Annotated in this window: 56 protein-coding genes (1 of these 56 only partly in view); 22 read left to right on the top strand and 34 right to left on the bottom strand. The window is 65.1% G+C overall.

All coding sequences use genetic code 11. From position 1 onward, the window contains the following. From I6F09_RS31540 to I6F09_RS31525, 4 genes are all read left to right on the top strand, one after another. Positions 1-368 carry the 3' portion of an outer membrane protein gene (locus I6F09_RS31540; RefSeq protein WP_057029259.1) on the top strand. 322 nt of this gene lie to the left of the window's left edge, so the window shows 368 of its 690 coding nt (coding positions 323-690); its start codon lies off the left edge, out of view; it ends in the stop codon at positions 366-368. 232 nt (positions 369-600) lie between these two features. Next, positions 601-1,356 (top strand): outer membrane beta-barrel protein, encoded by a 756-nt coding sequence (locus I6F09_RS31535; protein ID WP_225189815.1) that lies wholly within the window; start codon positions 601-603, stop codon positions 1,354-1,356. Positions 1,357-1,630: 274 nt separating this feature from the next. After that, positions 1,631-4,612: an excinuclease ABC subunit UvrA gene (gene uvrA / locus I6F09_RS31530; RefSeq protein WP_036028164.1), complete on the top strand. Its 2,982-nt coding sequence runs from the start codon at positions 1,631-1,633 to the stop codon at positions 4,610-4,612. A gap of 81 nt (positions 4,613-4,693) precedes the next feature. Then, positions 4,694-5,263, top strand: a complete 570-nt coding sequence (locus I6F09_RS31525) for a DinB family protein (protein WP_036028166.1) — start codon at positions 4,694-4,696, stop codon at positions 5,261-5,263. Between the two features lies 1 nt (position 5,264). Here the strand turns inward: I6F09_RS31525 and I6F09_RS31520 are convergent, their stop codons facing one another. After that, positions 5,265-5,801: an RNA 2'-phosphotransferase gene (locus I6F09_RS31520; protein WP_225189802.1), complete on the bottom strand. Its 537-nt coding sequence runs from the start codon at positions 5,799-5,801 to the stop codon at positions 5,265-5,267. Positions 5,802-5,928: 127 nt separating this feature from the next. On the opposite strand from I6F09_RS31520, the gene I6F09_RS31515 reads away from it, so the two are divergent. Further along, on the top strand, positions 5,929-6,198 hold the full coding sequence (locus I6F09_RS31515; RefSeq protein WP_225189801.1) for a hypothetical protein: 270 nt from the start codon (positions 5,929-5,931) through the stop codon (positions 6,196-6,198). Positions 6,199-6,360: 162 nt separating this feature from the next. Next, positions 6,361-7,008: an HAD-IA family hydrolase gene (locus I6F09_RS31510; protein WP_036012680.1), complete on the top strand. Its 648-nt coding sequence runs from the start codon at positions 6,361-6,363 to the stop codon at positions 7,006-7,008. A 53-nt stretch (positions 7,009-7,061) separates the two neighbouring features. Here I6F09_RS31510 and I6F09_RS31505 read toward each other — a convergent pair whose 3' ends face one another. After that, positions 7,062-7,706: a TetR/AcrR family transcriptional regulator gene (locus tag I6F09_RS31505; protein WP_036028176.1), complete on the bottom strand. Its 645-nt coding sequence runs from the start codon at positions 7,704-7,706 to the stop codon at positions 7,062-7,064. A 78-nt stretch (positions 7,707-7,784) separates the two neighbouring features. Between I6F09_RS31505 and I6F09_RS31500 the strand changes: the two genes are divergently transcribed. Next, positions 7,785-8,918: an acetylhydrolase gene (locus I6F09_RS31500; protein ID WP_225189800.1), complete on the top strand. Its 1,134-nt coding sequence runs from the start codon at positions 7,785-7,787 to the stop codon at positions 8,916-8,918. Positions 8,919-8,947: 29 nt separating this feature from the next. Further along, on the top strand, positions 8,948-9,763 hold the full coding sequence (locus tag I6F09_RS31495; RefSeq protein WP_306469099.1) for a DUF3313 domain-containing protein: 816 nt from the start codon (positions 8,948-8,950) through the stop codon (positions 9,761-9,763). 63 nt (positions 9,764-9,826) lie between these two features. Here I6F09_RS31495 and I6F09_RS31490 read toward each other — a convergent pair whose 3' ends face one another. The 6 genes from I6F09_RS31490 to I6F09_RS31465 form a co-directional block, all read right to left on the bottom strand. After that, entirely contained in the window at positions 9,827-10,780 is a 954-nt protein-coding gene (locus tag I6F09_RS31490; protein ID WP_225189799.1) for a cytochrome D1 domain-containing protein, read from the bottom strand. 2 nt (positions 10,781-10,782) lie between these two features. Then, positions 10,783-11,346 carry an SRPBCC family protein gene (locus I6F09_RS31485; RefSeq protein WP_036044199.1) on the bottom strand — a complete coding sequence of 188 codons (564 nt, stop codon included), beginning with the start codon at positions 11,344-11,346 and terminating at the stop codon, positions 10,783-10,785. Positions 11,347-12,371: 1,025 nt separating this feature from the next. Next, complete coding sequence (locus I6F09_RS31480) at positions 12,372-13,139, bottom strand: AAA family ATPase (RefSeq protein WP_225189798.1); 768 nt, start codon at positions 13,137-13,139, stop codon at positions 12,372-12,374. Between the two features lie 96 nt (positions 13,140-13,235). Then, a complete protein-coding gene (locus tag I6F09_RS31475) occupies positions 13,236-14,096 on the bottom strand; it encodes a DUF296 domain-containing protein (protein WP_225189797.1) in 861 nt (286 codons plus the stop codon). A gap of 9 nt (positions 14,097-14,105) precedes the next feature. Next, complete coding sequence (locus I6F09_RS31470; RefSeq protein WP_225189796.1) at positions 14,106-15,707, bottom strand: acyl-CoA synthetase; 1,602 nt, start codon at positions 15,705-15,707, stop codon at positions 14,106-14,108. Positions 15,708-15,812: 105 nt separating this feature from the next. Further along, complete coding sequence (locus tag I6F09_RS31465) at positions 15,813-16,307, bottom strand: hypothetical protein (RefSeq protein ID WP_225189795.1); 495 nt, start codon at positions 16,305-16,307, stop codon at positions 15,813-15,815. Between the two features lie 94 nt (positions 16,308-16,401). On the opposite strand from I6F09_RS31465, the gene I6F09_RS31460 reads away from it, so the two are divergent. Together I6F09_RS31460 and I6F09_RS31455 are read left to right on the top strand one after the other, a co-directional pair. Next, positions 16,402-16,761, top strand: coding sequence for a hypothetical protein (locus tag I6F09_RS31460; RefSeq protein WP_109143671.1), 360 nt, complete (start codon positions 16,402-16,404; stop codon positions 16,759-16,761). An 83-nt stretch (positions 16,762-16,844) separates the two neighbouring features. Further along, positions 16,845-17,120 (top strand): GNAT family N-acetyltransferase, encoded by a 276-nt coding sequence (locus I6F09_RS31455; protein WP_036028195.1) that lies wholly within the window; start codon positions 16,845-16,847, stop codon positions 17,118-17,120. A 48-nt stretch (positions 17,121-17,168) separates the two neighbouring features. On the opposite strand, the gene I6F09_RS31450 is transcribed toward I6F09_RS31455, so the two are convergent. Further along, positions 17,169-17,564 (bottom strand): SPW repeat protein, encoded by a 396-nt coding sequence (locus tag I6F09_RS31450; RefSeq protein ID WP_036028203.1) that lies wholly within the window; start codon positions 17,562-17,564, stop codon positions 17,169-17,171. Between the two features lie 321 nt (positions 17,565-17,885). Between I6F09_RS31450 and I6F09_RS31445 the strand changes: the two genes are divergently transcribed. Continuing rightward, positions 17,886-18,161 carry a GNAT family N-acetyltransferase gene (locus I6F09_RS31445; RefSeq protein WP_036028197.1) on the top strand — a complete coding sequence of 92 codons (276 nt, stop codon included), beginning with the start codon at positions 17,886-17,888 and terminating at the stop codon, positions 18,159-18,161. A gap of 54 nt (positions 18,162-18,215) precedes the next feature. On the opposite strand, the gene I6F09_RS31440 is transcribed toward I6F09_RS31445, so the two are convergent. Then, positions 18,216-18,614 (bottom strand): DUF3597 domain-containing protein, encoded by a 399-nt coding sequence (locus I6F09_RS31440; RefSeq protein ID WP_036028199.1) that lies wholly within the window; start codon positions 18,612-18,614, stop codon positions 18,216-18,218. Between the two features lie 339 nt (positions 18,615-18,953). Between I6F09_RS31440 and I6F09_RS31435 the strand changes: the two genes are divergently transcribed. The 6 genes from I6F09_RS31435 to I6F09_RS31410 all read left to right on the top strand — a co-directional run bounded on the left by I6F09_RS31435 (position 18,954) and on the right by I6F09_RS31410 (position 24,741). Further along, positions 18,954-19,862: a DUF2189 domain-containing protein gene (locus I6F09_RS31435; protein WP_225189794.1), complete on the top strand. Its 909-nt coding sequence runs from the start codon at positions 18,954-18,956 to the stop codon at positions 19,860-19,862. A gap of 119 nt (positions 19,863-19,981) precedes the next feature. Beyond that, the gene (locus I6F09_RS31430) at positions 19,982-20,806 is read left to right on the top strand and encodes a lytic murein transglycosylase (protein WP_225189793.1); all 825 of its coding nucleotides are present in this window, start codon (positions 19,982-19,984) and stop codon (positions 20,804-20,806) included. A gap of 478 nt (positions 20,807-21,284) precedes the next feature. Beyond that, a complete protein-coding gene (locus I6F09_RS31425) occupies positions 21,285-21,437 on the top strand; it encodes a DUF1127 domain-containing protein (RefSeq protein ID WP_007590701.1) in 153 nt (50 codons plus the stop codon). Positions 21,438-21,564: 127 nt separating this feature from the next. After that, entirely contained in the window at positions 21,565-22,992 is a 1,428-nt protein-coding gene (gene trmFO, locus I6F09_RS31420) for a methylenetetrahydrofolate--tRNA-(uracil(54)-C(5))-methyltransferase (FADH(2)-oxidizing) TrmFO (protein ID WP_225189792.1), read from the top strand. A gap of 7 nt (positions 22,993-22,999) precedes the next feature. After that, positions 23,000-24,094, top strand: coding sequence for a serine/threonine protein kinase (locus I6F09_RS31415; protein ID WP_109145786.1), 1,095 nt, complete (start codon positions 23,000-23,002; stop codon positions 24,092-24,094). 95 nt (positions 24,095-24,189) lie between these two features. Continuing rightward, positions 24,190-24,741 (top strand): CAP domain-containing protein, encoded by a 552-nt coding sequence (locus I6F09_RS31410; RefSeq protein WP_036028219.1) that lies wholly within the window; start codon positions 24,190-24,192, stop codon positions 24,739-24,741. Between the two features lie 12 nt (positions 24,742-24,753). Here I6F09_RS31410 and I6F09_RS31405 read toward each other — a convergent pair whose 3' ends face one another. Continuing rightward, the gene (locus I6F09_RS31405) at positions 24,754-25,227 is read right to left on the bottom strand and encodes a VOC family protein (RefSeq protein WP_008547150.1); all 474 of its coding nucleotides are present in this window, start codon (positions 25,225-25,227) and stop codon (positions 24,754-24,756) included. Between the two features lie 148 nt (positions 25,228-25,375). Here I6F09_RS31405 and I6F09_RS31400 point away from each other — a divergent pair, with 148 nt between their 5' ends. After that, complete coding sequence (locus I6F09_RS31400) at positions 25,376-26,554, top strand: aminotransferase class V-fold PLP-dependent enzyme (protein ID WP_036028214.1); 1,179 nt, start codon at positions 25,376-25,378, stop codon at positions 26,552-26,554. A gap of 7 nt (positions 26,555-26,561) precedes the next feature. Here I6F09_RS31400 and I6F09_RS31395 read toward each other — a convergent pair whose 3' ends face one another. The 6 genes from I6F09_RS31395 to yajC are packed head-to-tail and all read right to left on the bottom strand — an operon-like array spanning position 26,562 to position 32,197. Further along, positions 26,562-27,803, bottom strand: a complete 1,242-nt coding sequence (locus I6F09_RS31395) for a threonine ammonia-lyase (RefSeq protein WP_057029275.1) — start codon at positions 27,801-27,803, stop codon at positions 26,562-26,564. Positions 27,804-27,848: 45 nt separating this feature from the next. Continuing rightward, positions 27,849-28,706: a phytoene/squalene synthase family protein gene (locus I6F09_RS31390; protein WP_225189791.1), complete on the bottom strand. Its 858-nt coding sequence runs from the start codon at positions 28,704-28,706 to the stop codon at positions 27,849-27,851. Further along, the gene (locus I6F09_RS31385; RefSeq protein WP_028179505.1) at positions 28,703-29,086 is read right to left on the bottom strand and encodes an Mth938-like domain-containing protein; all 384 of its coding nucleotides are present in this window, start codon (positions 29,084-29,086) and stop codon (positions 28,703-28,705) included. The genes I6F09_RS31390 and I6F09_RS31385 overlap by 4 nt, the downstream gene beginning before the upstream one ends. A 60-nt stretch (positions 29,087-29,146) precedes the next feature. After that, entirely contained in the window at positions 29,147-30,166 is a 1,020-nt protein-coding gene (gene secF / locus I6F09_RS31380) for a protein translocase subunit SecF (RefSeq protein WP_036012746.1), read from the bottom strand. A 10-nt stretch (positions 30,167-30,176) separates the two neighbouring features. Beyond that, the gene (gene secD / locus I6F09_RS31375) at positions 30,177-31,781 is read right to left on the bottom strand and encodes a protein translocase subunit SecD (protein WP_036012748.1); all 1,605 of its coding nucleotides are present in this window, start codon (positions 31,779-31,781) and stop codon (positions 30,177-30,179) included. A gap of 47 nt (positions 31,782-31,828) precedes the next feature. Then, positions 31,829-32,197 (bottom strand): preprotein translocase subunit YajC, encoded by a 369-nt coding sequence (yajC, locus tag I6F09_RS31370; RefSeq protein WP_036012751.1) that lies wholly within the window; start codon positions 32,195-32,197, stop codon positions 31,829-31,831. A 182-nt stretch (positions 32,198-32,379) separates the two neighbouring features. Between yajC and I6F09_RS31365 the strand changes: the two genes are divergently transcribed. Beyond that, positions 32,380-33,360, top strand: a complete 981-nt coding sequence (locus I6F09_RS31365; RefSeq protein ID WP_225147100.1) for an ATP-binding protein — start codon at positions 32,380-32,382, stop codon at positions 33,358-33,360. Between the two features lie 176 nt (positions 33,361-33,536). Here the strand turns inward: I6F09_RS31365 and I6F09_RS31360 are convergent, their stop codons facing one another. Together I6F09_RS31360 and I6F09_RS31355 are read right to left on the bottom strand one after the other, a co-directional pair. Continuing rightward, complete coding sequence (locus I6F09_RS31360; protein WP_225189790.1) at positions 33,537-34,922, bottom strand: LysM peptidoglycan-binding domain-containing M23 family metallopeptidase; 1,386 nt, start codon at positions 34,920-34,922, stop codon at positions 33,537-33,539. 109 nt (positions 34,923-35,031) lie between these two features. Next, the gene (locus I6F09_RS31355; RefSeq protein WP_085969151.1) at positions 35,032-35,682 is read right to left on the bottom strand and encodes a protein-L-isoaspartate(D-aspartate) O-methyltransferase; all 651 of its coding nucleotides are present in this window, start codon (positions 35,680-35,682) and stop codon (positions 35,032-35,034) included. Between the two features lie 229 nt (positions 35,683-35,911). Between I6F09_RS31355 and I6F09_RS31350 the strand changes: the two genes are divergently transcribed. Further along, entirely contained in the window at positions 35,912-36,283 is a 372-nt protein-coding gene (locus I6F09_RS31350; RefSeq protein ID WP_036044248.1) for a response regulator, read from the top strand. A gap of 3 nt (positions 36,284-36,286) precedes the next feature. Here I6F09_RS31350 and surE read toward each other — a convergent pair whose 3' ends face one another. The 12 genes from surE to I6F09_RS31290 all read right to left on the bottom strand — a co-directional run bounded on the left by surE (position 36,287) and on the right by I6F09_RS31290 (position 48,385). Then, positions 36,287-37,054 carry a 5'/3'-nucleotidase SurE gene (surE, locus tag I6F09_RS31345; RefSeq protein ID WP_036012754.1) on the bottom strand — a complete coding sequence of 256 codons (768 nt, stop codon included), beginning with the start codon at positions 37,052-37,054 and terminating at the stop codon, positions 36,287-36,289. A gap of 109 nt (positions 37,055-37,163) precedes the next feature. Continuing rightward, on the bottom strand, positions 37,164-37,526 hold the full coding sequence (locus I6F09_RS31340) for a hypothetical protein (protein WP_036012756.1): 363 nt from the start codon (positions 37,524-37,526) through the stop codon (positions 37,164-37,166). A gap of 119 nt (positions 37,527-37,645) precedes the next feature. Then, positions 37,646-38,977, bottom strand: a complete 1,332-nt coding sequence (gene serS / locus I6F09_RS31335) for a serine--tRNA ligase (protein ID WP_036028231.1) — start codon at positions 38,975-38,977, stop codon at positions 37,646-37,648. A 218-nt stretch (positions 38,978-39,195) separates the two neighbouring features. Then, positions 39,196-40,008: a twin-arginine translocase subunit TatC gene (tatC, locus tag I6F09_RS31330; protein WP_036012758.1), complete on the bottom strand. Its 813-nt coding sequence runs from the start codon at positions 40,006-40,008 to the stop codon at positions 39,196-39,198. Next, positions 40,005-40,499, bottom strand: coding sequence for a Sec-independent protein translocase protein TatB (gene tatB / locus I6F09_RS31325; RefSeq protein WP_057029284.1), 495 nt, complete (start codon positions 40,497-40,499; stop codon positions 40,005-40,007). The genes tatC and tatB overlap by 4 nt, the downstream gene beginning before the upstream one ends. 90 nt (positions 40,500-40,589) lie before the next feature. Then, positions 40,590-40,823, bottom strand: a complete 234-nt coding sequence (locus I6F09_RS31320) for a twin-arginine translocase TatA/TatE family subunit (protein ID WP_036012762.1) — start codon at positions 40,821-40,823, stop codon at positions 40,590-40,592. A 165-nt stretch (positions 40,824-40,988) separates the two neighbouring features. Next, positions 40,989-41,744 (bottom strand): SMC-Scp complex subunit ScpB, encoded by a 756-nt coding sequence (gene scpB, locus I6F09_RS31315; RefSeq protein ID WP_036012763.1) that lies wholly within the window; start codon positions 41,742-41,744, stop codon positions 40,989-40,991. A 21-nt stretch (positions 41,745-41,765) separates the two neighbouring features. After that, a complete protein-coding gene (locus I6F09_RS31310; protein WP_036012765.1) occupies positions 41,766-42,605 on the bottom strand; it encodes a ScpA family protein in 840 nt (279 codons plus the stop codon). Then, positions 42,602-43,630 (bottom strand): beta-N-acetylhexosaminidase, encoded by a 1,029-nt coding sequence (gene nagZ, locus I6F09_RS31305; protein WP_225150014.1) that lies wholly within the window; start codon positions 43,628-43,630, stop codon positions 42,602-42,604. The genes I6F09_RS31310 and nagZ overlap by 4 nt, the downstream gene beginning before the upstream one ends. Positions 43,631-43,676: 46 nt before the next feature. Further along, a complete protein-coding gene (locus I6F09_RS31300) occupies positions 43,677-45,236 on the bottom strand; it encodes an SPOR domain-containing protein (protein WP_225189814.1) in 1,560 nt (519 codons plus the stop codon). 140 nt (positions 45,237-45,376) lie between these two features. Beyond that, positions 45,377-47,167: an arginine--tRNA ligase gene (gene argS, locus I6F09_RS31295; protein WP_225189789.1), complete on the bottom strand. Its 1,791-nt coding sequence runs from the start codon at positions 47,165-47,167 to the stop codon at positions 45,377-45,379. Between the two features lie 9 nt (positions 47,168-47,176). Further along, positions 47,177-48,385 (bottom strand): deoxyguanosinetriphosphate triphosphohydrolase, encoded by a 1,209-nt coding sequence (locus I6F09_RS31290; RefSeq protein WP_225189788.1) that lies wholly within the window; start codon positions 48,383-48,385, stop codon positions 47,177-47,179. Between the two features lie 110 nt (positions 48,386-48,495). Between I6F09_RS31290 and erpA the strand changes: the two genes are divergently transcribed. Continuing rightward, the gene (erpA, locus tag I6F09_RS31285; RefSeq protein WP_024342679.1) at positions 48,496-48,825 is read left to right on the top strand and encodes an iron-sulfur cluster insertion protein ErpA; all 330 of its coding nucleotides are present in this window, start codon (positions 48,496-48,498) and stop codon (positions 48,823-48,825) included. Positions 48,826-48,830: 5 nt separating this feature from the next. Here the strand turns inward: erpA and I6F09_RS31280 are convergent, their stop codons facing one another. Next, entirely contained in the window at positions 48,831-51,140 is a 2,310-nt protein-coding gene (locus I6F09_RS31280; RefSeq protein ID WP_225189787.1) for an ATP-binding protein, read from the bottom strand. A 154-nt stretch (positions 51,141-51,294) separates the two neighbouring features. On the opposite strand from I6F09_RS31280, the gene xth reads away from it, so the two are divergent. Beyond that, the gene (gene xth, locus I6F09_RS31275) at positions 51,295-52,092 is read left to right on the top strand and encodes an exodeoxyribonuclease III (protein WP_225189786.1); all 798 of its coding nucleotides are present in this window, start codon (positions 51,295-51,297) and stop codon (positions 52,090-52,092) included. 15 nt (positions 52,093-52,107) lie between these two features. Here the strand turns inward: xth and I6F09_RS31270 are convergent, their stop codons facing one another. Both I6F09_RS31270 and ilvD read right to left on the bottom strand, forming a co-directional pair. Next, a complete protein-coding gene (locus tag I6F09_RS31270; protein WP_225189785.1) occupies positions 52,108-52,935 on the bottom strand; it encodes a tetratricopeptide repeat protein in 828 nt (275 codons plus the stop codon). Next, on the bottom strand, positions 52,922-54,643 hold the full coding sequence (gene ilvD, locus I6F09_RS31265) for a dihydroxy-acid dehydratase (protein WP_225189784.1): 1,722 nt from the start codon (positions 54,641-54,643) through the stop codon (positions 52,922-52,924). Before ilvD ends, I6F09_RS31270 begins: the two co-directional genes overlap by 14 nt. Positions 54,644-55,554: the final 911 nt, after the last annotated feature.

The raw sequence follows: 55,554 nt of genomic DNA, 5'->3' as shown, positions 1-55,554 counted from the left end.
GCGTGGTTGCGGCGACGGCAAGCTCGAAGACCGACGCGATGGGCACCGTGCGTGGCCGCATCGGCTGGGCCGTCAACAACGTGCTGCTCTACGGCACCGGTGGTTACGCTTGGATCGACAACAAGCTCAGCTTCACCGCGCTGGGCGCGACCATCTCCGAGAGCAAGTTCCACTCGGGATGGACCGTCGGTGCTGGCGTCGAGGCGTTCTTCGCTCCGAACTGGTCGGTCAAGGGCGAGTACCTCTATCGCAGCCTCGGCGGCGAGACCTACTTCTCGGGCGCCGTGCCCACCGGCACGCTCAACTTCCACACCGTGCAGGTCGGCGTGAACTATCACTTCGGCGGCCCGGTCGTCGCCAAGTACTGATCTAAAGTACTGATAGCGCGACGTCACATCGTCACGAAAGGCCGGCCTCGCGCCGGCCTTTTTGTTTGTTGCGGCCGCCCGTTCGCTCGCGCTTTTCGAAGGGGTGTGGCCGCTGGGTGACACAACCTCTGGCTTCAATGGTGTAAAAGCAATGACGTTGCTTGAGTCATAAGGTCCGCTGCTCTTCCGCTCTCCGGAAGACCGGAATGAGAAATGGAAGTGGGGAATGGATATGAAGAAGCTTTTGCTGGCTTCGGCCAGCTTGTTCGCACTCAGCGCGTTGGCACCGGCCTCGGCGGCCGATTTGGCAGCCCGCCCCTACACCAAGGCTCCGGTGGCACCGATCGCGGTGTACAACTGGAGCGGTTTCTACCTCGGCGCCAACGCCGGCGGTGGCTGGAGCCGCAACTGTTGGGATCTCACCAGTGTCGGCCCCTTCGTGGTCGCTCCGGCGGTGGCCGAAGGTTGTCACAATGCGACCGGCGCACTCGTCGGCGGCCAGATCGGTTATCGCTGGCAGTCCGCCAACTGGGTATTCGGTCTCGAAGCCCAGGGCGACTGGGCTGACCTGAAGGGTTCGAACATCAGCTCGCCTGCCGCGCTCGCGCCGCTGGTGAACGAGACCAGGATCGACGCCATTGGCCTCTTCACTGGCCAGGTCGGTTATGCCTGGAACAACGTGCTTTGGTACGTGAAGGGCGGCGCTGCCGTCACTCACAACAAGTACACTGGCAGTTTTGGCGGCATTACGCTCGACACCGCGAACGAAACGCGCTGGGGCGGTACCGTCGGGACCGGCATAGAATTCGGCTTCGCCCCGAACTGGTCGGTCGCTGTCGAATACAACCACCTGTTCATGGGCAGGCACAACGAGACCTTCACCTTCCTCGGCGTGACCACTCGCACCGACAGCATCAAGCAGGACGTGGACATGGCTACCGTTCGACTCAACTACACCTTCGGTGGCCCGGTGGTCGCGAAGTACTGATCACGATCGACGTCACATCGTCACGAAAGGCCGGCCTCGCGCCGGCCTTTTTGTTTTGGCTGGGTGCTCCGGGAGCGGTTCCGCGCGTTCCTGCTGCCAGATCCCGCCAGCACGCCAACAATCCGTTGACGATTCGCAAGTCCCACTGGAAATCCGCCGCCGTTCTTCCTACGTTCGCTGCCATACCCATCGGCGCCGATCCCGGTTCCGGGCGCAGCGCGCCTTTTTTGTTGGCGCGATCGCGCACCTTTGGGCTTCCTTGAGGGCAACTCGGATGGATGAAGTGATCAAGGCGAAGCGCCAACAACAGAACGCGGGCTCCAGCCTGCGCGCAATTACGATCCGCGGCGCGCGCGAGCACAACCTCAAGAATATCGACGTCGAGATTCCCCGCGACAAGCTGGTGGTGTTCACCGGGCTATCCGGCTCCGGCAAATCCTCGCTCGCCTTCGACACCATCTATGCCGAGGGCCAGCGCCGCTACGTCGAATCGCTGTCGGCCTATGCCCGCCAGTTCCTGGAGATGATGCAGAAGCCCGACGTCGACCAGATCGACGGCCTGTCGCCGGCGATCTCGATCGAGCAGAAGACGACGTCGAAGAACCCGCGCTCGACCGTCGGCACCGTCACCGAGATCTACGACTACATGCGCCTGCTCTGGGCCCGCGTCGGCGTGCCCTATTCGCCGGCCACGGGCCTGCCGATCGAGAGCCAGACCGTCTCGCAGATGGTCGACCGCGTGCTGGCGCTGCCCGAGGGCACCCGCCTCTATCTGCTCGCCCCCGTCGTGCGAGGCCGCAAGGGCGAGTACAGGAAGGAGCTCGCCGAATGGCTCAAGAAGGGCTTTCAGCGCGTCAAGATCGACGGTACCTTCCATGAGCTGGCGGAAGCCCCTAGCCTCGACAAGAAATTCCCGCACGACATCGACGTGGTGGTCGATCGCATCGTGGTGCGTGCCGATATCGGCCAGCGCCTCGCCGAGAGCTTTGAGACCGCGCTGAAGCTCGCCGAAGGCCTTGCCGTCGTCGAGTTCGCCGATGCGCCCGCGGCGGCTGCGCCTGCGGAGGAAAAGAAGAAGACCGCGAAAATCCACGACAAGAGCGGGCCCGAGCGCATCCTGTTCTCGGAAAAGTTCGCCTGCCCGGTCTCCGGCTTCACCATCCCCGAGATCGAGCCGCGCCTGTTCTCCTTCAACAATCCCTACGGCGCCTGCCCCGCCTGCGGCGGCCTCGGCGTCGAGCAGCATGTCGACGAAGACCTCGTCATCCCCGAGAAGGATCTGACGCTGCGCAAGGGCGCGATCGCGCCCTGGGCCAAGTCGTCGTCGCCCTATTACGTGCAGACGCTGACCGCGCTCGGCAAGCATTACAAGTTCACGCTCGACACCAAGTGGAAGGATCTGCCGAAGAAGACGCAAAACGCGATTCTCTACGGCTCGGGCGAGGACGAGATCAAGTTCTCCTACGAGGACGGGGTGCGCTCCTACGACACCAAGAAGCCGTTCGAAGGCGTCATCACCAACATCAACCGCCGCTACCGCGAGACCGAGAGCGAGTGGGCCCGCGAGGAGCTGGCGAAATATTTCCACGACGTCCCCTGCGAGGGCTGCAAGGGCTTTCGGCTCAAGCCCGAGGCGCTCTGCGTCAAGGTCGGCGGCAAGCATATCGGCGAAATCTCGGAGCTGTCCGTGAAGGGCGCCGGCGCATGGTTCGAGACCGTGCCGGAGGCGCTGAACGCGCAGCAGAACGAGATCGCGGGCCGCATCCTGAAGGAGATCCGCGAGCGCCTCACCTTCCTGCTCGACGTCGGCCTCAATTATCTGACGCTGTCCCGCTCCTCCGGCACGCTGTCCGGCGGCGAGAGCCAGCGCATCCGCCTCGCCTCGCAGATCGGCTCGGGGCTCACAGGCGTGCTCTACGTGCTGGACGAGCCTTCGATCGGCCTGCACCAGCGCGACAACGCCCGCCTGCTCGATACGCTGAAGCGGCTGCGCGACCTCGGCAACACCGTGGTCGTGGTCGAGCATGATGAGGACGCCATCCGCCTTGCGGACTATGTGCTCGACATCGGCCCCGGCGCCGGCATGCATGGCGGCAACATCGTCGCCGAAGGCACGCCCGCCGAGATCATGCGCAACCCGAAATCGCTGACCGGCAAGTACCTCACCGGCGAGCTCGAGGTCGAGGTGCCGGAGCGGCGTCCGCCGAATCACCGCCGCACCATCAAGGTGGTGAATGCGCGAGGCAATAACCTCAAGAACGTCACGGCGGAAATTCCGCTCGGCCTGTTTACCTGCGTCACCGGCGTCTCCGGCGGCGGCAAGTCGACGCTGCTGATCGATACGCTCTACCGCGCCATCGCCCGCAAGCTGAACAACGCCAGCGAGGGCGCCGCCCCGCACGACCGCATCGAGGGCCTCGAGCACATCGACAAGATCATCGACATCGACCAGTCGCCGATCGGCCGTACGCCGCGTTCGAATCCGGCGACCTATACCGGCGCGTTCACGCCGATCCGCGAATGGTTCGCCGGCCTGCCGGAAGCGAAAGCACGTGGCTACGAGCCCGGCCGCTTCTCCTTCAACGTCAAGGGCGGCCGCTGCGAGGCCTGCCAGGGCGACGGCGTCATCAAGATCGAGATGCACTTCCTGCCCGACGTCTACGTCACCTGCGACGTCTGCAAGGGCAAGCGCTACAACCGCGAGACGCTGGAGGTGCTGTTCAAGGGCAAGAGCATCGCCGACGTGCTCGACATGACTGTCGAGGAAGCTGCCGAGTTCTTCAAGGCGGTGCCGCGCGTGCGCGAGACTTTTCAGACATTGCACCGCGTCGGCCTCGACTACATCCATGTCGGCCAGCAAGCGACGACGCTCTCGGGCGGCGAAGCCCAGCGCGTCAAGCTGGCAAAGGAATTGTCAAAGCGCGCGACCGGCCGCACGCTCTACATCCTGGACGAGCCCACCACCGGCCTGCACTTCCACGACGTCAAGAAGCTCCTGGAGGTCCTGCACGAGCTGGTCGCGCAGGGCAACACGGTCGTCGTCATTGAGCACAATCTCGAAGTCATCAAGACCGCCGACTGGGTCATCGATCTCGGCCCCGAAGGCGGCGACGGCGGCGGCGAGATCGTGGCGTGGGGACCTCCGGAAGACATTGCGAAGGCGCCGCGAAGCTATACGGGCAAATTTTTGGCTCCCGTGCTGGAGAAGGCGCGGAAGCCGAAGCGGAGGCGAACCGCGAGCGAGGCGGCGGAGTAGATTGCGCTGCATCGAAGCCACGGGGCTGAGGGCGGATTAGCGGAGCGTAATCCGCCGCTATTCGATCGGGAAAGAACCGACATGTCCGCTGGACTCGTCCAAACCTACCGCGCCTTCGCCCACAACAACGCTTGGGCGAACCATCGCCTGCTCGCCGCCTGCGCTGCGCTATCCCAGTCTGAATTCGAAGCCCACCGCACCGGCTTCTTTCCAAGCCTGCAGCGTACGCTGAACCACATCTACATCATCGACTTCTTCTACATCGATGCGCTTGAAGGGGGCTGGCTCGGACCGGCAGCCTGGAAGAACGAGGTGCCGTACCCCTCGTTAGCCGAGCTCAAAGCTGCTCAGGCCGCAATGGACAACCGCCTGATTGCGATCTGCGATGCGCTGACAACTGAACGGCTCGACGCCTTCGTCCGGATCAACCGCGATACGAGCGTTCAAACCGAGCGCTGCGACCGGCTGCTCATGCATCTCTTCCAGCATCAAATTCATCATCGCGGACAGGCGCATGCCATGCTGTGCGAAACGGATGTCGCGCCCCCGCAGCTCGACGAGTTCTTCGCGGAAGGCGAAGCGCCGCTGCGAGCCGCCGAATTCGCCGAACTCGGCTGGACCGAGGAGACCGTTTGGAAATCCAGGACGTAAGCTACGCCAGGAACTCCGGCGGCACATGGTCGGTCAGCCACACACCGTTCTCTGCGCGAAAAAACTTGAATCCCTTGGCATGCATGCTGCCGGCATCGACCTTGAAGATGTGCGGCTTGCCGTGGCGCTGACCGACACGCTGCGCAGTTGCCTCGTCGGAGGACAGATGCACCTGCTGGCGCGCCTGCGGCTTCAGGCCCTCGGACAGGATCGCCTCGACAAACCGTGTCGCCGTGCCATGATACAGGATCGACGGCGGCTCCTGCGGCGCCAAGCCAAGTTCAACCGAGACGGAATGTCCTTGCGCGGCGCGAATGCGATCAGTTCCAGGGGATAGCGAGAAACGCTTCTTGTCGCTCTCTGCGCCGACGCGCAGCAGATCGTCGCGGCCAAACTTTGTGCCGGCGGCATTTGCCTTGGCGATCAGGTCGTCGATGCTGGCCCACCCGTGCGAATCCAGCACCAACCCGATCGTTTCCGGCTGGTGGCGCAGGACCAGGCTCAGAAATTTGCTGAGCTGGGTGTCATTGATCGGCATGGTTACCCTTCCAGTCCCGCATCACTACACTCAAGTGGTTGGCAAGGCCAGATGATCGATCTGGAGGGAGCAATGAGCCAGTCGAACCTATACGCTATTTCGGAACGCGATCCTCGCCGAGCAACAGGTGCCTTGCGTCTACGAGGGTCGCCGTCGCGAGCTCTGTCCGCATATCATCGGCACCGACAAGTCCGGTGACGAAGCCGTGCTGGCCTGGCAGTTTGCAGGCGAAAGCAGCAGGCGCTGCCGCAATGGGCGCTGCCTGAAGCTGGCCAATGTCAGTGGTGCCCGGGCGCGGGATGGCCGCTGGCATGAAGGCGGCTCGCATAGGAGCACCCAGACCTGCGTGACGAATATCGATCTCGACATCAATGTCGATGTTCGTAAGTTGCGGTGAGGGAGCTACAGGGGTCGAGATCGGAATCGAACCTCGTCGATCACGACGTAACGGCCGATCGCAGGGTTGATTTCGATCCGCTCGTGTCGCATGGCTGTCCTCGAACTCCACGAATATTAGCACGCGACCTCACGCTTGTCAGCGAGCTCAAAATCCGGCCTCATGCCCTATTCCCTCGCCATATTCGACCTCGACGGTACCCTCGCCGACAGCTTCCCGTGGTTCCTGCGCACCATCAACGACGTCGCGGACCGCTTCGGCTTTCGCCGCGTAAAGGACGAGGATGTCGAGGAGCTGCGCCACGCCTCGTCGCGCGAGATCCTCGCCAAGCTCGAAGTGCCCATGTGGAAGCTGCCGGCGATCGCGCGGCATGCGCGGCGGCTGAAGGCGGAGGCGGCTTCCGAGATTTCGCTGTTCGCAGACGTCGAGACGATGCTGCGAACGCTGGCCGAGAACGGCGTGCAGCTGGCGCTGGTGACGTCCGACAGCGAGGCCAATGCGCGCGAGAAGCTCGGGGACGCCGCAGCGCTGTTCTCGCATTTCGACTGCGCAGCGTCGCTGTTCGGCAAGGCCGCGAAATTCCGCCGGGTCATCCGCCGCGCCGGCGTCGCGCCTAGCAGGGTGATCTCGATCGGCGACGAGGTCCGCGACATCGACGCGGCGCGGGCGGTCGGGATCGCCTGCGGCGCGGTGTGCTGGGGCTATGCGGCACCGGCGGCGCTAACGGCGCTTCGGCCCGACCATGTGTTCGAGCACATCCGTGACATCGCGCCGGCGCTGATCGGCGTCACAGCTCCGATGCGGGCTTAACACCACCGCGCGGCCGTATTGCTTTTCCATCGAGAGCCCGGGCCGGCCCTCACTCACTCGCCGGATCGACCGGCAGCCTTGCGCGAGGCTCCCGCTCCGATCTCCCGGTTCAGGCACGCAAAAGCCTCTTTCACGTAGACGGCCAAGGGCCGCTTGCCCTGGTCGCGATTCCAACTGTCCATGGCAAGCCGCAAGGCTCCGACCGACATCATGGCGACCACGCGCAGCGCAGCCTGCCGATGCGGCTGCGGCCACATCTGGGACAGCGCCGCGAACACGGCAGCTTCCTTCTCGACGTATTTCGCCTGCTGCCGGATGCGAAGCGACTCGTTCGCGGACATCAGGCGCTCGATCACTTTTGTTTGCTTGTAATCGACCGGGAAGCGGGCTGTCAGCTCCAGCAGGCCGTTCCTTGCGGCATCGAGCGGCGACTGCTTGGTCGTTTGCTCGAGCACGGCGGCACGCAAGGTCTCGCTGAAACCACCATCCTGCCACGCCAGGAGGATCTCTTCCTTGGACTTGAAGTAGTAGAAGAACGTCCGCCGCGAGATCCCCGCCGCCTCCGCGATCGCGTCGAGCGTGGTGGCATCATAGCCCCTGGTCAGAAACAGTTTAAGGCCCTGCTCGGCGATACGATGCAGCGTTTCGCGCCGCTTCCGCTCGCGCAGGCCTTCCTCCTTCCGGGATGAACTTTTCATGACCTGTTTTGCCATGAAATCGACCAGTTTGCAAAATTACACTAAGTGCAATACGTCGATTACACTCGGTGCGACTTCATGCAAGGTGCCTTCATGGTGAACGGGTTGAGCGACACTTCCTCTCGGCATGTGCGATCCGCGCACGCGAATGGCGCGGACGGTGCGAGCGGAGCGACAAGCCTGACCCGACGGCGGTTCGGTGCCGCGCTGCTGGCGGTCGCCGTCACGGCCACGCTCGCCGCGCCTCCAGCCCGGGCGCAGTCCGCGCCCCCCGCGGTCGTCGACTTCGACTGGGTCGATCCGGCGCGTTCGCGGCCCGTTCCGGCGCGCCTGCACTGGCCGGCGGATGTTGCGCCGGGATCGCGCGTGCCGCTCATCGTGTTCTCCCATGGGCTCGGCGGCTCTCGCCGGGGCTACAGCTATCTGGGGCGATATTGGTCGGCCCGCGGCGTCGCCAGCCTGCATGTTCAGCATGCCGGCAGCGATTCCTCGCTCTGGGCGGGCAATCCCCTCGCCGTCGTGGACCGCCTGCAGCGTGCCGCTCGCGAGAGCGAGGCGCTGGCGCGAGCCCTGGATCTGCGCTTTGCCCTGGATCGCATGCTGTCGAGTCCCCATGGTGCCCACGTAGACCGCCGGCGCATCATGGCGGCGGGGCATTCCTATGGGGCGAACACGGCGCTTGTTGCGGTTGGCGCCCGCGTGATGCGCGACGGCAAGTGGGTCGAGGCGCGCGACCCGCGCTTTGCCGCCGCCATCGTCATTTCGGCCCCTCCATTCTATGGCGAACCCGATCTTGCCTCGGTGTTGAGCAGGATCACCGTTCCAACCCTGCACGTGACGGCGACGAAGGACGTCATCCAGATCCCCGGATATTACTCACCCGCTGCCGACCGGCTGGAGGTCTTCAACGCCATTGCCACACCGCGCAAGCTGCTTGCCGTGTTCGAAGGCGGCTCGCACAGCATCTTCACCGATCGCTCGTTCACCGGTGGTCCGGCGCTCAACCCGAAGGTGAAGCTCGCGACGGCCGAGCTCACCCTGGCCTTTCTCGACCTGGTTTTCGATGGCAACGGTGCCACGCTGGCGCGCTGGAACGTGACCTGGCAGCCCATGCTCGCCTCGGCGCCGGGCGCCGCACCTTCTCCCCTGCCCGTCGCGCAGTCCCGGCGCGTGGCCCAGGGAGTGGCGACCGGTCTCGTTCCCTCGCCATGAGGTGGCTCGCAGTTGCGGTCTTGAGCTCGATGGCCGCCGGTTGCGCGGCGGCTCCGCTGGAACGAGCGGGGTCGCTGGCCTCCTACGACGATCTCACGCCGTCCGATGGTCTCTTGACCAAGTCGCAGCTCCGGATCAGCAAGGCTGATGTTCTCGCCGCGAAGACCGCTCGCATCGAGCCGACCGCGTTCACGGCGACCGCAGCCAGCCAGCCGTTCACGCCGCAGCAGCGCAGGCTGATCAAGAACGCAATCAACAGAGCGATGTGTCTTGCGCTCAGCGAGCGCTTCCGGATCGTAGCTCCCACGGAGGCTGCGGACTTGAATGTTCGCGCCGTCATCACACAGATTGCGCCGACCGATGCGGCGGCAGCCGGCGTCTCCAAGGTCGCGAGCGTCGTGCCGTCCATCGTCGCTCCCGGCGTGCCCATTCCGGTGCCGCGCCTTCCGATCGGACTGGGAAGCCTGTCCGTCGAGGCCGAGGCCCGTGACCGCAGCGGCAACCAACAGGCGGCCATGATCTGGGCGCGCGGAGCGAACTCCTTCACCAGCGCTCCGCGTGTATCGAGCGATGGCGACGCCTATGACCTGGCCGAGGCTTTCGGAAGCGATTTCGGGAGGTTTCTCGTTGCCGCGGAGAGCCCGTTCGGGAAGGTCCCCACGCCGCCTTCCGTCGACAGATTGAGCGCCTCTCTCGGTGGTGCGCCCAAGGAAGCGATCTGCGAAACATTCGGCCGGGCGCCAGGATTGGCAGGCCTGGCCGGAGAAAGAATCGGGCTGCCGCCGGACTGGACCGACCGAGGCGCGCCGGAGAACACGATCTTGGAAGCGCAGAACGTCAATTGAGCTCTGGCGGAATGGCCGCTTGAATTCGGCCGGCCGGAGCAAGCGGCCTCGGGTTGTGACGAACTACTCCGTCCTGCGCAGGAACGCCCCGAACGCCCTTGGGCCGTCGCCGGTCTTGATCTCGCCGATCACCTTGAGCTCGGCCGCATCGATGATGCTTAGCGTGTTGCTTTCCCAGCAGGCGACAATGACGCGCTTGCCATCGGCAGTCGCCGCAATGCCTTCGGGATAGTCGCCGACATGGATGCGCTTGACCGGCTTGAGGCTCGCCAGGTCGAACACGCTGACGGTGCCGCCATATTGGTCGGTGACGAAGCCTCGGCCTAGCGTCAGCGCCACCGCATATGGGCGCATGCCGACCGGCACGCGGCCGATCTCGCGGCCTTCCGCGATATCGATCATGGAGACATCGTCGGAGCCGACATTGGCGGTGTAGGCGCGCTTGCCCTCGGCATCGATGGTGACGCCGAACGGGCGGGTGCCGACCTTGATCACGGCCTTGCGTTGGCGCGTTGCCGTTTCCACCACCGAGACGCTGTCGTCGTCGCGGTCCGCCGAGAGCAGCAGCTTGCCGTCGGGCGTCACCGCAAGACCCGACGGCGAGGCGCCGACCGCGATGCTGGCGACAACGCTGCGCGAGGCCGTATCGATCACCCGCACCGCGGCCGCGTACCAATCGGCGACATAGACCGTCTTGCCATCGGGCGCCACGGCAATGCCGAGCGGCCCGCCGCCGACCTCGACGCGGCCGGCGACCTGCCGCGTGGCAGCGTCGACCACCGTCACCGCCTTGGCATCCGGGCTCGTGACATAGGCAAAGCGCCCGTCGGCGCTGACGGCGACGCCGGCCGGCTTGCCGCCGATTGGGATGGTCGCAACGCCGCGCGCGCCAGCGAGATCCACCACCATCAGATCTTCGCTGAGCTGGTTGGTGACGAACGCCTCGTCGGCGCGCGCGCTTCCAAAGCCGGCGTGACAAAGGCTGGCGGCGAGCGCCGCCAGAACCAGCGCTCGCACGATCAGCTGCCGCTCTCGATCTTCTTCTTGAGCGCCTCGAGCCCGGCCTTGTACAGCCCGCTCACGGCCTTGATCGCGGCCTCGTCGCTCAGCTCCGGCGGCGGGTCGTTGTTGGGATAGCCGCGATAGAACGCGCCGGCCCATTCCAGCTTGGCCTTGCCATCAGGCGCGGGCGAGACCGTCAGGGTCGAGGAATAATTGGTCACAGGCAGCACCTTCACGTCGACCTTGGTGATCCGGTACGAATAGCTCTGCATGTCGGGCTCGTATTTGTAGAGCTCCTCCTCGACCGTCCCGCCGCCCGTCAGGGTCAGCTTGCGCGTGGCGCCGATCTCGTTGCCCTTCTCGCCTTCGGTCTTGGTGACCGGCTGAAGCCAGCTCATGTCCTGGAAATTGCCGATCACCGCCCACACCTTGGCGGGGGCCGCGTTGATCTCGATGGATTCCCGCACCTTCTGCCGCGTCGGCCCATGGGCCCAGACCGGCTCGAAGGCGGTCATCAGAGCCATCCCCGCCACCGCCAGCGCCGCCACCCCGGCGATCGCCGGTCCGCTTCTCATCCTCATCTCGTTTCCTCGTTTCTCAATCTGCGCGACTTGGAACGCGCGCTGAGGTCATGCTAGCGCATTTTTGGGCCATGGGGAGACCCGTTCGTGGCACGGCGGTGGCAAAGCCAATGCACACCATTGATTGGGTTGGTCGACGGGCAAAACACCAGACCGGGGTCAACCTGGCCAAGCCGAAATAATTCGCTTTACGCGAATTCGGAATTATCGCATGTTGCGGCCACCCCAACCCGGGCCGAGGGGCGCATCGCGATCGTCACGAACGCGGGATGGGAGGTGGTGGACGCAGGCAGCGTCGCGCGCAAGCGGTTTGCAGGGCGGATCACTCCGTGAGCAGGCGAGGCGCGCACACGACGGGCGCAGTCTGCGTACGGCAAAATCGTGTGGTCCTGGCGCCCGGGGTCTGTGCGCCAAGGCTTGCGGTGACGTTGCGGGCCGACAGGGCCCGCACCGTCAGTCATCCGCAAGGCGACGGGGGCAATAGTGCATCGCTCCCCGGGGAGAGCACGACATAAGCCGTCAACCCACTGCGCAGGGAAGGCCGGATGTTTGGCTTCACCTGTATGCCGCTGTGCAGCTTTTTCAAGCACACGCTTCGCACAGTGGACCGCGGGTGCCAGCCGGCACCCGGCCTTCCCTGCGCCCTCGGCATTTTTGAGGGTGACGAATGCAGCAAAGCTCGGGCGGACTCTGCCGCGAGGATGTGAAGCCGCGCGTATGCGGGTAGCAATGCGAGATAAATTCGAGCTCTCGTGCCCCGGACGCAGCGCAGCGCCCCTTCGGCGGTGCGCTGCAGAGCCGGGGCCCATGCATCCGCGATGCTGCGGCTCCTGGGTCCCGCTCCGCGCCGCAACGTTCACGCGTTGCAGCTTGACCAGGACACGGGAGTTGGCGCACTGCTGCTCCACACTCCGTCATTGCGAGCGCAGCGAAGCAATCCAGACTGCTGCCGCGGAAAGATTCTGGATTGCTTCGCTGCGCTCGCAACGACGACAGAGAGAGCTGGTGTTAGGGGATTCCCTCACTTACTCCCCCAGCGTTGCCTCCACGAACCCGCGCGGATCGACACAAAACTCACGCATCAACCGGTAATGGTCGGTCTGCTCCACCGTGACAGGCTCGAGGCCGTATTTGCCGAGCCGCAGCAGCCGCGCGTTGGGATAGGCCATCAGCATCGGCGCATGCGTTGCCATGATGACCTGGCAGATGCGGGACTCTTCCATGCGCCGCAGCAGCTTGAGGAATTCGATCTGGCGCGCCGGCGACAACGCCGATTCCGGCTCGTCGAAGATGAAGATGCCCTGGCGCTGGCAACGCTCCTCGAAGAAACGCAGAAAACCTTCGCCATGGGAGTGCGACAAGAAATCGGGACCGACCTGGCCGGCGTCGCGCGCAGCCTTGTCCAGATATCGCGCGACCGAGAAAAAGCTCTCCGCACGAAAGAACCAGCCGTTGGTGATCTTCGGCAGCCAGCTTGCGCGCAGCGCCTTGGAGAGTTGGCCGCCCATCTCCTCGCGCGCTTCGGAATGATCGACCGGCTTGTAGCCCTTGCCGCCACCGGCATCGTCATAGCCGGCGAGCGCTGCGATGCCTTCGAGGATGGTCGACTTCCCGGTACCGTTCTCTCCAACGATGATCGTGATGGGGCTGTCGAAGCTAAGCTCGAAATCATCAGGGAAGATGGGCAAGCAAAACGGATAGGCTTCGCGGTCGCGAACCTGCGACGGGTCGAGCCATACCCGCTTCAGATACGGCGCTGGCAGGTTGATCGTTCGATTGCCTCTTCGTGCCATGACGTCCTGCCGCTACTCGCATCCGCAACGGAACATGACAGGAACATTTCGATTGCAAAAGCGCTATCTTGCACCCGCCCCGTCACGGCTGGCGAGCTAGTCCCCTGCCTCCAGCACCAGCTCCAACGTCATCAGCACGGGATTGTCGCCACGGATCAGACGCCCCTCCGCAACGCCGCCGGTGTAGTCGATCAGTGCAACATCGAGCGCAGCTTCCAGCGCGCCGGAGGCGCCGGGCGCGATTGTCCCTGCCGTAATCGCCAGCTCCGTCGCAAACGGCTCGGTCACGCCGCCATGGCTGAAGCGCGCGCCGATGGTCGATCCGACGCCGCCATGGATCTTCGCGCGGGCGATGCCGTTCGTGCGGCAGAACGCTTCGAGTGCGCCGGCAAAATCCTGGTTCGGGCGCAGGCGTAGCGCGAAGGCGCGGCTCGTTGTGCGCACGCCGGTGCTTGCAGCCGCGACCGGTCCGAACAGCTTGAAATTGGTCTCCGCATCAGGCTCGGCCGTGAACATCGCACCGTCGAGACCGAAGGCCTCGACCTCGAACGGCTCGGCGACGACGGTCTCGTCCGGCATCATGTGGCCGCCGCTCGTCTTGCCGTCAGCCTCCGTCCACAGTCCGTGGCAATGAAAGAACGGCGCACCGTCGCGCGTGCCGAGCGTCATGCTGCCGAGCCTCAAACGCGTCACGCCGGCGGGCCGGAACGTATCGCTGTAGAACGCCGCATTCTCACCGGTCTTCGACAGCGCCGGCATGACATAGGCGAACGGCCCGAGCGCGCCATGGCGAAAATTCAGCACGCCGCCGGCGAAGCCCTCCGCGGCAAAGCCGCGCCGCGCGGCCTCCAGCAGCGGCAGACCGGCCTGAAGTGTGAACGAGAAAGCGCGTCCCCTCGCCTCCACCCATTGAATGCGTTCGGGAAGCGGCGCGCCCGGCTGCTTGATGCTCCGCATCTGGTGCGCTCAGCTCGCCTTGTCGAGGTCGAGCAGCCCGCGCGCCTCGAGCTCGTCGCGCACCATGCGCTTCGGCACCTTGCCATAGCCCGATTTCGGCAGCGCGTCCCAGAAGAAGAAGCGCTTCGGCATCTTGTAGCGCGGCACTTTCGGCGACAAGAACGCCGCCATCTCCGCTTCGGTGACCGCCTTCGCGCCTTCTCGGACGACGCAGACGGCGACGCCGACCTCGCCCCAGGTCGCGTCGGGCACGCCCAGCACGGCGACCTCGCCAATCCCGGGATGGGTCAGGATCTTCTCCTCGATCTCGCGCGGATAGATATTGGAGCCGCCGGAGATGTACATGTCCGACCCACGTCCTGTGATGTACACAAAACCCTCCTCGTCCATGTGGCCGAGGTCGCCGGTGCGGAACCAGCCATTGCGGAATGCCTTCGCATTGGCTTCGGGGTTGTTGTAATAGCCGGCGAATACGGCAGGCCCGATCACGCAGATCTCGCCGCTCTGGTTGGCTTTGAGCTCGCGGCCCTCATCGTCCTGAATCGACACCTGCATGCCGGTGCGCTCGAAGCCGCAGGTGCCGATCCTGGCGTGCGGGCCGTCCTCCGGGTCGTGCAGCGCCGCCGGCAGCACGGTGATGTTGCCGGTGACCTCACCGAGGCCAAAATACTGCACGATCACCTTGCCGAGCTTCTTCAACGCCGCCTTCTGGTCCTCGCGATACATCGGCGCGCCCGCATAGATCACGTAGCGCAGCGAGGAATGGTCGTATTTGCCGGCGGCGGGATGCTCGACCATCATCTTCAGGATGGTCGGCACGGTGAAGAGATTGCTGACGCGATGCGCCTCGATCAGGCGGAACGCCTCGTTGATGTCGAATTTCTCGGTCGGCAGCAGCACGGTGCGCGCGCCGCGCGCGGTCTGCATCAATTGGTGCACGCCGGCGCCGTGCGACAACGGTGCCACCACCAGCGAGGCATCCTGCTCGGTCGTGCCGGGCGTCAGATCGGCGAGATGATTGGTAACGACGAATCCCATCTGGCCGTGGGTGAGCACGGCCGCCTTGGAGCGTCCAGTGGTGCCGGAGGTGAAGAAGAACCAGCAGGGATCGTCATGCTCGACCGCGACATTCTCCACAACGGCGCCCGCATGCGAGGCGATCGCATCGGCCACCGAGCGCTCGCCGAACGCGGCCTTGCCGTCGACGCTCCAGGTGAACTCCAGCGCACCGTCCTTCACCGCCGCGGCGTGCTCGGGGAAATCGACATGGCACAGGAACGCCTTGGCGCCGGAGGCCTGCGCGAGATAGCTGACCTCATCAGGCATCAGACGGAAATTGGTGGGCACCCAGACCGCGCCGAGCCGAAACGCGGCGAACATCGAGACAAACATCTCATCGCCATTCTTGGCATGGACGAGGATGCGGTCGCCCTTGGCAATGCCCCGCGCGGCGAGCGCCGCGGCCAGGGCGGAGACCTGCGCATCGATCTCGCGCCAGGTCCAGGACTTGTCCCCCCAGACGAAGCCGGGACGCGCGCCATGCCGCCGCGCATTCTGGGTCAGCATATAGGCGAGATTCATGACGCGGCGGGACATGCGCAGGGGCTGCATCGGGCTTCCTCTTCGACGACGGGCGGCACGCAAGCCGTCCGTTCATTGCAGCCCATTTATCGCCAACGCCAGCGGCCCTGCAAGGCCGGCTGCCGCGGACTTGGCCTACTGCTTGAACGCAAAAGGCGTCGTCGTGATGGCCTTGGTCTTCCAGCAGGCTTGCGGACCAAAGCCGCCGCAGAAACTGCCATGCAGATCGAAGCGGATGGTGCGCGCGGCGCCGCGCTTCACCGGCGCTGCCATGATCCTGTAGCGAAGAACGTAGCCGTCGAACACCTCGCGCAGATTGCCGTCCGGCAGCGTCACCAGGATCTTCACGACGCAGCCGCCGGTTCCGCAATAGGTCGTCTCGCGATCGCCGCATTTGGTGTCCTGGAAATCGACGATGTAGTCCTCACGACCATCGCCGGTCAGGTCGATCCTGCGCACCGTATCATGCGCGAAGGTCACCTCGCCGCCTTGCTGGCTCTCGCATTCCTCATTGGCAAAGCGCACAGCCTTCCGCACGCCGGGCGGATAATCGGCCGGATTGAACGGCTTTGCGTCGTCGGCACGCGCGCCGGTCACGAGCAAGCTGAGCAGGAGGATCAGATATCGCATTGGTGTTGGTCGCAACCACAAACGATATCGTTCAGGAAATCTTAAACATGATCGACGCAACCTCGCTCAGTTCTCGCGTACAGAGTGCCGCATCATGGTCAAAGCGCCTGCCCTCCTTCTGTTGTCACTGGCGCTCGCCGGATGTGCCGCGACTCCGCAAGCGCATCTGGCATCCGATCTCGCCGTCAAGCCTGCGCGTTATGCCTGGGATGGCGCCGGCGAGGATCCCAACCGGCCCCGCGCCGCCTCGCAGCCGACACGAACCTCCAGCCGCTCCGAGCGCAACAGGTTGCAAGCCGACGCTCAGCCCCATTCGAAGGAACGGTGGCAGGCGCAGGATGGCATCGAGGCCGAACAGGACGCCAGGGTCAGCCGCTCCCTGGTCATCTGCCAGGGCTGCCTCCGCCCGCAGCCACAAGCCGAAGATTCCAGGCTCGCCAAAGCGACCGATTGAACGGAACAGCTTCGGATTGGAAACCCCGGCCGGACCGCGCGTTACGATCTCGTGCGCGAGGCCGGCAGCTGCAAGGCAATGATATGAGCGACGTCATCAACAACAAGGCCCATCACCGCTATGAGCTCGACGTGGAGGGTCATCTTGCGACCGAGCACTACCGGCTCGACGGCGGTGTCATCACCTTCGAGCACACCGACGTGCCGAAGGAGCTTGGCGGCAAGGGCATTGGCTCGAAGCTGGTGCAAGGCGCGCTCGACCAGGTCCGCGCCGACGGATTGAAGCTGATCCCGCAATGCCCGTTCGTGAAGGCGTGGATCGACAAGCACCCGGACTATGCGGATCTCGTGACACGGTGAGTGCACAGGCCCGCCGCTCGTGGCCGGCGGGCCTGCCGTACTTACGGTCTATTGTCCGTGCTTGAGCAAGTCCTGGTCATTCATATCCCAGTCCTGCCACAGCTGGAGAATGCCGAGCAGCACCACCACCGCACCAAGGGTCGTGTGATAGATGCGGAGAAATCCCTCACCGGAATAGCCGATCACGTATGGCGAGGCGATGAGCCACAGTCCGGCCAGGATCGTCATCACCTCCTGCCAGCGCTGCAAGGCGACATATTCGAGCTGGCTGATGCCAAATACGACGAGACCGATCGCGACCGTGTTCAGGATGGCCGTCTGGTGACTGGAGATCGCCTGATCCTGGATCGGGAACCACGGCGAGGCCACGATCACCGCACCCAGCAGCATCCCGCACCAGTCTTCCCATGTTCGATGAGTACTAAAGAAACCAGAGTCCGACATCGTACCCTCCTGCAGAAGAGGCATACGTCTGCGGCTGGCGATCATGACACGCCGAATGTCTAGCGACCCTGCCGGCCGCATTCGGGCGTATGTCCTTTCAAGGACGTGGGAACCGAACTCCGGCTTGCAAGAGCGGTATCGGGAATTATTTGCGGAGCCGCGGGACCATGCTCGCCGGGCGCCATGGCCATACCGCAGTGCGGTCAGGGCGGCGCGCATTTGCAGATATCTCGTCTGCGCCAATCTCCCCTGGTCCCACCTTGGCAAGGGCCGTGTCAGCCTCCTAGATCAGGAGGCACCTGCAGTTCGGAGGGACCCCGCATGGCGGCTTCGGTACGCGACAACAAGGACAGGAGCCGCTTCGAGCTCGATGTCGGCGACGACATCGCCTTCGCCAATTACCGGCTGACGCCGTCGGCCGTAATCATCACCCACACCGAGACGCCGCGCGCGTTGCGCGGGCGCGGCATCGGCTCCGAGCTGGTCAAGGGCGCGCTCGGCCTGATCCGGCGCGACGGCAAGAAGGTGATCGCCGGCTGCGGCTTCGTCGTCGACTATCTCGATCGGCATCCGGAGGATGCGGATCTGGTCGCCTGAATGCAAAAGGGCCCGCGGCGATCGCGGGCCCCTGAGGCACTACCCCAGGTCCGGTCAGTGCTTGATCTCCGGCGGCAGCTTGCCGCCATTAGCGGCGAGCTTGGACATCACCTGCTTGTGCAGCCAGACGTTCATGCTCGCCGAGTCGTTCATGTCGCCGCTGTAGCCCAGCTCCTTGGCGAGATCCTTGCGCGCAGCGAGGCTGGAATCGATGTCGAGCGCCTTCATGAGGTCGACGATGGAGGTACGCCATTCCAGCTTCTCGCCCTTGTGCGCGGCGGCCGCCTTGTCGACGATCGCCGCCACGTCGACCGCAGCCATGGGTGCGGCGGCCGGCGCCGAAGGACTTGCCGACCCTGCGGGGGCGCCCGGCGAAGCGGCGCCACCGGCCGGCGCAGCGGAGGCCGGCTGGCCGCCGAAGATCGCGCTGATGATTTTCCCGAAAATGCTCATGTCTGCTCCCCGAAAAGGAATCCGTTGGAAGGGCCTTGCGTGGCACTTATAGACGAAGTTGGTGCGCCGCGCCCGCGAAGTTGCGCGAACGGACAGCAGCATCAGCTTATCTGCGGCGAAATGACGACAGAATGACGCCGCATTGATTGCGTCGCGGCATCGAAATTTCACCCAAGCGTGAGGGACAGGACTCGGACTTGGGAGTATGCTTGCCGTTCAGCTCGCGATGCCATCCGGAATTCGCGTCTGGTCGGGATCGTGGGATTTCAAGAGAATGGGCGGCCGCTTGCGCCGTTTGCCGGCGCCGGATGCAGCCGCTTGGCAAGGGAGCTAGCGACCATGGCCACACTCTACCAGGGCAATGTCCCCACGATGGCCCAGCCCACGGATGAGGCTGGACCGGTGATCCGAACCATACAATTGTCCGATCTGCCCGTCGCGCTCAGGCGCGGCTGGGAGGATTTCAAGGCCGTTCCGAGCCACGCCATCATCCTCTGCGTGATCTACCCGGTGCTCGGCCTCGTGCTCGCCCGTGTGGTGATGGGCTATTCGGTGCTGCCGCTGCTGTTTCCGCTCGCCGCGGGCTTCGCGCTGATCGGGCCCTTCGCTGCGCTCGGGCTCTACGAGCTTTCCAGCCGGCGCGAGCGCTATGAACCGGCCAGCGCCTGGGATGCCATGGAGGTGCTGCGATCGCCGTCGTTCGGTGCGATGCTCGGCCTCGGTACGTTGCTGCTCGCCCTGTTCGTCACCTGGGTGGCGACCGCGCAGGCGATCTATGTCGCGGCGTTCGGCTACGAGGGCGTCACCGGTTTCTCGGACTTCATCACGCGCGTGCTGACGACGCAGCAAGGGTGGTGGCTGATCGTGGTTGGCTGCGGCACCGGATTTCTGTTCGCGCTCGCCGCACTGTGCCTCAGCGTCGTGTCATTCCCCTTGATGCTCGATTGTCATGCCGGCGCGTTCGAGGCGATGAGCACCTCGCTGCGCGTTGTCGCGAAAAACCCGGTGCCGATGGCAGCCTGGGGCCTGATCGTGGCGGTGCTGCTCGCGCTCGGCACGCTCCCGGCCTTCCTCGGCCTCGCCGTTGTGGTCCCGCTGCTCGGGCACGCCACGTGGCACCTTTACCGCAAGGTGATCGCGTCCGATCCGGGCGCACGTCCGGTCCCCCCTCCGCCGCATCGGGCGCGCAAGCCGGCCGCCGACTTCCCGGCCAACCTTTTCCCGTGGCGGAATCGGACTGACGTCTGACAATCTCGTGACGTGCGGCCCTGGCCGGTTCGGACAGGGCCGCGCGCCTTGCTTTGGCCGCGGTTACGGCCGAGATTATGCTGCCGGTCAGGTCAATTCACGGAAATCCATTTCATCTGATGACTCCGACGATTTCTCGTCTTGCTCTCGCAGCCTTGGCCGTCTCCGCGTCCCTTCTCTCAGTCCAGCCAGCGCCCGCCGCGGTTGCCTGCGACTCGGGCAATTTCGACGCTTGGCTGGCTGATTTCAAAACCGACGCTGCGGCGAAGGGCATCTCGCAGCAGACCATCACTGCCGGGCTTGCCGGCGTCACACTGGATCAGAGCGTGCTCAACCGCGACCGCTCGCAAAAGGTCTTCACCCAGAGCTTCGAGGAGTTCTCCGGCCGCATGGTGCCGCCACGCTTGGAGCGCGGCTCCAACAGGATGAAGCAATACGGCTCGGTGCTGTCGCGCATCGAGCAGGCTTACGGCGTGCCGGGCGAAGTCCTGGTCGCGATCTGGGGCCTGGAGACCGATTTCGGCGTCAACACCGGCAAGTTTGCAACGATCCGCTCGCTTGCAACGCTCGCTTACGATTGCCGTCGCTCCGAGCAGTTTCGCGCCGAGCTGTTGGATGCGTTGCGCATCGTCCAGCGCGGCGATCTTGCGCCTGCCGACATGAAAGGCGCCTGGGCCGGCGAGCTCGGCCAGACCCAGTTCATGCCGTCATCCTGGATGAAATATGCCATCGACTTCGACGGCAACGGCAAGCGCGATCTTCTGCATAACGTGCCCGACGTGCTCGCCTCCACGGCCAATTATCTGGTCGGCTATGGCTGGCAGAGGGGCAAGGACTGGCAGCCGGGCAGCCCGAACTTTGAGGTGCTCAAGCAGTGGAACAAGAGCGAGGTCTACTCCAAGACCGTGGCCTATTTTGCCGCCCAGCTCGCACGCGCCCCTTAGATCTCAGCCTAGCCGAACCGCGCCGAATCGCCGCTGCCGAACCCGGCAAGCGGGCCTAGCCTGTAGCGGCGCCAGCGCATCGCTCATGGGCGCATTTTCGGTATTCAATGGATCTTAAAGTGAATCTATATTCATACAATAGCGTCGCGTCCTATGCGAATCAGGCAGGCATGACTTGAGTCTATAAGCTGCTGGGTTGAACTTGCTGGCCGCTTATAGGCAACCTATTTCCGCGATGACCCAGATCAATCTTTGACATAAACCCGTTATTTCACGGGTACTTATCGCGGACACCGGACGACCTTGGCCAAGCTCTGGGCGGGAGCGCCTTCCGGTTAATCATCCGTTACGTACGCCATGCGCACAGCGCTTAGCTGCATCGCAACATCGGAACTTTCGCACTGCACCACTCTCACCTATATTCATTTCAACGATGAGGCCTCAAGCAAAGGCTGAATCGAACTACAGGAGACTACCAATGCTGCTCTCGCTCATCCGCATGATCCAGGCCTTCCGGGACTATCAGCGCAATGTTGCCGAGCTGTCCCAGCTCAGCGATCGCGAATTGGCCGATATCGGCCTCGATCGCTCGGACATCCCGCGCGTTGCCGCCGGTCAGTATCAGGGCTGATATCCTTCAGCCCTTCACTAGAACGGACCGATAGCGCCTTCCTCGTGCGGGCGTTGTCGCATCTGGTGGCAGAAAACTCGATCTCGGCGATTCCACTCTCCGCCGAAAAGCGCTACCTGTCCGCCCCATGACAGGACCCCAATCCAACCTCGTCCACGTGATCGGTGCCGGCCTCGCCGGTTCGGAAGCTGCCTGGCAGATTGCGAAGTCCGGCGTGCCCGTGGTGCTGCACGAGATGCGGCCGACCCGCATGACCGACGCGCACCGCACCGACGGACTTGCCGAGCTCGTCTGCTCCAACTCGTTCCGCTCGGATGACGCCGCCAACAACGCCGTCGGCCTGCTGCATGCGGAGATGCGCCGCCTCGGCTCGCTGATCATGCGCGCGGCCGACGCCAACCAGGTGCCCGCCGGCGGCGCACTCGCGGTCGATCGCGACGGCTTCTCGGCGGCCGTCACCAAGGCGCTGAACGATCATCCCCTGATCGAGATCGCGCGCGGCGAGATCGCGGGCCTGCCGCCGGCCGCGTGGAGCAACGTCATCGTCGCCACCGGCCCCCTCACCTCCGCGCCGCTGGCCGACGCCATCCGCGAGCTGACCGACGAGAACGCCCTCGCCTTCTTCGACGCCATCGCGCCGATCGTGCACCGCGAGTCCATCGACATGTCGGTGGCCTGGTTCCAATCGCGCTACGACAAGGTCGGCCCCGGCGGCAACGGTGCCGACTACATCAACTGCCCCATGACCAAGGAGCAGTATGAGGGCTTCGTCGCCGCGCTGATCGCCGGCGAGAAGACCGAGTTCAAGGAATGGGAGACCAACACGCCCTATTTCGACGGCTGCCTGCCGATCGAGGTGATGGCTGAACGTGGCCCCGAGACGCTGCGCCATGGTCCCATGAAGCCGGTCGGCCTCACCAACCCGCACGATCCCACCACGAAACCGTACGCGATCGTGCAACTGCGCCAGGACAACAAGCTCGGCACGCTCTACAACATCGTCGGCTTCCAGACCAAGCTGAAGTATGGCGAGCAGCAGCGCATCTTCCGCACCATTCCGGGGTTGGAGAACGCCGAATTCGCCCGCCTCGGCGGCCTGCATCGCAACACCTTCTTGAACTCGCCGAAGCTGCTCGACGGCCAACTGCGGCTGCGCGCACAGACGCGGCTGCGCTTCGCCGGCCAGATGACGGGCTGCGAAGGCTATGTGGAATCCGCCAGCGTCGGCTTGATCGCGGGTCTCTATGCAGCCGCGGAAGTGCGCGGCGAGACGCTTGTCAGCCCGCCGGCTACGACCGCACTGGGATCGCTGCTCGGTCACATCACCGGCGGCCATATCGAGACCATCGAGCCGGGCACGCGCTCGTTCCAGCCGATGAACATCAATTTCGGCCTGTTTCCACCGCTCACGAGCGTGCCAACGAAGAAGCCCGACGGCACGCGGCTGCGCGGCAACGAGAAGACGGTGGCCAAGAAGCAGGCGCTGAGCGCACGGGCGCTCGCCGATCTCGATCGCTGGATCGCCGATCACCTGCGCATTGCCGCCGCCGCGTGAGTTTGCAATGAGCTTGCCCAAAGACGACGCGGCAGAGCTGTCGGCGCGCTGGACCGAAGGCGTGATGCTCAAGCGCGACGTGTTCTCGACCGTCGAGCGCGGCCGTTTCCGCAGCGAAAGCGGCGAGATCGACGCGGTGCTGCGCCGGCTCGACGAGGTGCCATGGTGGTCGTTTCTCCTGGCACGCCACCTGTTCGCCCGCGAGAAGCAGGCCCTGGTGCGCGCCAAAGGCCTCGACGTCGGCCCCGAGCTGCTCTGGGCCGGGCGCCGCGCTCTGGTGCGCGGCTTCGTCGACGGCGTCGCGCTGCACCTGGCAAAGCCCCATGGCGATGTCGCCTATTTCCGCTCTGCCAAGGCCGCACTGCGTCGGCTGCGCCGCGCCGGCATCTGCCACAACGATCTCGCCAAGGAGCAGAACTGGCTGGTCGGCCGCGACGGCCGCGCCTATGTCACCGACTTCCAGCTCGCCGCGTGCTTCAAGCGCCGCGGCCGGCTCTATCGCATCCTCGCCTATGAGGACCTCCGGCATCTGCTCAAGCACAAGCGCTCCTACGCGCCCGAGGCGCTGACGCCGCGAGAGCGAAAGATCCTGGCGAGGAAGTCGTTCGCCGCGAGCCTGTGGCTCGCCACCGGCAAGAAGGTCTATCGCGCCATCACCCGCGGCCTGTTCAACTTCACCGACCGCGAGGGCGGCGGCCGTCGGCTCGTCAACGACGCGCCGGTGCTGGCCGAGCTGATCCGCCGGAATCCCGCCGTGCGCGACGCCGCCATCGTCGCCTTTGCCGACCGCCGCTCCGGCGTCGGGCTTTACGCCTTCGTCGAAGCCGATCAGGCCGCGCTCGAGGGCCAGCTCCGCAGCGAGCTTGCCGCCTCCAAGGGACCGAAGCCGCCCGAGCACATCCAGGTCGTGCACGCCCTGCCACGCAACGCCAGCGGCAAGCCACGCATCGAGGTCCTGCAACTGGTCGCCATGAACCAGCTCGACCTGATCGAGCCGATGATGAAGAACGAGCAGGATCGCGCCTTCCTCAAGGATATCCTGGAGCAGCGCAAGAACCTGCGCGACCGCTTCAATTTCGAGGCGAAGCTCCCGACGAGCTAGCGCGGAATCTGCGCCTTGAAGCCTCCACAATGGCGATCGAGAAGCGCTTGGATCAGGAAGGGTTGGCAGAGATCATGGGCGCTCGGGGGACGATGATGCATCGTATGGTTGGCGGAACGATCGCCGGCCTTGTGCTGCTGGCAGGGGCGCCTGCGCTGGCCGACTCACCGGCGGAGCTGATCTCCAGCTTCCGTCTCAAGCATGGTGAGGCCCGCGTCGTGCGCGACGCCACCCTCGATCGCATCGCCATGGATCAGGCCCGCGCGATGGCGGCGAAGGACGACCTCAGCCACGACACACTCGGCCCATTCAATCGCCGCGTCGCACCGGCCGGCGCGGGCCGCGCCGCAGAGAACATCGCCTACGGCTACGACAGTTTCGACAAGACGCTGGGCCAGTGGATCGACTCCTCCGGGCACCGCAAGAACCTGTTGCTGCACAATGCCTCCCGCGTCGGCATTGCCAGCGCCAAGAATGCGAGTGGCAAGCGCACCTATTGGGCCATGGTCATCGCCGGCGACTACGAGAAGGGCAAAGGCAAGAAAAAGGACAAGGAGCCCGTCGTCGCGGTGAAGCGCGAGGTACCGCCCGCGAGCAAGCCGAAGTCCGGCAACTGTCACGTCAAGCTGCTCGGCCTCTGCATCTGAGGCGCGACCGTCTCAGCCGCGGCGCGCGGCTTCGATCGCGGCGACGTCGATCTTCGTCATCCCCATCATCGCATCGAAGGCGCGCTTGGCCTCCGTGCCACCGGCGGCCAGCGCCTCGGTCAGCACCCGCGGCGTGATCTGCCAGGAGACTCCCCATCTGTCCTTGCACCAGCCGCACGCACTCTCCTGCCCGCCATTGCCGACGATGGCGTTCCAGTAGCGATCGGTCTCCGCCTGATCGTCGGTGGCGATCTGGAACGAGAAGGCCTCGTTGTGCTTGAAGACGGGTCCGCCATTGAGACCGAGACAGGCAACGCCGGCTACCGTGAACTCGACGGTCAGGACATCGCCTGCCTTGCCGGACGGATAGTCGCTGGGCGCGCGATGGACCGCACTCACCGCGCTGTCGGGAAACGTCTCGGCATAGAAGCGGGCCGCGGCTTCAGCATCCTTGTCGTACCAGAGGCAGATCGTGTTCTTTGCCATTGAGTATTCCCTGTGATTCCGTGCCAGATTGCGCTTCCGATCAGCATAGGCATCCCGATCTGCATGCTCCAGCTGGAACAGTCGTTTGCCCGAGCTTGCTCGCGTGCGTCATTGTGTCTACGAGGAACCTGAAGATGGAGGCTCTGACGTGATCGACATCAACCAGATTCGTGCCGACACGCCTGCTGCCTCCCGGCTCGCGTATCTCCACAATGCCGGTGCGGCTCTCATGCCCGCGCCCGTCGTCGCGGCGATGAAGGGACATATCGATCTCGAGAGCGAGATCGGCGGCTATGCCGCGGCCGATCGCGCGTCAGATCGGCTCGAAGCCGTTTACGGCTCAGTGGCCCGGCTCCTGAACGCATCGCCGGATGAAATCGCCCTGGTGGAGAACGCGACGGTTGCCTGGCAGATGGCGTTCTATTCGCTTTCATTTCGAGAGGGCGACCGGATCCTGACGGCCGAAGCGGAGTACGCCGCCAACTATGTTGCGTTTCTTCAGGCCGCCAAACGCACAGGCGCGGTCATCGATGTGGTGCCGAGCGATGCGACGGGCGAGTTCGATGTCGGCGCACTCGAACGTATGATCGACGAACGCGTGAAGCTGATCGCCATCACCTGGGTTCCGACCAATGGCGGGCTGACCAATCCCGCAGCGGCCATCGGCAGAATTGCGCGAGCACACGGCATCCCCTATCTGCTCGATGCCTGCCAGGCGGTCGGCCAGATGGAGGTCGACGTCGAGGCCATCGGCTGTGACATGCTGTCGGCCACGGGACGCAAATTCCTGCGGGGACCGCGTGGTACCGGCTTTCTCTATGTGCGCGGGGCGCTCCTGCAGCAGCTCGAGCCACCGATGATCGACCATTTTGCAGCGCCCTGGGTCTCGCGCGATGAATATCGGCTCCGCGACGATGCCCGCCGCTTCGAGACATGGGAGAATAATTACGCCGCCCGGCTTGGGCTCGGCGCTGCCGTCGATTATGCGCTCGACATCGGCATGGATGCCATCGAGGAGCGCTGCCGGCTGCTCGCGGGCCGCCTTCGCAGCGGCCTCGCTTCCATTCGCGGCATCACTATTCACGACCTTGGCCGCAAGCCTGGCGCCATCGTCAGCTTCACTTTGGATGGATATGAAGCGGAGGCCATTGTCAGCAGCGCCGCGGCGGCGGGCATCACAATCGGCGCTTCAGACCCGTCGAGTACCCGCATCGATGCCGAGAACCGCGAGCTGCCGCCGCTCGTCCGAGCTTCCCCCCACTACTACAACACCCAAGCCGAGATCGACCGGCTGATCGACCACGTCGCGGATTTGGCGTCACGTTAGCGCGTGCTCAGGTGCAGCGCGCGCTCAGTCCGGATGCGCTGAGCCTGGCCATCACCTCGTTGAGATGGGCGGCATCGCGGGTCTCGATGACAAGCTGCAGCAGCGTCGCCTTGGCCGGCAGGTCGGAGAAGGTCCGCTGGTGTGAGACCTCGATGATATTCGCACCCGCTTCGGCCAGCAGTGCCGCTACCGCGGCGAGCTGCCCCGGCCTGTCGGGGATATCGAGCGACAATTGCGTCAGCCGCCCCTCGCGCGCGAGCTCGCGGGTGAGCACGGAGGCGATCAGCCGCGTGTCGATATTGCCTCCGCTCAGCACGAGGCCGACCTTCTCGCCGGCAAAGCGGGACGGATCGGACATCAGCGCGGCGAGGCCGGCGGCGCCGGCGCCCTCGACGACGGTCTTCTCGATCGAGATCAGGGTCGCGACTGCGCGCTCAAGCTCGGCTTCGTTGACGAGCGCAATATCGTCGACGAGGCGCCGAACGATTTCGGTGGTGATCTTGCCCGGTGATTTCACCGCGATGCCCTCGGCGAGCGTATCGCCGCGCGCCGGCAGATTGCCGTCGTGAATGGCGTTGTACATCGAGGGATAGAGCCAGGCCTCGACGCCCAGTATCCTGAGCGACGGCTTGATCGACTTCGCGGCAATGGCAATCCCGCTGATCAAACCGCCGCCGCCGATCGGGACGACCAGCGTGTCGAGCTCCGGGACCGCCTTCAGCATTTCCAGCCCGATCGTGCCCTGCCCGGCGATGACGAGCGGATCGTCGTAAGGATGGACGAAGACCATGCCGTGCGCTTCACCGTGGCTGCGCGCAAAGGCGGCCGCCTCCTCCAGCGTCGCGCCCGTGACCACCACCTCGGCGCCGTGATGCCGGGTGTTCTCGATCTTCACCATGGGCGTGCCGATCGGCATCACGATGGTGGCGGGAATGCCGAGCCGCTTGGCGTGGTAGGCAACGCCTTGCGCGTGGTTGCCCGCGGACATCGCGATCACGCCCCGCGCGCGCTCCTCCGCCGTCAGCGCGGTAAGCCGGTTGAGCGCGCCGCGCTCCTTGAACGAGGAGGTGAACTGCAGGTTCTCGAATTTGAGCCAGATGTCGCAGCCGCAGATGCTGCTCAGCGTCCGGCTATGGCTACAAGGCGTCTCGACGACGGCGCCTTGTATGGTCTTGGCTGCGGCGTGAATGTCTTCCGGTGCGACCGGAAGGCCGCTGAGATCGAACGAGCTTTGGGACATGTCAGCCATAGGACAGCATAGAGCATTTGGGCGGGCCAGGCGATAAGCCGGCGTCTATTTGGTAAATTCACGCGATCGCGAGGCGCGCCACAGCGTCCAGAGCGTGCGCAACCGCGAGGTCGGCTGCAACCTAAACGGATTGCGTCCCGGGCGCGACAGGCGCTCAAGATCGGCCTGCGCCTGGCGCAGCGGCAGAAACGCCGGCCGCAACGGCGGCGCCAGCTGCGCCAGCAGCGATGAAGCCGCGGTCATATGCTGCCGGGCTTCACCCGCGAGTTGCTCAAGCACCGCATGGAGATTGGGTGTTTCCTTGCCGGCGAAGACATCCTCCATGCTGCAATCGTGCTGCTCCAGCACCTGCTGCGGCACGAACAATTGCCGGTGCGCGGCATCGCGCGGCAGATTGGCGATGACCTGCACGATACCCTGCGCCAGCCCGGCATGGCGGGCGACATGCTCGGCCGCCTCCGAAGGCGGTCCCAAGACCTGCGCTGCCAAGGCGAACAGCGCCGATGAGGTCGCCGCGAGGTAACCTTCCAGCGCGGCCATGGTCGGCATCGGGTCGTTGTAGAGATCGAACTGATGCCCCTCGGCAAGCAGCGACAGCGACTCGACCGGCAGGTCGAAATCGCGAATCGCGCGAAGCAGCTCGGCCGCCACCGGATTGCCTTCGGCGCTGCCATGGACGTGGCCCGACAGCATGTCGGTCCACCATTGCAGGCGGATCTCGCCGGGCAGAGGCTGGCTCACCTGGTCGCGGATGCGAACGATCTCGACGTTGAAGGCATAGATCGCCAGTAACGCGCGGCGCTCGGCGGCCGGCGCGAACAGGGTCGCGGCGTAGCGGGGAAAGTCGTGGCTGCGCACGAGATCGGCGCAGAACGCAGCGGAGTCGGATGGCCGGTTGCTCATGGCACGGCGATCAGCGCGGCGGCAACCCGCCGCCGTTCGCCGATCATGATGTTGTAGGTGCGCACGGCCGGGCCGGTCTGCATCGTGTCCAGTACAACCCTCACCGCCTTGAGCGCCTGACGCAGCTCCGGCGGCGGCAGCCACAGCCCCGTTCCAGTGCCGACCAGGAGCGTGTCGATGCTGTTGGCCGCCGTGAACACCCGATCCAGCGAGTAGCGGTCGATCTTCGCGGGGTCGGTCACGTCCCAAGCCCAGATCGCGTCGGGCAGACAGAGCAGCGAGCCCCGATGCGACATGCCGGCAAAGGCGAAGCCGCCCTTGCCATAGGCATCGATCGGCGCCGAGCGCGGAAAATGCGGAGCGTTGGGATCGCCGGCCATGAGCTTCGTCCGAATTGGCTTACTGCCCTCGCAAACGCCTGCAAGGGCATGAGGTTCGGATCATGCCTTGCTTTTCTTCGCCGGCGTCGCCGTATCGGGCGCGTCTTCGCGGTGCTCGCCGACGCCGAGATAGATCAGGATCGGTGCTGCAATGAAGATCGAGGTGTAGGTGCCGACCAGCACCACGCCGAACATCATCACCGCGGTGAAGCTGTGGATGGCATGGCCGCCGAACAAGAGCAGCGCGAGCAGCGCGAGCGTCACCGTGACGTGGGTGATGATCGAGCGCGACAGCGTCGAGTTGATGGATTCATTGAGCAGCTGGGGCATCGGCATCTTCTTGTAGCGACGCAGCATTTCCCGGATGCGGTCGTAGATGACGACGGTATCGTTGAGCGAATAGCCGAGAATGGTCAGCAACGCCGCGATGCTGGTCAGGTCGAAATCGACCTGGCTGATCGACATGAAGCCGATCGTCAGCACGATGTCGTGCACGTTGGCGATCATGGCGCCCAGCGCGAACTGCCATTCGAACCGGAACCAGAGATAAATCAGGATCCCAACGATCGCGAGCATCAGGCCGAGCATGCCGTAGGCCAGGAGCTCGCCCGCGACGCGCGGACCCAGCACCTCGGTGCGCTGAATGTCGACACTGTCGCCAAGCGCGCCACGAAGCTTCTGCAGGGCTGCCTGCTGGGCCGCGTCGCCACCCGGCTGCTCCGCAACGCGGATCAGGACGTTCTCCGGACCGCCGAACTGCTGCAGCTGGACCTCGCCGAGGCCCAGGCCGTCGAGCGAGGTACGCATTGCCGCGATGTCGGCGGTGCCGGACTTCGCCTTCACCTCCAGCAGCGTGCCGCCCTTGAAGTCGATACCGAGGTTCAGGCCATGGGTGAAGAACAGCACGATCGCGACGATCGACAGCGCCGCCGAGATCGGAAAGCTGATGCGACGGAAGCGCGTGAAGTCGAAATGCGTATCGTCGGGGACGATGCGCAGCGACGGCAGCAGGCCGAGGGCCGAGACCACGGTGAGGATGGCAATGAGGACGCCGAGCCCGATGAGAACGGTGTGAGTCACGATCAGGCTCCTAGATCGGCACGCTCTGCGGCCGCTTCCACCGCACCCACCAGGCGACGATCAGCCGGGTCAGGGTGAAGGCGGTGAACACCGTGGTGATAATGCCGATGCCGAGCGTCACGGCAAAGCCGCGCACCGGACCGGTGCCGATGTAGAACAGCACCGCGGCAGCAATGAAGGTGGTGATGTTGGAATCGAGGATGGTGGCGAGCGCCCGCTTGAATCCGGCGTCGATCGCCGAGATCGCATTGCGGCCGCCGCGCAATTCCTCGCGGATGCGTTCGTAGATCAGCACGTTGGAGTCGACCGCGATGCCGACGGTGAGCACGATGCCGGCGATGCCGGGCAGCGTCAGCGTGGCGTTGAGCAGCGACAATAAGCCGAAGATCATGGCGACGTTGATGGCCACCGCGATGTTGGCGAACACGCCGAACAGCCGGTAGGTCAGCAGCATGAAGATGATGACGAGGATCGAGCCGACATAGGCCGCGAGCTGGCCCTTCTCGATCGAGTCCTGGCCGAGTCCTGGACCCACGGTGCGCTCCTCGACCACCGTGAGCGGTGCCGGCAATGCGCCGGCGCGCAGGAGAATCGCGAGATCGTTGGCCGATTGCACCGTGAAATTGCCGGAGATCTGGCCCTGGCCGCCGGTGATGGGCTCACGGATGACGGGCGCCGAGATCACCTTGTTGTCCAGCACGATCGCGAACGGCAGTCCCACGTTCTCCTGCGTGGCCTGCGAGAATTTGCGCGCGCCCGAGGTGTTGAACTTGAAGCTGACGACCGGCTCACCCGTGCGCTGGTCGAAGGTCGCCTGCGCATCGGTCAGGTCGCCGCCGGCGACCAGCACCTGCTTCTTGACCACATAGGGCGTCGGCGGAGGCGAGGCGCTCATCAGCAGTTCGGATTCCGGCGGCACCCTGCCCGCTTGCGCCTGATCCGGCGGCACGGAGGTGTCGACCATGCGGAATTCCATCTTCGCGGTCCTGCCCAGCAGTTCCTTCAGGCGGGTCGGGTCCTGAAGACCGGGGACCTGCACCAGGATGCGGTCGTTGCCCTGGCGCTGGATGACGGGCTCGACGGTGCCGAGCTCGTTGACGCGGCGTTCGACGATCTGGATCGACTGCTCGATGGTCTTGCGCAGGCGATCGAGCACCGCAGCCTGCGGGACGCTCAGGCGGATCACCCCGCCGCCGGCATCAGTCACCTCGAGGTCGCGCTGACCGCTGGATCCCATCAGGCCGCCCAGCGGCTGGGACAGCTCGCGCAACTTGGCAAGCGCCGGCTGCGCATCGGTCTCCTTGGTGATGCGAACCTCGACGGCATCGTTGCGCACGGTGACGCCGCCGGTGAATCCGATCTTGGCGTCGCGCAGGGTCCGGCGAACGTCGTCGCGGACCTGGTCGAGCCGCTCCTTCTTCACATAGGCAGCGTCGACCTCGAGCAGCAGATAGGAGCCGCCCTGGAGGTCGAGGCCGAGCACGATGCGGCGCTGCGCCCAGGCGGGCCAGCTCTTGACTTGCGCCTCGGGGAAGAAGTTGGGGACCGCGCAGAGGCACACGATCAGCGCCGTCAGGATAATCCCCAGCGCCTTCCACCGCGTGAAATACAACATCGACTGGACCTGTCAGATCAGGAGACTTGAGACTCGCGGTGAAGCTCTCACTTCGCCGCGGTGTCGTCCTTGGCGCTCTCTTTTGCGCTTTCCTTGGCCGGCTCGCCCTTGGCGCGCACGCCCGAGATCATCTGGCGCATCTGCCGCACGCGCACGCCGTCGGAAATCTCGAACTCGATCTGGTCGTCGTCGACCACCTTGGTGACCTTGCCGACGAGACCTCCCGAGGTCACGATGGTGTCGCCGCGGCGGATATTCTTCACGAGCTCGGCGTGGTCGCGGACCTTCTTCTGCTGCGGGCGCAGAATCAGGAAGTACATGATCACGAAGATCAGGGCGAACGGCAGCAGCGACATCAACATGCTGTTGGTGTCGCCAGCGGCCGCGGCCTGGGCATACGCAGGGGTAATCAGCATTCGGACGATCCTCGCGAGAACGGGGGAAAGCCGGTCAGGCCCTCAAAGGCGACCGGTTCGGTCAAATTCGCGCGGACTATAGCGGCCATTGCCCCAATTGCAACGCTGCCAGACTGCCCTTTTGGGCCACCTTGCGGCGGCCCGTCAGGCCCGATAAGGCTGCGTTCTCAGGAACTTCGGACATGCCCAAAAACCATAGCAAAAGCCCGGCCGGCAAAGGCCCCCGCACCCCTGCCAACAAGCCCACCCGCCTCGCGGCAAAACGCCCCACGGCGGCGGTCACCAAGGCAGGCCCGGACCTCGCGCAGGAGCGCATCGTCCACGCCCTGGAGACCATTGCGGCGCACCTCTCCGCGCAGGGCAAGCCGGCGGTCGAGGCCGAGTCGTTCAAGCGGGCGGACGCCTATGTCTGGCATCCCGACGGACGCCTCTCGGCGGTGCCGCGCGTGAGCCGCGTCGAGCTGTTCCTGCTCAAGGGCGTCGACCGGATGCGCGACATCCTGATGGAGAACACCGAGCGTTTCGCCAACGGCCTGCCCGCCAACAACGCCCTGCTCTGGGGCGCACGCGGCATGGGCAAGTCGTCGCTGGTGAAGGCGGCGCATGCCAGCATCAACGCGGAGCGCAAACCGGCCGACAAGCTCAAGCTGATCGAGATCCACCGTGAGGACATTGAGAGCCTGCCGGCCCTGATGGAGCAGCTGCGGGCCTCCTCCTTCCGTTTCATCGTGTTCTGCGACGACCTCTCCTTCGACGGCAATGATGCCTCCTACAAGTCGCTCAAGGCGGTCCTCGAAGGCGGCATCGAGGGCCGGCCCGAGAACGTCATCCTCTACGCCACCTCCAACCGGCGCCATCTGCTGGCGCGCGAGATGATCGAGAACGAGCGCTCGACCGCGATCAATCCGGGCGAAGCGGTGGAGGAGAAGGTCTCGCTGTCGGATCGCTTCGGCCTCTGGCTCGGCTTCCACCGCTGCAGCCAGGACGAATATCTCGCCATGGTGCGCGGCTATTGCAGCCATTTCGGGATCAGGGTCGACGACGAGACGCTCGAGCGCGAGGCGCTGGAATGGTCGACGACGCGCGGCTCGCGCTCGGGCCGCGTCGCCTGGCAGTTCGTGCAGGAGCTGGCGGGACGGCTGGGTGTGAAGCTGACGGCGTAGTAGCGCGAGCTGTTACCCCGAATTCAACTGTCATCGCCCGCCTTGTGCGCACTTGCGCACTGGAGCGAGCGATCCAGTATTCTAGAAACGGTTGTGATCGATCGAGAGGCCGCGGCGTACTGGGTCGCCCGGTCGAGCCGGGCGACGACACCGTTGGTGCGGAGGCTACGTAAGTCTCACGCGCCGTTGAGGAATTGAAGCGGGTCAACCGGGCTCGATCCCTTGCGGATCTCGAAGTGGAGCTGCGGCGACGCCACTTCCCCGGATTGACCCGACTTGGCAATGACCTGGCCGCGCTTGATGGTATCGCCGCGCTTCACCAACAGCTCACTCGCATGGGCATATGCGGTGACGTAGCCGTTGGAGTGCCGAACCAGAACCAGATTGCCGTAACCCTTCAGCTCGTTGCCGGAATAGGCGACGACGCCATCTTCGGCCGCCTTGACCGGCGTCCCCTCGGGCACCGCCAGATTGATGCCGTCATTGGACTTGCCATTGGTCTTGGCACCGTAGCTCGTGACCACCTTGCCGCGGACGGGCCAGCGGAAGGTCGGCAGCGCGCCGGTGGCCTCCGCAGCCTTCGCCGGCGTCTCGGCAGCCTTCTCTTCCACATTGCTCGTGGCCTGGGCGAGCCGCGCGCTCTGCACGGGCGCGGCGGCAGTGGCCATCTTGGTCGCGGGTGCCGGAGCTGCCGCAACAGGCTGGAGCGTTCCGGCCACCGGTGCAGCCGCGACCGGAGCCGCAGCAACCGGCGCCGCGACGGCGGCGGTCTTGGCGCCGGGCACGGTCAGCTTGGTGCCGAGCTTCAGCTTTGCCGACGGATCGATGCCGTTGGCACGGGCGAGCTCTGCCGCCGAGATGCGGTTCTTGCGCGCGATGCTGGCGAGCGTGTCGCCACGGTTGACGAAGTGCGTGCTCGGCGGTGCCGCGACGGCAGCAACCGGCTTCGCCGCAGGCGCTGCCGCAACCGGGGCCATCGCGGGCGCCGGTGCAGCTGCGGTCGCAGGAGACGGAATGATCAACTGCTGGCCGGGCGAGAGCGCCCGCGGACCCTTGTAGCCGTTGGCGGCAAGGATCGCCTGCGGCGTGACGCGATAGCGCTTGGCGAGCACGTCGAGCGTGTCGCTGGTCCCGACGATGATCTTGGCTCCGCCGGCCGGCTGGGCGGCCGCGACCGACCGCGGCGGGACAGTGGCCGTGGTCTCCAGGTGCGGTTGTGCCGGGGGCGCATACGAGCTGACGCCGCGTCCGCCGCCGGACACCCCGCCCCCGGAGGCAACGGGATAGGACTGCGGGGCAGATACCGCGGGCGGAGGCAAAGCCTGCGACTGGTAGTAACCGGGCTGCGTCTGCGGCCGCGCATATTGCGGCAACTCACGCTGCGGCGGCGGCGGCTGCTGCACCGAACCGGTCTGCTCGGAGGCGAAAGGATTGGAGAAGTTGGTCTGGGACAGCCGCGACGACATGTCGGCGCTGCACCCTGCAAAGCTGAAGGAGATCAGCGCCAGCACCGCGACCTGCGGCACGCGGCGCGAGTAAAGCAACTCGGCGACAGCGGACATGGTTACTCACTCGTACGCAACAGAACTGGTGTTTTAAGTAAACACGCGGCGAGTAAATAACGGCTTAACCCTCACAATAAGATGTTGGCGGCACTGCCGATCCGGGATTCTACAGCTCCCGCGCCACCCCGGGCAGTGCCGGCACGAAGCGGACCTCGACGAGTTCCTTGCGCTCGATTCCGGTTTCGCTGCGGGCCAGGCGGGTCAGCGTCTGCACGCCCTGATGCGGGCCGACCGGGGCAATCAGGATGCCCCCGACCTCAAGCCGCTCGACCAGGTTCTCCGGTATCTGCTCCATCGCCGCGGTGACGATGATGCGATCGAACGGGCCGATGTTGGGAGGCAGATTGAGACCGTCACCGAGCATCACCTCGACATTGTGACAATCGAGCTTCTCAAGCCGGGCGCGTGCCGTGTCGGCGAGCTTACGATAGCGCTCGACGGTCAGGACCTGGCCGGCGAGCCGCGACAGCACGGCGGCCTGGTAGCCGGAGCCGGTGCCGATTTCGAGCACCCGGTGCTGCTTCTGGAGCTGGAGCTGCTCGGTCATGTAGGCGACGACGAAGGGCTGGCTGATGGTCTGCCCGCAGGCGATCGGCAGCGCGCTGTCACGATAGGCGCCCTCGCGATCGGCCTCGTCGACGAAAAGCTCGCGCGGCACCTCTTCCATGGTCCGCAGCACGGCCTGATCGCTGATGCCCCGACGCCTTAGCGTGAGCTGAAACATCATCTTTTCCGGCGGGTGCTGGTGGGACGTCATTGCTGCTATCGCTCGTCTCGTCTGGCGGATCGCCGTACTGCACCGCAAGAACCCGAGACGAGAATCTTGTTCCGGCTCAGGAACTCATGATATCCTTTCGGCACAGCATTTGACCACAACAAGGCCTTCAAAGCGCTAAGCCATTTGCGAGGTTTGCGTTCGCCGAAACGCGCATTGCGTCGCCTATCGTTATCTGCGAACGTTTACGAGAATGGGCAAGGACTCAACCATGACTGCGACAGGGCTTTCGGGCCGCTCTGTTTTCCTCGTCGAGGACGAGGTCATGATCAGAATGATGGTCGCAGACATGTTGGAGGAGCTTGGCTACAAGGTTGCCGCCGAAGCGGGCGACATCAATGAGGCCATGCGGCTTGCGCAATCCACCGAGTTCGATCTCGCCATTCTCGATGTCAACGTCAACGGCAAGGTCATCTCGCCGGTCGCCGATGTCATCATGGCCAAGGGCTGCCCGTTCATCTTCGCCACCGGTTACGGCTCCTCCGGCCTGCCCGAGCAATATCGCGACCGGCCGGCGCTCCAGAAGCCGTTTCAGCTCGACGCGCTCGGAAAGACCATCGAGGCCGCGCTTCGCGGCAGCTAACCCTTATTTCAGGGTGAGGCCAAGCTGCTCCGAAAACGCCTCGTCAGTGCGGTCGAGCCTGAGCGGGGTGACCGAGACGTAGCGCTCGCGCAGCGCCGCGAGATCGGTGCCGTCGGCGGGCGTGTCGAGCATCGCGGTCCGCTCGAAGCCGATCCAGAAATAAGGATTACCGCGGCCGTCCCGGCGCTCGTCGATCCTGAGGAAGCCGAGATTGCGCTTGCCTTGCCGCGTGACGCGGATGCCAAGCACATCCTCCGGCGCGCAGGATGGGAAGTTGATGTTGATGACGGTGTCCTTCGGAACGCCGGCGGCGATCACCTTGCGCAGGATATCGGGCCCGAATTTGCGGGCCGTGTCCCACGGCGGCCGTTCGCGGGTCTCGACGCTGAACTCCTGCGACAATGCGAATGACGGCAACCCCAGGATGGTGCCTTCCAATGCGCCGGCAATGGTGCCGGAATAGACCACGTCCTCGGCGACGTTGCGGCCCTTATTGACGCCGGACAGCACGAGATCGGGCAGCTTGGCTCCCAGGATATGGCGCGCTCCCATGATGACGCAGTCGGTCGGCGTGCCGCGCACGGCGAAGTGCCGTGGGCCGACCTCGCGCAGACGCAAGGGATCGTTCAACGACAGCGAGTGCGACACGCCGGACTGGTCGAGCTCGGGCGCCACCACCCAGACATCATCGGTCAAAGCGCGCGCAATCTCCTCCACGACCTTGAGGCCGGGAGCGTGGATGCCGTCGTCATTGGTGCAGAGAATGCGCATGCGGAACGTTCGATTCCTGAAAGCGGGTCTGAGCCGTCTTATCCGGCCAGCGCCGATCAGGCAAACCGGACGATTGCGGTCCGGCGGCCGGTTCCCTTGGTTGGTCCCGCTAGCGGCGAACGCGCCATTGCGGCAGGAAGCGCGCAAGCCGGCCTTCTGCACGCAGTTGCATCGCCGGCACGACCGGGTTCACGACGGAAGCCTCGATGACGCCGAGCGCCTTCAGCTGCGCGACGAACGGATCGGACGTCGGCTCCTGCGGAAAGCGTTCGCGTGCCACGCTCAGCGCCTTGTCGAAATCCGCAGCATTGACCCCGGGCTTGGCCCGCCGGCTCTGCACGAGATCGTCGTCCCAGAGCCGCGCGATCCCGATGTCGAGAACGCCGCGCAGGCGCTGATCGATGGCCTGGATCCCGGCCCCCGTCACCGCCCATTGTCTTCCGACCCAGAAGATGTCGCGGTGCAAGGCCATGAACGGAGGGTTCGCGTGGACGGGCCGGCAGGATAGCCGGCCGCCCGATCTTCGCAACGCGATTCTCGTCATGCCGCGTTTTCGGACGCGAACCGGTGCCCACTTCGCGGGAAAACGCTTTAGTCGCGCGCGATCACCTTCAGCCCGCCCATATAGGGCTGGAGCACGTCCGGGACCGCGATCGAGCCGTCCTCCTGCTGATAGGTTTCCATCACGGCGATCAGCGCGCGGCCGACTGCGGTGCCGGAGCCGTTCAGCGTGTGCACGAAGCGCGGCTTGCCGTCGGGCCCGCGCGAGCGCGCATCCATGCGCCGTGCCTGGAAGTCGCCGCAGACCGAGCAGCTCGAGATCTCGCGGAACGCCCCGCCCTCGCCCTGCCCGGGCATCCAGACCTCGATGTCATAGGTTTTTTGCGCCGAGAAGCCCATATCTCCTGCGCAGAGCGTCATCACACGGTAATGCAGGTCGAGCTTCTGCAGCACCTGCTCGGCGCAGGACAGCATTCGCTCCAGCTCGTCCTTGCTCACTTCCGGCGTCGTGATCGAAACCAGTTCGACCTTGGTGAACTGGTGCTGGCGGATCATGCCGCGAGTGTCGCGCCCCGCCGCACCCGCCTCGGCGCGGAAGCATGGCGTCAGCGCGGTCAGCCGCATCGGCAATTGCTTCTCATCGAGGATGGATTCGCGGGCGAGATTGGTGAGCGACACTTCGGCGGTGGGGATCAGACCGAGGCGCTCGGTCTTCAGCCGCTCATGGTCCGGCGAGGCGAGCAGCTCGCCCTTGATCGCCCAGAACTGATCGTCCTCGAATTTCGGCAATTGCCCGGTGCCGAACATCACCTCGTTGCGCACCAGGAGCGGCGGATTGATCTCGGTGTAGCCGTGCTCGGTGGTGTGCAGATCGAGCATGAACTGGCCGATGGCACGCTCGAGCCGCGCCAGCCCCTTCTTCAGCACGACGAAACGCGCGCCGGAGAGTTTTGCCGCCGCTTCGAAATCCATGTAGCCGAGCGCGGTGCCGAGATCGTCATGCAGCTTCGGCGCAAAGCCATAGTTGCGCTTGTTGCCGAACACGTGATGCTGCACGTTGCCGTGCTCGTCGAGACCGTCGGGCACGTCCTCGAACGGAATGTTCGGGATCGCGGCCAGCTCTTTGGTCAGCTCATCGTCAGCGGCTTTTGCCGCCGCTTCGAGTTCGGGCATCGTGGTCTTGAGCTCGGCGACCTCGGCCATCAGCTTCGACGCACGCGGCTCGTCCTTGGCCTTCTTGGCATCGCCGATTTCCTTCGAAGCTGCATTGCGCCGCGCCTGCGCCTGCTCGGAGGCGAGGATCGCCGCACGCCGCTTCTCGTCGATCGCGAGCAGCGAGACCGACATCGGCTTCAAACCGCGCCGTGCGAGGCCGGCGTCGAAGGCTTGCGGATTGTCGCGGATCGCTTTGATGTCGTGCATGGCTGTGGTCCCGGATCAGCGCGTAAATAGTCAACGTTTATGCCGACAACTTACATTGGCGCGCTTTCCCCTAGCATTCTGTCATCGCCCGTGAAAGCGGGCGATCCAGTATTCCAGAGACGTCAGTGTTTCCCCGAGGGGCCGCGGCGTACTGGATTCCCCGCTCCAGTGCGCAATTGCGCACAAGGCGGGGAATGACACCGGTGGGCTTGGTCGCCCTACTCCGCCGGATTGGCCGGCGTCGACACGTCAGTGCCGGTGGCAGCCTGTGCGGCGGCCGCTTTCCTCTCCACCATCGCCACCGCGAGGATCGAGCCCTCGTAGAGCGCCATCAGCGGAAACGCGAGGGAGCACTGGCTGAGCACGTCGGGCGGCGTCAGCACGGCTGCGATCACGAAGGCCATGACGATGAAGTAGCGGCGCTTCTCGCGCAACATCGTCGAGCTGACGATGCCGATCCGCCCGAGCAGCGTCAGGATCACCGGCAGCTGGAAGGCGATGCCGAAGGCGAAGATCAGCGACATCATCAGCGACAGATATTCGCCGACCTTGGGCAGCAGCTGGATCTGCGCGGTCTCGTCGCCGCCGGTCTGCTGCATGCCGAGCGAGAAGCGCACCAGCATCGGCAGCACGACGAAATAGACCAGCGCCGCGCCCAGCACGAAGAAGAACGGTGTCGCGACAAGATACGGCAGGAACGCCTGCTTCTCGTGCTTGTAGAGCCCGGGCGCGACGAACTTGTAGATCTGCGTCGCCACGATCGGGAACGAGATGAAGCCGGCGCCGAACAGCGCCAGCTTGAGCTGGGTGATGAAATATTCGAGCAGCGCCGTGTAGATGAATTTCGAGTTCTCCGGCCCCGCAATCCACACGAACGGCCAGACAAGCACGTTGTAGATCTGCTTGGCGAAGAAGAAGCAGAAGATGAAGGCCAGGCCAAAGCCGAGCAGCGCCTTGATCAGCCGCGAGCGCAGCTCGATCAAATGGTCCATCAGCGGGGCTTTGCTGGCCTCGATATCGGCGTCGGTCATGACGCTTTGGCGTCCTTGATCGCTTCGGATGGCGCGGTGTCCTGCGCAACCTCTGCCTGTTCGACCTCACGGGTAATCGCGAGCGGCTCGTTCGCGGCCGCATGCGCTTCGGCTTCCATGAAGGTCGACGGCGTCGGGGTCTCCGGTGTCGTGGGCGTGACGGGCGGATCGACGGCAGTAGCGGCCGGCGTCTCGGCCGGCTTGTCCAGCGCATCGATGCGAAGCGCGTCGCTCACGTCCTTCTGGAGCGAGCTCATCGGATTGAAACCCGTGGCGGCTTCCTTGACCTCGTCGAAGCTTTTCTTGAGGTCGGCCATCTCGGCCTCACGCATCGCCTCCTGGAACTGGCCCTGGAATTCGGCCGCCATCTTGCGCGCCTTGCCCATCCACTGCCCGACCATGCGCAGCACGCCCGGCAGCTCTTTCGGGCCGATGGCGATCAGGGCCACGACCCCGATGAGGACCAGTTCACTCCACCCGATGTCGAACATGAGGTCTTCCGTTCACGCGAAGCCGGAGCCGGCCCAATCCCTTGCGCGCAGGATCGGGCCGCTACCCGCGTCTCGCGTGCTTCTTCCGGCTCAGACGGCCTTGCTGCCGACGTCGGACCGTGTCGCGGTCGGCGCAGCATTGTGCTCGATCGACTTCGCCGGCTCGGGCTTCTCGGCAGCCTTGTCGTCGTCCTGCATGCCCTTCTTGAACGCCTTGATGCCCTGAGCCACGTCGCCCATCAGATCCGAAATCTTGCCGCGGCCGAACAGCAGCAGGACCACTGCGATCACCAAGATCCAGTGCCAAATGCTGAGTGAACCCATCCTGCAACCCTCCAAACGCGCATGGCCGGGGACCCGGCCGATCTCACCGAAACCTAGGCTTGGCAGACCTCAAAAACAAGGACCAAGGCAGCGCCAATTCGCTGTCGGCGCTACGCAATCTTGCTAGTGTTAACTGGTCGCAGGGGCCCGTATTTCGCCGGTACGTCAGTCCTCGGCGCCGCCTTCGCTGCCACCCTCATTGCCGCCTTCTGGCGGGCTCTCAGGCTCGACCGCAGGCGCAAGGGCGAGATCGAGGTCATCGCCCGGTTCCAGCGGATCCTCGTCCTCCCGCAGGGCCGGATCATCCGACGGCGTCGGCACGCTGAACCCGGTGGGCAGACGCGAATCCAACAGTCCCGTCCCCTTCAGCTCTTCCAGGCCCGGCAGGTCGCCGAGCTGTTCCAGGGTGAACTGCGACAGGAACTCCTCGGTGGTTCCGAAGGTTAAGGGCCGGCCCGGCGTCTTGCGCCGGCCGCGCGGCTTGATCCAGCCGGTCTCCAGCAGCACGTCGAGCGTGCCCTTCGACGTGACGACGCCGCGGATCTCCTCGATCTCGGCCCGCGTCACCGGCTGGTGATAGGCGATGATCGCGAGCACCTCGATTGCGGCCCGCGACAGGCGGCGGGTCTCGGTGCTCTCCCGCGTCATCAGCCAGGCCAGATCGCCCGCGGTGCGGAACGTCCATTTGTTGGCGACGCGAACGAGATTGACGCCGCGCGAGGCATAATCGGCCTGCAACTGCTCGAGCGCAGCCTTGACGTCGACGCCCTCGGGCATGCGCTTGGCCAGCGTCGCGGTGTCCAGCGGTTCATTCGAGGCGAACAGCAGCGCCTCCAGCAGCCGCAACTCCTCGGGACGCGCCTGGGATTCGTTCTCCATCGGCTCGGCCTCTTCTACCCGCACTTCAGCCAGGCTTGCCATGGCAGATTCTCCTTCTTGCACTTAAGCGACCGGCGCATCAGGCGCAGGAGCTGCGTCCGGGACCGGTTTTGGGCGCCCCTTCCGGAAATAGATCGGCGCAAACGCTTCCTTCTGATTCAGCTCGAGCTGACCTTCGCGCACTAGTTCGAGCGCGGCGGCAAAGCTCGAGGCGAACACCGTCGCGCGCTGCGTCGGGTCGGCGACATGCCGGATCAGGAAGTCGTCGAGAACACCCCAATCGTCCTGCTCGGTGATGCTGCCGACCAGCCGCTCCAGCGTGGCGCGTGCTTCGGCGAGCGACCACACCGTGCGCTTGGCCAGATGCACGCTCGCCAGCACGCGCGACTGGCGTTGCGCGGCATAGGCGGTGAGCAAATCATAGAGCGTGGCCGTGTATTTCGGGTGCTTGATCTCGGCGATGTGCTCGGGCTCGCCACGCGCGAAGATGTCGCGCTGCAATTGCGGCCTGTTCATCAGCCGGTTGGCGGCTTCGCGAATGGCTTCCAGGCGGCGCAGCCGGTTGGCGAGCGCCGTCGCCATCTGCTCGGCGCTCGGGCCTTCCGCGCTCGGCGGCTCCGGCAGCAGCAGGCGCGACTTCAGGAAGGCAAGCCATGCGGCCATCACCAGATAGTCCGCGGCGAGCTCCAGCCGGATCTTTCGCGCGGCTTCGATGAAATGGAGGTACTGGTCGGCGAGCGCGAGAATCGAAATCTTGGCGAGATCGACCTTCTGCTGCCGCGCCAGCGCAAGCAACAAATCGAGCGGGCCCTCATAGCCCTCGACGTCCACCACCAACGCCGGCTCACCCTCGGCGAGCTCTGCGGGCCGCCCGGTTTCGAACGATAGGATTTCTGCAGTCATGCCGATGCCGTGTTTGCCCGTGCGATCAATGCATCCAGTTCGGCGCGTGCGGCCACGCGGTCGAACGGCTGCGGCGGCTTGCGTGCGGCGAGCGCGACGTTCGCCCGCTCCAGCGCCCCACCGGCCAGTTCAGGTGTCTCGCCGGCGACGTCGCGCATCTCCTCGATGTTGCCGTTGCAATGCAGGGCCACGTCGCAGCCGGCCGCGAAGATCGCGCGAGTCCGCTCGGCGATATTTCCCGACAGCGCGTTCATCGACACGTCATCACTCATTAACAAACCCTGGAACCCGATTGCGCCGCGAATCACGTCAGCAATCATTGTCGCAGATGTCGTCGCCGGATGGGCGGGGTCGAAGGCGCTAAACACAACATGTGCAGTCATCGCCATCGGCAGATCAGCCAGCGGCTTGAATGCGGCGAAATCGGTCCGCTCCAGCTCGTCCCGCGGCGTGTCGACGGTCGGCAGCTTGAAATGGGTGTCGGCGGTGGCGCGGCCATGCCCGGGAATATGCTTGAGCACCGGCAGCACGCCGCCCTGCTCCAGGCCCTCAGTGACTGCACGGGCGATCGCCGCGACCTTGCCCGGCTCCGTGCCGTAGGCCCGATTACCAATGACCGCATCGGCGCCCGGCGCCGGCACGTCGGCCAGCGGCAGGCAATCCACGGTGATGCCGAGATCGGCGAGATCGGCTGCGATCAGGCGGGCACTGAGGCGCGCTGCAGTGAGCCCGAGGGCCGAATCAGTGTCGTACAAATTCGCGAATACCGCCCCCGGCGGATAGACCGGCCAGTGTGGCGGCCCCAGCCGCTGCACCCGTCCCCCCTCCTGGTCGATCAGGACCGGCGCGTCGGGGGCCTTCGCGACCGAACGCAATTCTGCAACCAACGCAGCAACTTGTGCTGGTGTTGCGACATTACGCTTGAACAGGATGAAGCCCCATGGGCATTCGGCACGGATAAACTCCCGCTCGGCGGCGGTCAGTTCCGTTCCGGATACGCCGGTAATGAAGGCCCGCGTGCTCATGACGGCCGATTAACCCTGCCCCGTCAGGGGGTCAAGGAAACCGCCATTAATTCCTCTGGACGAAGCAGGCAGACAGGCCTGCGGACTTCAGATTGTTGCAGGCTTGCGTCGCTTCCTCGGCCGAACCATAGGGGCCGGCGAAGGCGCGGTAGACGACTCCCTTGCCCTTGTCGGTGAGGTCGACACGCTTGATGACGGGCGAACGGGAGCCGAGCACGCTGCCGTATTTGCTCTGAAGCACCCGGTAGGATGCGGCGGCGCTATCCTCGCTCTGCTGCGAGGAGACTTGCACGATGTAGCCGCCACCGCTGCTGGTGGGCGCGATCTGCGTCGGGTTGGTCGCAGCCATCCGCTGCGGCGGCTCGGCCGCCGGGGACGATTGCGGCGCCAGCGACATCGGCTGGTTGGCGCTGGCATTGGCCGAGGTCGGCGGATTGCGCGGCGCGGCGGGCGCAACCGGCGCGGCAACGGGCTTCGGCGCCGCGGGCGCCGGCTTGGCGGCGGCCGATTGCGGCACGGCGCTATCGGTCTGATCGCCCTTCACCGCAACGGTCCTGATCGCGCGCGGCGAATTGTTCGGCAGCGTGCCGTTGCTCGGGCTCGGACCCGCGCTCGGCGGCGGCACGGTGGATGGTGACACGCTCGCCACCGAGGGCGGGTTCGCATTCTGGTTCAGCGGCGGGAACACCACGCGCGGCCCGCCCGCCTTGGCGTTGACGTCGACGGGCGCCTCCTCGCGCGGCACGATCTTTTCGGTGCCGTCACCGCTGACCATGCGGTCCGGTACCTTGACCGCGGAGTCCGTCGGCGCCGGCACGATCTTGGTCGGGGTGTTGTCGGCCTTGATGATCGGCGGCTCGCCGCTACGAGGCGAGCCGATATAGGTCTTGTAGGCGAATGCAGCACCGGTGCCGAGCACGGCAAGCGCCAGGATCGCCGCGACCGTCATCATGCCGCCGCGCTGCTTCTTCGGCTCCTCGACCTCGTCCTCCGGATAGTCGCTCTGGTCGGCGTAAGGGTCGTCGGGATAGGCCGGCTCGCGCTGATAGTCCTGCTCGCCTGTCTCCAGCCGACCATAGAGCGCATCGTCGTAGCGCGACGGATCGGGCTGCGCATACGGCTCCTGATAGGACTGCTCCTGGTAGGCCTGACCATGCTGCTGATAGGCCTGCTCCTGATGAGCCTGATCTTGATGAGCCTGATCTTGATAGGTGTCCTGATAGGCCTGGGGCTGATGAACGACAGGCTCGGGCGCGGCAGGCTTGGCGGCGTAGCGATGCAGCGGGTGGACCGGGCTTACGGTGACCGGATAGTCAGGCTCCGGCGCGGGTGCCGGCTGCGGTTGCACGTTGGCACGCCGCATCCATGAGGGCGGCGACGGTGCCTGCTCCGCGTAGTCCTGCTGATCATCGAGCTGGCGGTAATCGTGGTCCTGATAGCTCTGGGCGGGCGCCGCCGGCGGACGCGACTGCGCTGCAAACGGATCGGTCTGCCCGATCAGACGGGCGAGCTCGGCCAACGGATCGCTATCCGCCTTCCCATGCTGGTCGCCGCCGCGACCATAGTCATCGGAAGGAAACGGTCTGTCCTGATATCGTTCGGCCATCGTGATGATGCGTCCCTTCGGGAAAGCCGCGCGCCCCTCGACCAAGGCACGGCTTTCGACCCACAAGGCTTTCAACCAAGTCTAAGCGATCCGGCTTCTGCCGGTTACCCCCGAATTCCCCTTAAGTAGTTCGCCCCAAACTACCGCATCTCGTCCGGGGCATGGACGCCGAGGATGGCGAGGCCCGATGCCAGGACCGAGACGACGCCCTGGACCATTGCCAATCGCGCCTTTGTAAGATCTGCATCATTATTGATAATGAAGCGTAAATAGGGCAAATCGCGCCCTTTCGTCCAAAGTGCATGAAATTCGCTGGCTAAATCATAGAGATAAAAGGCAATTCGGTGCGGCTCATGGGCCGCGGCGGCAGCTTCCAGCATGCGCGGATAAATTGCGAGGCGCTTAAGAAGATCGAGCTCGACGGGGTCCGACAACCGTTCCACCGCCGACTCAGCGAGCCATGCGATCCGCGCGCCGGCATCCTCGGGGAGTTCCGGGAACACCTCGGCGCGGGCATTGCGGAAGATCGAGTGACCGCGGGCATGGCCGTACTGGACGTAGAACACCGGGTTGTCGCGCGACTGTTCCATGACCTTGGCGAGGTCGAAATCGAGCACCGCGTCGTTCTTCCGGTACAGCATCATGAAGCGGACGGCGTCCTGGCCGACCTCATCCACCACGTCACGCAAGGTGACGAAGTCCCCGCTCCGCTTGGACATCTTCACCGGCTCGCCGTTGCGCAGGAGCTTCACGAGCTGGACGATCTTGACGTCCAGCGATCCCTTAGCCGACGTCGTCGCCTTCACCGCCGCCTGCATGCGCTTGATGTAGCCGCCGTGATCGGCGCCCCAGACGTCGATCATCTCGGCAAAGCCGCGGTCGAACTTGTCCTTGTGATAGGCGATGTCGGAGGCGAAGTAGGTGTAGGAATTATCCGACTTGATCAGCGGACGATCGACGTCGTCGCCGTAGGCGGTCGCCCTGAACAGCAGCTGCTCGCGGTCTTCCCAATCCTCGACCGGCGCGCCCTTCGGCGGCGGCAGGCGGCCCTCGTAGATGTCGCCCTTGGCCTTCAGGAAATCGATGGTCTCGGCGACCTTGTTGTTGCCGGTCTCGATCAGGGAGCGCTCGGAGAAGAACACGTCGTGGCGGATGTTGAGGGCGGCGAGATCGTCCTTGATCTCGTCCATCATCATCGCGATGGCCTTGGCGCGCACGGTCGGCAGCCACTGGGCCTCGCTCCTCGCGAGCAGCTTGTCGCCATGCTCCGTCGCCAGCGCCTGCCCGACCGGCTTGAGGTAGTCGCCGGGATAGAGCCCTTCCGGGATCGCGCCAATGTCCTCGCCGAGCGCTTCGCGATACCTCAGGAAGGCTGAGCGCGCGAGCACGTCGACCTGGGCGCCGGCGTCATTGATGTAATATTCGCGCGTGACATCGTGGCCGGCGAACTGGAGCAGGCTCGCCAGCGCGTCGCCGAACACGGCGCCGCGGCAATGGCCGACATGCATCGGCCCGGTCGGATTGGCGGAGACGTATTCGACATTGACCTTGGTGCCGCCCCGGATGCGGCCGTAATCGGCGCCTTCGCGCAGCACCGTGCGCAGCGCCTCGGCCCAGGCGGCGGGCTTCAGCGTCAGATTGATGAAGCCGGGACCGGCGACATCGACCCTGGCGATGAGCGCGTCGGCACGCAGCCGTTCGGCAATCTGCTCGGCGAGATCGCGCGGCTTTGCCTTTGCCTCTTTCGCAAGCACCATGGCGGCGTTGGTTGCCATGTCGCCATGGGAGGCATCGCGCGGCGGCTCGACCACCACGCGGGAGAAATCGATGCCCTCGGGCCAGCTGGACTCCGCCGCAAGCGCGCGGCAGGCGCCGTGCACGCGTGCGAGCACGTCGGCGAACAGATGCAGCGATGAGGATGTCTGGGGCATGGCCGCCGCCTAACGCAAATCCGGGGTCGAGTCAAAGAGCCGCTGGTGCTCGGTCAGGGCGAAACGGTCAGTCATTCCGGCGATGAAATTGCCGATCCGACGGGCTCGGTCGCCCTCATCGTCCGCCTCCGACCCCAGCAGCCATTCCGGCGGCAGCTCGCTGGGGGATTTCAGGTATTTTGCGAACAGGTCAAACAGGATCTGCTCGGCCTCGCCCATCACCCGCATCACCCGCGCGTGGCGGTACATGTGCTGGTACAGGAAGCGTTTGATGGCGGCCTCTTCCTCGGCCACTTCGGCGGGGAACGCGACCAGCGCCCGGTTCTGCCGCCGGACATCCTGGGCCGATTGCGGCTTTACGGCCGCGAGGTTCTTCCCGGTCTCCGCAAACACCGCTCCGATCAGGTGCGAGATCAGCTCGCGCACCAGCTCAGCACCGCGCCGGACGTCTTCAAGATCGGGATAATGCGCCGCAGTCTCGGCGATGATCTCCGCCGTCAGCGGCATCACCTTGAGATCGTCGAGCTGGAACAGGCCGGCGCGCAGACCGTCATCGATGTCGTGGGCATCATAGGCGATATCGTCGGCGATCGCGGCGACCTGCGCCTCCAGCGAGGCGAAGCTCCACAATTCGAGATCGTAGGTCTTGACGTAGTCGGCGATCCCGACGGGAACGCCATGCTCGCGGTAGCCCCCGACCGGGGCGCCGCTGCGGTCGGTCAGCGGACCGTTATGCTTGACGATGCCTTCCAGCGATTCCCAGGTCAGGTTGAGCCCGTCGAACTCGGGATAGCGGTGCTCGAGCGAAGCCACGACGCGCAGCGTCTGGGCATTGTGGTCGAAGCCCCCGAACGCCTTCAGACAGGCGTCCAGGGCCCGCTCGCCGGCATGCCCGAACGGCGGATGACCGAGATCGTGCGCGAGCGCCAGAGTTTCGGTGAGGTCCTCGTCGAGCCCGAGCTGGCGGGCCAGCGCGCGGGCGATCTGGGCCACCTCCAGCGAATGGGTCAGCCGGGTGCGGTAGTGGTCGCCCTCGTGGAACACGAACACCTGGGTCTTGTACTTGAGGCGGCGGAACGCGGTGGAATGGATCACCCGATCGCAATCGCGCCGGAACGGGCTGCGGGTCCGGCTCGGAGGCTCGGCGACCAGCCGGCCGCGGCTGCGATCGGGGTCGCAGGCATAGGGCGCGCGGGGGGCTGCCATTCCGACGGACACGGCGAATTTAGTCCCTATCCATTTGATTCTGCGTATGGTGGCACTTAACTATGTCGGGCGCGGGATACCAAATGAATTGGGTATGACGCCGGGACTATCGGAGACCAGCAATGACGACTGCCGTGACCATCAGCGACCGGGCCGCACGCCGGATTGGGGAGATCCTCAAGGGCGAAGGCTCGGGCGCGATGCTGCGCATTTCGGTCGAGGGCGGCGGCTGCTCCGGCTTCCAGTACAAGTTCGACATCGACCGCGCCCGCACCGACGACGATCTCGTGATCGAGCAGGACAATGCGGTGGTGCTGGTCGATTCCGCCTCCCAGCCGTTCCTGGCGGGGTCGCAGGTCGATTTCGTCGACGACCTGATCGGCGCCTCGTTCCGCGTCAACAATCCCAACGCCACCGCGTCCTGCGGCTGCGGGACGAGCTTCTCGGTCTAGCGCGCCTACGCGCCCGTTATCTGCCTTTCCTCGTCCGTCCAAGCCACCTCGGCCGGCATCAACGTCGGCTGGAGCGGTGCGTCCTCCGACATGACGTGACCGTCCAGCGCCCGCAGGAGCGCTCCGACCAGTGCCGGCTTGCGCAGCGGCTTGGCCAGGAAGTCCGACATGCCGGCTTCGCGGCAGATCTTGATGTCCTCGGGGAAGGCGTTGGCGGTCAGCGCGACAATCGGCAAGGCTTCGAAGCGCTCGCCTTGCGCGCGGATCGCGCGGGTGGCGGCGAGCCCGTCCATGTCGGGCATGCGCACGTCCATCAGCACGACGTCGTAATTGCCCTCGCAGGCTGCCGCGACGGCTTCGGTCCCGTCGGTGACGACACGCAGCTCGATGTCGAATGCCCCCAGCATCTTGCTCACGACCATGCGGTTGACCGCATCGTCCTCCGCGACCAGCACCTTCAGCGGCCGGTCGAGACCGGAGATCCGGGCCTGGAGCTCGTCGGCTTCGTCGCGGCCGCCAGCCTGATCGGACGCCTGCGCCTGGCTCCAGGGCAGGACCAGCGTGAAGCGGAAGGTCGAGCCCTCTCCCGGCGTCGAGATGACGCCGATCGTGCCGCCCATCTGCTCGATGATCCGCCTGCTGATGGCAAGGCCGAGGCCAGTGCCGCCGAAGCGGCGGCTGATCGAGGCATCAGCCTGGGCGAAGTCGCTGAACAGCAGGTCGAGCTTGTCGGGCGCGATACCGATGCCGCTGTCGGTCACCGTCCATTCGACGGTCGCCAGCAGGTCGCGCCGCGCCTGGCAGGTCGCCGATATGGTCACCTCGCCTTCGTCGGTGAACTTCACAGCGTTGGAGGCGAGATTGAGCAGCACCTGGCGGATGCGCGCGGCGTCGCCGCGGAGCGTCGGCGGCAGGTTCGGATCGAGCTCGACCTTGACCGTGAGCCCCTTGCTCTTGGCGCTGGCGCGCACCACGGTCGCAACCGTCTCGACCAGCGCCCGCGGCGCGAAGTCGATCGCCTCGAACTGGAAGCGGCCAGCTTCCAGCTTGGAGAGATCGAGAATGTCGTTGAGGATGCGCTGGAGGTTGTCGCCGGACTCGCGGATCGTGGTGACGGCCTCGCGCTGCTCCGGATCGAGCCTGGTTTCGAGGAGCATGCTGGCAAGACCGAGCACGCCGTTCATGGGCGTGCGGATCTCGTGGCTCATCACCGCCAGGAAGTCGGACTTGGCGCGGCTTTCGGCCTCGGCCTTTTCCGCGCGCCAGCGCTCGGTGACGTCGCGTCCGAAGCCGCGATAGCCGAGGAAATGACCGTCACGATCGTGGGCCGGCTTCGCCGTCAGCGACCACAGCCGGGCCTCGCCGCCGGCGACGACCTTGAGATTCATCTCATGCAGCGGCTCGGCCTGCTCCATCAGGCCGACGATGTTGTAGGCCGCTGACTTGTCCTCGGGGCAGAGCATGTCGAGCACGTCGGCGAACTGCGCGCCTTTCAGCAGCGGAAGCGGCAGCTGCGCGACGTCCGCGAAGCGCTCGGGCACGTCGACGAGGCGTCCCTCGGCATCGGTCTGCCAGAGCCAGTCGCTGGCGTTCTCCTGAAAATCCTTCAGCAGCAGCGAGATGATCTCGGTCTGGCGCTCGAGCTCGAGCTGGGCCTTGAGATTGCCGAGGAAGAGGTTGCCCTGGGAGACGATGTTGCGCGCCATGAAGAATGCGAACAGCAGCAGGAACACGGCGGTCACCAGATATGGGCCGGTGCCGCACAGGAGCAGCGCACCGGCGCAGGCGATCGTCATGGTCGCGAGATAGACGAGGCCCGCGCGCGGGAAGGTCGAGAGCGTGAAAGCGCCGCCGGACATCATGCCGACCATCAGGCAGGCCAGGAGCAATTGACTGGTCGGCTCGATGCGGCTGAACAGAGCGAGCGGCAGCGCGCCCCAGATCGCGGCGAGAAAAAACGCCTGCCGCAGCATCTGCCGCGCCGCGCGGGGCGAAGCCTCCTGCGGCGGGTTCTGATGCGACTTGTGCCACGCGCGCACCGCGAGCGAAGCGGTGGCGGCGAGCGTCAGGCCCCAGATGGCGAGGAAGTCGTTCCAGCCCCTGCCCCAGAACAGGATCAGCACGATGGCGACGTTCAGCATCGTCACGGCCATCGTCACGGGGATCAGCTGGGTCACCGCGTCGATCTGCTTGGCGCGGATGCGGCGGATCTCGCGCTCGCTGAGATCGGCGGTCAGACCGTCCTCGATCTCGAAGCCGCCGAGCCAATACAGGAACGCGCCGATCAGGCCGTCACGCGGCTGAGTTCGATTCATCGCCTTGTCCGGCCATCCATCCGAGGAACCTCTTGACGATCAATGGCCTGCGGCCTGCTTAAGCCGGGTTAATTTTGTGGGAGATTTTGCGGCCGGCTTGACGGGTGCGTTTGCATTTTGTTCTAACCAAGACCCCCCGCCCGGAGCCCTCCCAATGCCCATCAGAGTAGCCACCTGGAACGTGAACTCGGTCCGGCAGCGGATCGATCTGCTCCTGACCTGGCTGAAAGAGTGCCAGCCGGACATCGTCTGCCTGCAGGAGATCAAGTGCGTCGACGAGGCCTTTCCGCGGCTGGAGATCGAGGCACTCGGCTACAACGTGGTGACGCACGGGCAGAAGACGTTCAACGGCGTCGCCCTGCTGTCCAAGCTCAGGTTCGACGAGACCAAGTCGGGCCTTGCCGGCGACGACGAGGATAGCCATGCCCGCTTCCTCGAAGGCGTGGTCACGCTGAAGTCCGGCGTGCTGCGCATCGCCTGCCTCTATCTGCCCAATGGCAATCCGGTCGGGACCGATAAATATCCCTACAAGCTCAAATGGATGTCGCGGCTTCTTGATTATTCGAAGGAGCGACTCAAGGAGGAGGTCCCGCTGATCCTGGCCGGCGACTTCAACGTCATCCCGCATGCCCGCGACGTGCACAATCCGGCCGCCTGGACCGAGGACGCCTTGTTCAAGACCGAGACGCGCGAGAGCTTCCAGTCCCTGCTCGGCCTCGGCCTCAGCGACGCCTTGCGCGCCGTCACCGACGAGGGCGGGCTCTACACGTTCTGGGACTACCAGGCCGGGGCCTGGCAGAAGAACCAGGGGCTGCGGATCGACCACCTGCTGCTGTCGCCGCAGGCCAGCGACAAGCTCGCCAATGTCGGCATCGACAGCTATGTGCGCGGCTGGGAGAAGCCGTCGGATCACGTGCCGGTGTGGGCGGATCTCGATCTCGAGGCGGCTTAAGGCCGCCTCAGCCGATCACTCCCGACGCCCCTGCACCCATTGCTCCAGCATTTGCAGGGCCATGGCGCGGTCGTCGTCGGAGGCCTTGGCGAAGGCGCGGTTGTAGCTTTCCTTGATCCAGACCTCGTCGGCACCGGCGCTGTCGCGCGCCAGCGTCAGCCACATCAGGCCGCGTGCGGCCTGCCGCGGCAGGCGGTCGCCGTTGAACAGCATCTGACCGAGCAAGGCCTGGGCCTGATGCTGGCCCTTCTGCGCCGCGAGGCCAAGCCAGCGCGCGCCATAGCGGTAGTCCTCGCGCGAGGCGTCCGGGGTCTTCAGGTACAGACGGGCGAGGTCGTACTGCGCGTCCGCGTTGCCGAAATAGGATGCGGCATAGGAGAACATCTCGCGGGCGCGGTCCGGGTCGGCCTTGACCTTCGAATTCGGGATGCCGGCCAGATAGTAGCGGCCGAGCGCGACGAAGGCGTTGGCCACGATCTGCGCCTGCGGCGCCGACGGGCTGTCCTCGGCATGCGCGTTCGCGATCCGGCTGAAATATTCGAAGGCACGCAAATCGTCCTGGGCGACGCCGTCGCCGTTGGCGTACATGCGGCCGAGCTTCCACTGCGCGATGGGGTGGCCGCCCTCGGCGGCATATTGCAAGGCGCTGAGCGAGGTTTCCTGGGTTGCGACCTGCGGCGGAACCTTGGTGCGCACCGCACCCGCAGCGCCGGGCAAGGTCGTCACGACCGGGATGGTGGCGTCCTTCGGGTTGACCGGCGCACCGTCGAAGGCGAACGCCGGCGCGGCCAGCGCAGCCGCCCCCAACACAAACGCAACTGTGGCACGCCTAAATGTCCGCATAGCACTGTTTCTCGTGCGCGCCGCCCGGATGGGTCACTGCCCCCCCGACCGCCGGTCCAACCTGCTGAGCATATTTCCAGAGCGCACCCGACGTGTGGTTAGTCGCGCGGGCGCTCCATTTGGTTCTGCGCTGGGCGAGCTCGGCGTCGCTCAATTTTACGTTAAGAGTACCGGCCACCGCGTCGATCTCGATGACGTCGCCGTCTTCGAGCAGCCCGATCGGGCCGCCGACCGCCGCCTCCGGCCCGACATGGCCGATGCAGAAGCCGCGGGTGGCGCCGGAGAAGCGGCCGTCGGTGATGAGCGCGATCTTGCCGCCCATGCCCTGGCCGGTCAGCGCTGCCGTGGTCTGGAGCATTTCCCGCATGCCGGGACCGCCCTTCGGCCCCTCGTAGCGGATCACGATGACTTCGCCTTCGCGGTAGGTGCGGTTCTGGACCGCCTCGAACGCGTCCTCCTCACGGTCGAAGCACCTGGCCGGACCGGTAAACCTGAGGTTGGACATTCCCGCGACTTTCACGATCGCACCTTCTGGCGCCAAATTGCCCTTCAGGCCGACCACACCGCCTGTCACGGTGATGGGCTTGTCTGCCGGGTGCACCACGTCCTGGTGCGGATTCCATTTCACGCTCTTGAGGTTTTCGGCGATCGTGCGGCCCGTGACGGTAAGGCAATCACCGTGCAGGAAGCCGTTGTCGAGCAGCGTCTTCATCAGAAGCGGTATGCCACCTACTTCAAACATGTCTTTGGCGACATAACGGCCACCCGGCTTCAAATCCGCGACATATGGTGTCTTTTTGAAGATTTCAGCGACGTCGAACAGGTCGAACTTGATGCCGACCTCGTGCGCGATCGCAGGCAGGTGCAGCGCAGCATTGGTCGAGCCGCCGGATGCAGCGACCACGGCGGCCGCATTCTCCAGCGCCTTGCGGGTGACGATGTCGCGCGGCCGGATGTTCTGGGCGATCAGGTCCATCACCTTCTCGCCCGCGGTCATGCAGAAGGCGTCACGGATCTCGTAGGGTGCCGGGGCACCGGCCGAGTACGGCAGCGCCAGCCCGATCGCCTCTGAGACGGTCGCCATGGTGTTGGCGGTGAACTGCGCGCCGCAGGCACCGGCCGAGGGACAGGCGACGCGCTCGATCTCGTCGAGGTCCTCGTCCGACATGGCGCCGACCGAATGCTTGCCGACCGCCTCGAACATGTCCTGCACGGTGACCTGCTGCCCGCGGAAATTGCCGGGCAGGATCGAGCCGCCATAGATGAAGATCGCGGGCACGTTGAGGCGGACCATCGCCATCATCATGCCCGGCAGCGACTTGTCGCAGCCGGCGAGCCCGACGAGCGCGTCATAGGCATGGCCGCGCACGGTCAGCTCGACCGAATCGGCGATGCATTCGCGCGACGGCAGCGAGGAGCGCATGCCGTCATGGCCCATGGCGATGCCGTCGGTCACGGTGATGGTGCAGAATTCGCGCGGCGTGCCGCCGGCGGACGCGACGCCTTTCTTCACCGCCTGAGCCTGACGCATCAGCGCGATGTTGCAGGGAGCAGCTTCGTTCCAGCACGAGGCGACGCCGACGAAGGGCTGGTGGATCTGCTCGGTGGTCAGACCCATGGCGTAGAAATAGGACCGGTGCGGCGCGCGCGCAGGGCCTTCCGTCACGTGACGGCTCGGCAGCCTTTGCTTGTTGATCTTCGCGCCCATCGCAACCAGCTTCTCCGGCCAACCCTTTCAGACCCGAAAAATCAGAGCCAAGATTTGAATCGACCTTGGGATTTTCTCGTCGCCTTCGAAGACCGCCACTGCCCTTAAAACATTAGAGCGATTTTATTCATGTTCGGGTGTGGCCAAAAAGCGGCGGCGATGCGAACCGCCGGTGATAAGGGTTAAATCCGATGTGGGTGTTGCACAGACAGCACAATCGTTACCGGGAAGACACGGGTTTGCTTACGTGGATACCTCGCTAAAGTGACGATCCACAACCTGAGATCTTTCGGACATCCACTCTGGACAACAGGCGGGCATTCCCGAAGTGAGTCGGCGGCAGCCCCACGCGAACCGATGCGCATCGCTCGTGTCCCGGACAAGTTGCAACGCGCGGGCGTTGCGGCGCGGAGTCGGCACCCCAGGCAACACGGCGATTGCGGATAGATGGGCGCCGGCTCGGCAGCGCACCGTTGAACCGGACGATGCTTCGCATCGCCGGGGGACGCTGCGCTGCGTCCAGGGCACGAGAGCGAAGAGTAGCGCTCGCTCTCTCCTCCTCGTCATTGCGAGGAGCCCTTGCGACGAAGCAATCCAGAATCCCGCCGCGGAAAGATTCTGGATTGCTTCCGCCTTCGCCAAAGGCTTCCGCGGACAAGTCGCTGCGCTCGCAATGACGGAGTGTGAGGCGACGCTGCGTTCTCCAAGTAACACTTGTCATTCCCCGCGAAGGCGGGGAATCCAGTACGCTGCGGCCTCTCGATTCAATCACTGGCGTCTCGGAGTACTGGATCGCCCGGTCAAGCCGGGCGATGACACCGAATGTGTGGACGCAGACGTGCGTACTCGGCCTCGCGGCTGCTTCGCCCGAGCTTTGCTTCGTCTCGCCGCCCTCATAGCCAAGAGGGCGC

The organism is Bradyrhizobium sp. IC3195 (genome assembly GCF_020193585.1).
Taxonomy (GTDB): Bacteria; Pseudomonadota; Alphaproteobacteria; order Rhizobiales; family Xanthobacteraceae; genus Bradyrhizobium; species Bradyrhizobium yuanmingense.
The sequence above is the reverse complement of the archived record's forward strand: the minus strand, read 5'-3'. Positions and strand labels throughout refer to the sequence as shown.

Excerpts from the sequence above, each read along its gene's own strand:
- serS (WP_036028231.1), bottom strand. The coding sequence starts at position 38,977 with ATGCACGACATCAAAGCGATCCGCGACAATCCGCAAGCCTTCGACGCC.
- tatB (WP_057029284.1), bottom strand. The coding sequence starts at position 40,499 with ATGTTCGACATCGGGTGGAGTGAACTGGTCCTCATCGGGGTCGTGGCC.
- I6F09_RS31460 (WP_109143671.1), top strand. The coding sequence starts at position 16,402 with ATGGTCAAAGCGCCTGCCCTCCTTCTGTTGTCACTGGCGCTCGCCGGA.
- scpB (WP_036012763.1), bottom strand. The coding sequence starts at position 41,744 with ATGGCAAGCCTGGCTGAAGTGCGGGTAGAAGAGGCCGAGCCGATGGAG.
- tatC (WP_036012758.1), bottom strand. The coding sequence starts at position 40,008 with ATGACCGACGCCGATATCGAGGCCAGCAAAGCCCCGCTGATGGACCAT.
- I6F09_RS31270 (WP_225189785.1), bottom strand. The coding sequence starts at position 52,935 with ATGCGGACATTTAGGCGTGCCACAGTTGCGTTTGTGTTGGGGGCGGCT.
- I6F09_RS31440 (WP_036028199.1), bottom strand. The coding sequence starts at position 18,614 with ATGAGCATTTTCGGGAAAATCATCAGCGCGATCTTCGGCGGCCAGCCG.
- I6F09_RS31415 (WP_109145786.1), top strand. The coding sequence starts at position 23,000 with ATGAGCTTGCCCAAAGACGACGCGGCAGAGCTGTCGGCGCGCTGGACC.
- I6F09_RS31485 (WP_036044199.1), bottom strand. The coding sequence starts at position 11,346 with ATGAGGATGAGAAGCGGACCGGCGATCGCCGGGGTGGCGGCGCTGGCG.
- uvrA (WP_036028164.1), top strand. The coding sequence starts at position 1,631 with ATGGATGAAGTGATCAAGGCGAAGCGCCAACAACAGAACGCGGGCTCC.
- ilvD (WP_225189784.1), bottom strand. The coding sequence starts at position 54,643 with ATGGGCGCGAAGATCAACAAGCAAAGGCTGCCGAGCCGTCACGTGACG.
- trmFO (WP_225189792.1), top strand. The coding sequence starts at position 21,565 with ATGACAGGACCCCAATCCAACCTCGTCCACGTGATCGGTGCCGGCCTC.
- I6F09_RS31535 (WP_225189815.1), top strand. The coding sequence starts at position 601 with ATGAAGAAGCTTTTGCTGGCTTCGGCCAGCTTGTTCGCACTCAGCGCG.
- xth (WP_225189786.1), top strand. The coding sequence starts at position 51,295 with ATGCCCATCAGAGTAGCCACCTGGAACGTGAACTCGGTCCGGCAGCGG.
- I6F09_RS31280 (WP_225189787.1), bottom strand. The coding sequence starts at position 51,140 with ATGAATCGAACTCAGCCGCGTGACGGCCTGATCGGCGCGTTCCTGTAT.
- I6F09_RS31495 (WP_306469099.1), top strand. The coding sequence starts at position 8,948 with ATGGCCGCCGGTTGCGCGGCGGCTCCGCTGGAACGAGCGGGGTCGCTG.
- I6F09_RS31360 (WP_225189790.1), bottom strand. The coding sequence starts at position 34,922 with ATGTCCGCTGTCGCCGAGTTGCTTTACTCGCGCCGCGTGCCGCAGGTC.
- I6F09_RS31410 (WP_036028219.1), top strand. The coding sequence starts at position 24,190 with ATGCATCGTATGGTTGGCGGAACGATCGCCGGCCTTGTGCTGCTGGCA.
- I6F09_RS31405 (WP_008547150.1), bottom strand. The coding sequence starts at position 25,227 with ATGGCAAAGAACACGATCTGCCTCTGGTACGACAAGGATGCTGAAGCC.
- I6F09_RS31385 (WP_028179505.1), bottom strand. The coding sequence starts at position 29,086 with ATGGCCGGCGATCCCAACGCTCCGCATTTTCCGCGCTCGGCGCCGATC.
- I6F09_RS31310 (WP_036012765.1), bottom strand. The coding sequence starts at position 42,605 with ATGACTGCAGAAATCCTATCGTTCGAAACCGGGCGGCCCGCAGAGCTC.
- I6F09_RS31425 (WP_007590701.1), top strand. The coding sequence starts at position 21,285 with ATGCTGCTCTCGCTCATCCGCATGATCCAGGCCTTCCGGGACTATCAG.
- I6F09_RS31350 (WP_036044248.1), top strand. The coding sequence starts at position 35,912 with ATGACTGCGACAGGGCTTTCGGGCCGCTCTGTTTTCCTCGTCGAGGAC.
- I6F09_RS31445 (WP_036028197.1), top strand. The coding sequence starts at position 17,886 with ATGGCGGCTTCGGTACGCGACAACAAGGACAGGAGCCGCTTCGAGCTC.
- argS (WP_225189789.1), bottom strand. The coding sequence starts at position 47,167 with ATGCCCCAGACATCCTCATCGCTGCATCTGTTCGCCGACGTGCTCGCA.
- I6F09_RS31525 (WP_036028166.1), top strand. The coding sequence starts at position 4,694 with ATGTCCGCTGGACTCGTCCAAACCTACCGCGCCTTCGCCCACAACAAC.
- I6F09_RS31465 (WP_225189795.1), bottom strand. The coding sequence starts at position 16,307 with ATGCGATATCTGATCCTCCTGCTCAGCTTGCTCGTGACCGGCGCGCGT.
- I6F09_RS31520 (WP_225189802.1), bottom strand. The coding sequence starts at position 5,801 with ATGCCGATCAATGACACCCAGCTCAGCAAATTTCTGAGCCTGGTCCTG.
- erpA (WP_024342679.1), top strand. The coding sequence starts at position 48,496 with ATGACGACTGCCGTGACCATCAGCGACCGGGCCGCACGCCGGATTGGG.
- I6F09_RS31340 (WP_036012756.1), bottom strand. The coding sequence starts at position 37,526 with ATGGCCTTGCACCGCGACATCTTCTGGGTCGGAAGACAATGGGCGGTG.
- I6F09_RS31390 (WP_225189791.1), bottom strand. The coding sequence starts at position 28,706 with ATGAGCAACCGGCCATCCGACTCCGCTGCGTTCTGCGCCGATCTCGTG.
- secD (WP_036012748.1), bottom strand. The coding sequence starts at position 31,781 with ATGTTGTATTTCACGCGGTGGAAGGCGCTGGGGATTATCCTGACGGCG.
- yajC (WP_036012751.1), bottom strand. The coding sequence starts at position 32,197 with ATGCTGATTACCCCTGCGTATGCCCAGGCCGCGGCCGCTGGCGACACC.
- I6F09_RS31480 (WP_225189798.1), bottom strand. The coding sequence starts at position 13,139 with ATGGCACGAAGAGGCAATCGAACGATCAACCTGCCAGCGCCGTATCTG.
- I6F09_RS31505 (WP_036028176.1), bottom strand. The coding sequence starts at position 7,706 with ATGAAAAGTTCATCCCGGAAGGAGGAAGGCCTGCGCGAGCGGAAGCGG.
- I6F09_RS31510 (WP_036012680.1), top strand. The coding sequence starts at position 6,361 with ATGCCCTATTCCCTCGCCATATTCGACCTCGACGGTACCCTCGCCGAC.
- I6F09_RS31475 (WP_225189797.1), bottom strand. The coding sequence starts at position 14,096 with ATGCGGAGCATCAAGCAGCCGGGCGCGCCGCTTCCCGAACGCATTCAA.
- I6F09_RS31365 (WP_225147100.1), top strand. The coding sequence starts at position 32,380 with ATGCCCAAAAACCATAGCAAAAGCCCGGCCGGCAAAGGCCCCCGCACC.
- I6F09_RS31355 (WP_085969151.1), bottom strand. The coding sequence starts at position 35,682 with ATGACGTCCCACCAGCACCCGCCGGAAAAGATGATGTTTCAGCTCACG.
- surE (WP_036012754.1), bottom strand. The coding sequence starts at position 37,054 with ATGCGCATTCTCTGCACCAATGACGACGGCATCCACGCTCCCGGCCTC.
- nagZ (WP_225150014.1), bottom strand. The coding sequence starts at position 43,630 with ATGAGCACGCGGGCCTTCATTACCGGCGTATCCGGAACGGAACTGACC.
- I6F09_RS31395 (WP_057029275.1), bottom strand. The coding sequence starts at position 27,803 with ATGGCTGACATGTCCCAAAGCTCGTTCGATCTCAGCGGCCTTCCGGTC.
- I6F09_RS31430 (WP_225189793.1), top strand. The coding sequence starts at position 19,982 with ATGACTCCGACGATTTCTCGTCTTGCTCTCGCAGCCTTGGCCGTCTCC.
- I6F09_RS31470 (WP_225189796.1), bottom strand. The coding sequence starts at position 15,707 with ATGCAGCCCCTGCGCATGTCCCGCCGCGTCATGAATCTCGCCTATATG.
- I6F09_RS31450 (WP_036028203.1), bottom strand. The coding sequence starts at position 17,564 with ATGTCGGACTCTGGTTTCTTTAGTACTCATCGAACATGGGAAGACTGG.
- I6F09_RS31320 (WP_036012762.1), bottom strand. The coding sequence starts at position 40,823 with ATGGGTTCACTCAGCATTTGGCACTGGATCTTGGTGATCGCAGTGGTC.
- I6F09_RS31435 (WP_225189794.1), top strand. The coding sequence starts at position 18,954 with ATGGCCACACTCTACCAGGGCAATGTCCCCACGATGGCCCAGCCCACG.
- I6F09_RS31455 (WP_036028195.1), top strand. The coding sequence starts at position 16,845 with ATGAGCGACGTCATCAACAACAAGGCCCATCACCGCTATGAGCTCGAC.
- I6F09_RS31300 (WP_225189814.1), bottom strand. The coding sequence starts at position 45,236 with ATGGCCGAACGATATCAGGACAGACCGTTTCCTTCCGATGACTATGGT.
- I6F09_RS31500 (WP_225189800.1), top strand. The coding sequence starts at position 7,785 with ATGCAAGGTGCCTTCATGGTGAACGGGTTGAGCGACACTTCCTCTCGG.